This window comes from Winogradskyella tangerina (assembly GCF_003260205.1).
Lineage (GTDB): Bacteria > Bacteroidota > Bacteroidia > Flavobacteriales > Flavobacteriaceae > Winogradskyella > Winogradskyella tangerina.
Genome location: NZ_QERF01000004.1, coordinates 1 through 57,671, shown reverse-complemented (window position 1 = coordinate 57,671; position 57,671 = coordinate 1). Strand labels below are relative to the sequence as shown.

47 protein-coding genes and 2 tRNA genes (1 of these 49 running past the window's edge) are annotated in these 57,671 nt (G+C 35.3%); 25 read left to right on the top strand and 24 right to left on the bottom strand.

What is annotated here, in order from left to right:
• On the bottom strand, nucleotides 1-333 hold the 5' portion of the coding sequence (locus tag DDY94_RS07425; protein WP_111683437.1) for a calcium/sodium antiporter. It extends 618 nt beyond the left edge of the window; 333 of the gene's 951 nt are visible here — the first part of the coding sequence; it begins with the start codon at nucleotides 331-333; its stop codon lies beyond the left edge, outside the window.
• Between the two features lie 163 nt (nucleotides 334-496).
• Here DDY94_RS07425 and DDY94_RS07420 point away from each other — a divergent pair, with 163 nt between their 5' ends.
• Together DDY94_RS07420 and DDY94_RS07415 are read left to right on the top strand one after the other, a co-directional pair.
• Nucleotides 497-856, top strand: a complete 360-nt coding sequence (locus DDY94_RS07420) for a BlaI/MecI/CopY family transcriptional regulator (protein ID WP_111683435.1) — start codon at nucleotides 497-499, stop codon at nucleotides 854-856.
• A 2-nt stretch (nucleotides 857-858) separates the two neighbouring features.
• Nucleotides 859-2,814, top strand: coding sequence for a M56 family metallopeptidase (locus DDY94_RS07415; RefSeq protein WP_111683433.1), 1,956 nt, complete (start codon nucleotides 859-861; stop codon nucleotides 2,812-2,814).
• An 81-nt stretch (nucleotides 2,815-2,895) separates the two neighbouring features.
• On the opposite strand, the gene DDY94_RS07410 is transcribed toward DDY94_RS07415, so the two are convergent.
• Nucleotides 2,896-4,851 (bottom strand): endonuclease, encoded by a 1,956-nt coding sequence (locus tag DDY94_RS07410; protein WP_111683431.1) that lies wholly within the window; start codon nucleotides 4,849-4,851, stop codon nucleotides 2,896-2,898.
• 596 nt (nucleotides 4,852-5,447) lie between these two features.
• Between DDY94_RS07410 and DDY94_RS07405 the strand changes: the two genes are divergently transcribed.
• The 8 genes from DDY94_RS07405 to DDY94_RS07370 all read left to right on the top strand — a co-directional run bounded on the left by DDY94_RS07405 (nucleotide 5,448) and on the right by DDY94_RS07370 (nucleotide 18,690).
• Nucleotides 5,448-5,600 (top strand): SsrA-binding protein, encoded by a 153-nt coding sequence (locus DDY94_RS07405; protein ID WP_111683429.1) that lies wholly within the window; start codon nucleotides 5,448-5,450, stop codon nucleotides 5,598-5,600.
• A gap of 145 nt (nucleotides 5,601-5,745) precedes the next feature.
• Nucleotides 5,746-7,281, top strand: coding sequence for a trypsin-like peptidase domain-containing protein (locus DDY94_RS07400; RefSeq protein WP_198658926.1), 1,536 nt, complete (start codon nucleotides 5,746-5,748; stop codon nucleotides 7,279-7,281).
• Between the two features lie 48 nt (nucleotides 7,282-7,329).
• Nucleotides 7,330-8,763 (top strand): alpha/beta hydrolase, encoded by a 1,434-nt coding sequence (locus DDY94_RS07395; RefSeq protein WP_111683425.1) that lies wholly within the window; start codon nucleotides 7,330-7,332, stop codon nucleotides 8,761-8,763.
• A gap of 21 nt (nucleotides 8,764-8,784) precedes the next feature.
• Nucleotides 8,785-10,209 carry a hypothetical protein gene (locus tag DDY94_RS07390; RefSeq protein ID WP_157957275.1) on the top strand — a complete coding sequence of 475 codons (1,425 nt, stop codon included), beginning with the start codon at nucleotides 8,785-8,787 and terminating at the stop codon, nucleotides 10,207-10,209.
• Between the two features lie 18 nt (nucleotides 10,210-10,227).
• Nucleotides 10,228-12,234, top strand: a complete 2,007-nt coding sequence (locus DDY94_RS07385) for a caspase family protein (RefSeq protein WP_111683422.1) — start codon at nucleotides 10,228-10,230, stop codon at nucleotides 12,232-12,234.
• 19 nt (nucleotides 12,235-12,253) lie between these two features.
• Complete coding sequence (locus DDY94_RS07380; protein WP_111683421.1) at nucleotides 12,254-13,555, top strand: CHAT domain-containing protein; 1,302 nt, start codon at nucleotides 12,254-12,256, stop codon at nucleotides 13,553-13,555.
• A gap of 28 nt (nucleotides 13,556-13,583) precedes the next feature.
• Entirely contained in the window at nucleotides 13,584-15,659 is a 2,076-nt protein-coding gene (locus tag DDY94_RS07375; protein WP_111683420.1) for a CHAT domain-containing protein, read from the top strand.
• Nucleotides 15,660-15,705: 46 nt separating this feature from the next.
• Nucleotides 15,706-18,690 carry a tetratricopeptide repeat protein gene (locus tag DDY94_RS07370; protein ID WP_198658925.1) on the top strand — a complete coding sequence of 995 codons (2,985 nt, stop codon included), beginning with the start codon at nucleotides 15,706-15,708 and terminating at the stop codon, nucleotides 18,688-18,690.
• Between the two features lie 9 nt (nucleotides 18,691-18,699).
• Here the strand turns inward: DDY94_RS07370 and DDY94_RS07365 are convergent, their stop codons facing one another.
• From DDY94_RS07365 to DDY94_RS07345, 5 genes are all read right to left on the bottom strand, one after another.
• A complete protein-coding gene (locus DDY94_RS07365) occupies nucleotides 18,700-23,247 on the bottom strand; it encodes a caspase family protein (protein WP_111683418.1) in 4,548 nt (1,515 codons plus the stop codon).
• An 8-nt stretch (nucleotides 23,248-23,255) separates the two neighbouring features.
• Entirely contained in the window at nucleotides 23,256-24,032 is a 777-nt protein-coding gene (locus DDY94_RS07360) for a hypothetical protein (RefSeq protein WP_111683417.1), read from the bottom strand.
• On the bottom strand, nucleotides 24,011-25,180 hold the full coding sequence (locus tag DDY94_RS07355) for a CHASE2 domain-containing protein (RefSeq protein ID WP_157957274.1): 1,170 nt from the start codon (nucleotides 25,178-25,180) through the stop codon (nucleotides 24,011-24,013). Before DDY94_RS07355 ends, DDY94_RS07360 begins: the two co-directional genes overlap by 22 nt.
• The gene (locus DDY94_RS07350) at nucleotides 25,181-26,080 is read right to left on the bottom strand and encodes a hypothetical protein (RefSeq protein ID WP_157957273.1); all 900 of its coding nucleotides are present in this window, start codon (nucleotides 26,078-26,080) and stop codon (nucleotides 25,181-25,183) included.
• Between the two features lie 106 nt (nucleotides 26,081-26,186).
• On the bottom strand, nucleotides 26,187-27,026 hold the full coding sequence (locus DDY94_RS07345) for a universal stress protein (protein ID WP_111683414.1): 840 nt from the start codon (nucleotides 27,024-27,026) through the stop codon (nucleotides 26,187-26,189).
• Nucleotides 27,027-27,183: 157 nt separating this feature from the next.
• Between DDY94_RS07345 and DDY94_RS07340 the strand changes: the two genes are divergently transcribed.
• Entirely contained in the window at nucleotides 27,184-27,636 is a 453-nt protein-coding gene (locus tag DDY94_RS07340) for a pyridoxamine 5'-phosphate oxidase family protein (protein WP_111683413.1), read from the top strand.
• A gap of 16 nt (nucleotides 27,637-27,652) precedes the next feature.
• On the opposite strand, the gene DDY94_RS07335 is transcribed toward DDY94_RS07340, so the two are convergent.
• From DDY94_RS07335 to DDY94_RS07325, 3 genes are all read right to left on the bottom strand, one after another.
• Complete coding sequence (locus DDY94_RS07335) at nucleotides 27,653-30,829, bottom strand: CHAT domain-containing protein (RefSeq protein WP_111683412.1); 3,177 nt, start codon at nucleotides 30,827-30,829, stop codon at nucleotides 27,653-27,655.
• A 69-nt stretch (nucleotides 30,830-30,898) separates the two neighbouring features.
• Entirely contained in the window at nucleotides 30,899-32,941 is a 2,043-nt protein-coding gene (locus tag DDY94_RS07330) for a T9SS type A sorting domain-containing protein (RefSeq protein WP_111683411.1), read from the bottom strand.
• Between the two features lie 255 nt (nucleotides 32,942-33,196).
• Nucleotides 33,197-33,270, bottom strand: a tRNA-Arg gene (locus DDY94_RS07325).
• 86 nt (nucleotides 33,271-33,356) lie between these two features.
• On the opposite strand from DDY94_RS07325, the gene DDY94_RS07320 reads away from it, so the two are divergent.
• From DDY94_RS07320 to DDY94_RS07300, 5 genes are all read left to right on the top strand, one after another.
• Nucleotides 33,357-33,992 (top strand): Crp/Fnr family transcriptional regulator, encoded by a 636-nt coding sequence (locus DDY94_RS07320; protein ID WP_111683410.1) that lies wholly within the window; start codon nucleotides 33,357-33,359, stop codon nucleotides 33,990-33,992.
• 56 nt (nucleotides 33,993-34,048) lie between these two features.
• Entirely contained in the window at nucleotides 34,049-34,606 is a 558-nt protein-coding gene (locus DDY94_RS07315; RefSeq protein ID WP_111683409.1) for a YeeE/YedE family protein, read from the top strand.
• 1 nt (nucleotide 34,607) lies between these two features.
• Nucleotides 34,608-35,024: a DUF6691 family protein gene (locus DDY94_RS07310; protein WP_111683408.1), complete on the top strand. Its 417-nt coding sequence runs from the start codon at nucleotides 34,608-34,610 to the stop codon at nucleotides 35,022-35,024.
• Nucleotides 35,025-35,141: 117 nt separating this feature from the next.
• Nucleotides 35,142-36,548, top strand: a complete 1,407-nt coding sequence (locus DDY94_RS07305; protein ID WP_111683407.1) for an MBL fold metallo-hydrolase — start codon at nucleotides 35,142-35,144, stop codon at nucleotides 36,546-36,548.
• 2 nt (nucleotides 36,549-36,550) lie between these two features.
• The gene (locus DDY94_RS07300) at nucleotides 36,551-36,820 is read left to right on the top strand and encodes a heavy-metal-associated domain-containing protein (protein WP_111683406.1); all 270 of its coding nucleotides are present in this window, start codon (nucleotides 36,551-36,553) and stop codon (nucleotides 36,818-36,820) included.
• A gap of 25 nt (nucleotides 36,821-36,845) precedes the next feature.
• Here the strand turns inward: DDY94_RS07300 and DDY94_RS07295 are convergent, their stop codons facing one another.
• The 7 genes from DDY94_RS07295 to DDY94_RS07265 all read right to left on the bottom strand — a co-directional run bounded on the left by DDY94_RS07295 (nucleotide 36,846) and on the right by DDY94_RS07265 (nucleotide 43,084).
• Nucleotides 36,846-37,121, bottom strand: coding sequence for an ATP-dependent Clp protease adaptor ClpS (locus tag DDY94_RS07295; RefSeq protein ID WP_111683405.1), 276 nt, complete (start codon nucleotides 37,119-37,121; stop codon nucleotides 36,846-36,848).
• Between the two features lie 163 nt (nucleotides 37,122-37,284).
• Complete coding sequence (locus tag DDY94_RS07290) at nucleotides 37,285-38,319, bottom strand: M57 family metalloprotease (protein ID WP_111683404.1); 1,035 nt, start codon at nucleotides 38,317-38,319, stop codon at nucleotides 37,285-37,287.
• Nucleotides 38,320-38,561: 242 nt separating this feature from the next.
• The gene (prmA, locus tag DDY94_RS07285) at nucleotides 38,562-39,401 is read right to left on the bottom strand and encodes a 50S ribosomal protein L11 methyltransferase (protein WP_111683403.1); all 840 of its coding nucleotides are present in this window, start codon (nucleotides 39,399-39,401) and stop codon (nucleotides 38,562-38,564) included.
• A complete protein-coding gene (gene tpiA, locus DDY94_RS07280) occupies nucleotides 39,402-40,151 on the bottom strand; it encodes a triose-phosphate isomerase (RefSeq protein WP_111683402.1) in 750 nt (249 codons plus the stop codon).
• An 83-nt stretch (nucleotides 40,152-40,234) separates the two neighbouring features.
• A complete protein-coding gene (locus tag DDY94_RS07275; RefSeq protein ID WP_111683401.1) occupies nucleotides 40,235-41,311 on the bottom strand; it encodes an ABC transporter permease in 1,077 nt (358 codons plus the stop codon).
• Between the two features lie 127 nt (nucleotides 41,312-41,438).
• Nucleotides 41,439-42,533, bottom strand: coding sequence for a BT_3928 family protein (locus DDY94_RS07270; protein ID WP_111683400.1), 1,095 nt, complete (start codon nucleotides 42,531-42,533; stop codon nucleotides 41,439-41,441).
• An 8-nt stretch (nucleotides 42,534-42,541) separates the two neighbouring features.
• The gene (locus tag DDY94_RS07265) at nucleotides 42,542-43,084 is read right to left on the bottom strand and encodes a DUF1599 domain-containing protein (RefSeq protein WP_111683399.1); all 543 of its coding nucleotides are present in this window, start codon (nucleotides 43,082-43,084) and stop codon (nucleotides 42,542-42,544) included.
• 96 nt (nucleotides 43,085-43,180) lie between these two features.
• Between DDY94_RS07265 and folP the strand changes: the two genes are divergently transcribed.
• The 5 genes from folP to DDY94_RS07240 are packed head-to-tail and all read left to right on the top strand — an operon-like array spanning nucleotide 43,181 to nucleotide 47,101.
• Entirely contained in the window at nucleotides 43,181-44,008 is an 828-nt protein-coding gene (gene folP, locus DDY94_RS07260; protein WP_111683398.1) for a dihydropteroate synthase, read from the top strand.
• Nucleotides 44,009-44,698 (top strand): hypothetical protein, encoded by a 690-nt coding sequence (locus DDY94_RS07255; protein ID WP_111683397.1) that lies wholly within the window; start codon nucleotides 44,009-44,011, stop codon nucleotides 44,696-44,698.
• Nucleotides 44,699-44,731: 33 nt separating this feature from the next.
• Nucleotides 44,732-45,514: a diadenylate cyclase CdaA gene (gene cdaA, locus DDY94_RS07250; protein WP_111683396.1), complete on the top strand. Its 783-nt coding sequence runs from the start codon at nucleotides 44,732-44,734 to the stop codon at nucleotides 45,512-45,514.
• On the top strand, nucleotides 45,514-46,296 hold the full coding sequence (locus tag DDY94_RS07245) for a DUF3667 domain-containing protein (RefSeq protein ID WP_111683395.1): 783 nt from the start codon (nucleotides 45,514-45,516) through the stop codon (nucleotides 46,294-46,296). Before cdaA ends, DDY94_RS07245 begins: the two co-directional genes overlap by 1 nt.
• Nucleotides 46,297-46,300: 4 nt before the next feature.
• On the top strand, nucleotides 46,301-47,101 hold the full coding sequence (locus DDY94_RS07240; protein WP_111683394.1) for a DUF3667 domain-containing protein: 801 nt from the start codon (nucleotides 46,301-46,303) through the stop codon (nucleotides 47,099-47,101).
• Here the strand turns inward: DDY94_RS07240 and DDY94_RS07235 are convergent.
• Both DDY94_RS07235 and truA read right to left on the bottom strand, forming a co-directional pair.
• Complete coding sequence (locus DDY94_RS07235) at nucleotides 47,098-48,870, bottom strand: ABC transporter ATP-binding protein (RefSeq protein ID WP_111683393.1); 1,773 nt, start codon at nucleotides 48,868-48,870, stop codon at nucleotides 47,098-47,100. The genes DDY94_RS07240 and DDY94_RS07235 overlap by 4 nt on opposite strands.
• A 34-nt stretch (nucleotides 48,871-48,904) precedes the next feature.
• Nucleotides 48,905-49,654, bottom strand: a complete 750-nt coding sequence (gene truA, locus DDY94_RS07230; protein ID WP_111683392.1) for a tRNA pseudouridine(38-40) synthase TruA — start codon at nucleotides 49,652-49,654, stop codon at nucleotides 48,905-48,907.
• A 73-nt stretch (nucleotides 49,655-49,727) separates the two neighbouring features.
• Here truA and DDY94_RS07225 point away from each other — a divergent pair, with 73 nt between their 5' ends.
• On the top strand, nucleotides 49,728-50,219 hold the full coding sequence (locus DDY94_RS07225) for a metallophosphoesterase family protein (protein WP_111683391.1): 492 nt from the start codon (nucleotides 49,728-49,730) through the stop codon (nucleotides 50,217-50,219).
• 65 nt (nucleotides 50,220-50,284) lie between these two features.
• Here DDY94_RS07225 and DDY94_RS07220 read toward each other — a convergent pair whose 3' ends face one another.
• Nucleotides 50,285-50,695 (bottom strand): DUF4293 domain-containing protein, encoded by a 411-nt coding sequence (locus DDY94_RS07220; RefSeq protein ID WP_111683390.1) that lies wholly within the window; start codon nucleotides 50,693-50,695, stop codon nucleotides 50,285-50,287.
• A 214-nt stretch (nucleotides 50,696-50,909) separates the two neighbouring features.
• Between DDY94_RS07220 and rho the strand changes: the two genes are divergently transcribed.
• A complete protein-coding gene (rho, locus tag DDY94_RS07215) occupies nucleotides 50,910-52,526 on the top strand; it encodes a transcription termination factor Rho (RefSeq protein WP_111683389.1) in 1,617 nt (538 codons plus the stop codon).
• A gap of 114 nt (nucleotides 52,527-52,640) precedes the next feature.
• On the opposite strand, the gene rpsT is transcribed toward rho, so the two are convergent.
• The 3 genes from rpsT to proS form a co-directional block, all read right to left on the bottom strand.
• Nucleotides 52,641-52,892, bottom strand: a complete 252-nt coding sequence (gene rpsT, locus DDY94_RS07210) for a 30S ribosomal protein S20 (protein WP_111683388.1) — start codon at nucleotides 52,890-52,892, stop codon at nucleotides 52,641-52,643.
• A 24-nt stretch (nucleotides 52,893-52,916) separates the two neighbouring features.
• Nucleotides 52,917-52,988 (bottom strand) — tRNA-Glu (locus DDY94_RS07205).
• Nucleotides 52,989-53,097: 109 nt separating this feature from the next.
• Nucleotides 53,098-54,576 (bottom strand): proline--tRNA ligase, encoded by a 1,479-nt coding sequence (gene proS / locus DDY94_RS07200; RefSeq protein WP_111683387.1) that lies wholly within the window; start codon nucleotides 54,574-54,576, stop codon nucleotides 53,098-53,100.
• Nucleotides 54,577-54,676: 100 nt separating this feature from the next.
• Between proS and DDY94_RS16115 the strand changes: the two genes are divergently transcribed.
• Both DDY94_RS16115 and DDY94_RS07190 read left to right on the top strand, forming a co-directional pair.
• Nucleotides 54,677-55,795 carry a hypothetical protein gene (locus DDY94_RS16115; protein ID WP_157957272.1) on the top strand — a complete coding sequence of 373 codons (1,119 nt, stop codon included), beginning with the start codon at nucleotides 54,677-54,679 and terminating at the stop codon, nucleotides 55,793-55,795.
• A 35-nt stretch (nucleotides 55,796-55,830) separates the two neighbouring features.
• Complete coding sequence (locus DDY94_RS07190) at nucleotides 55,831-57,351, top strand: OmpP1/FadL family transporter (RefSeq protein WP_111683385.1); 1,521 nt, start codon at nucleotides 55,831-55,833, stop codon at nucleotides 57,349-57,351.
• Between the two features lie 60 nt (nucleotides 57,352-57,411).
• On the opposite strand, the gene DDY94_RS07185 is transcribed toward DDY94_RS07190, so the two are convergent.
• Nucleotides 57,412-57,671 (bottom strand): T9SS type B sorting domain-containing protein (locus DDY94_RS07185; RefSeq protein ID WP_157957271.1); only part of this gene is annotated, 260 nt, incomplete at its 5' end.

The window sequence follows — 57,671 nt, the reverse complement described above, 5'->3', positions numbered from 1 at the left end:
GAAAGAGACCAACATCATCATTGGCCAATTTAACTTGTAGAAATCTTTATCTACTACTAAAGGAGAAATAATAGCTGTAATTCCTAGAACCAACCCAATATTAGCTATGTTAGACCCAATTACATTTCCGAGAGCAATATCTGTAACACCGTCGAAAGCAGCCTGTAAACTCACCAACAATTCGGGTGCTGATGTTGCAAATGACACCACGGTCATTCCAATGACCAACTTTGAGATTTTTAGTTTGAAAGAGAGTCCGACCGATGCTCTCACTAAAAAATCACCACCTACAACAAGTGCCGCTAAACCAACAAGAACAAGAAATATGCTCATCTTTTAAACAAAAATTTAATCCTCTTTTTCATTAAACGGCGAAGATAACACTTCCTTTTTAAAGCAACGAAAAACTAAAATTTTCGTTAAATAACTACTATTTTAGTTTTATAACTATAAATTTAGTTATATTTGAATTCCGGATAATAAATTTAATATCAAAATGCAGAAGTTAACAAATAAAGAAGAAGAAATAATGCATATTCTATGGAAGCTAGAAAAAGCTTTCGTAAAGGATGTATTGGCAGAAATCAAAACTGAAAAGCCACATTACAATACTTTATCGACCATCATTCGGAATTTAGAAGAAAAGGGTTATGTGAGTTACAATGCATTTGGGAAGACCCATCAGTACTATCCTATCGTTTCAAAGGAAGATTACAAAAAACGTTTTATGACGACTGCCATTGAGAATTATTTTAATAACTCCTATAAAAATGTGGTCTCCTTTTTTGCTAAGGAAGAAAAAATCAGCATCGACGAACTCAAAGAGATTATTTCACTAATTGAAAATAAAAAATAACTATGGAATACTTATTAAAAGCATCAGCCGTCATAGCTATATTTTATATACTATATAAACTGTTTTTACAGCGTGAAACTTTTTTTCAAACAAATCGTGGGTATTTACTAATCGGATTGTTAGTTGCAGTTTTAACACCACTCATCGTAATACCTATATATATTGAGTACACACCAACTATTATCGAAACGTCGAACATTTATACTATTACTCAAGATCCGCAAGCACAGTCTAATGCAATGGCAATAGACTGGTTGCAATTAGCAGGTATAATCTATGCGATTGGTTTGATTTTTTTCTTAGGAAAATTATGCATTGAACTTGCTTCTTTGAAGGTATTGTTTAACAGACACCAATTCTTCAAAAGTGGTTCTTACACCTTTATTGAAACCGAGAATGAGATACCACCTTTTTCATTTTTTAATTGGATCGTTTATAACCCTAACAACTATTCGAGTGAAGAGTTAGAACATATTCTAAATCATGAAAAAGCCCATGCTAGCGAATTGCATTCTATAGATATTATTCTAACGCAATTAGCCTGTGTTTTAATGTGGTTTAATCCTTTAATTTGGCTTTATAAGCGCGAAGTAAAACAGAATCTTGAATTTATAGCCGATAAAAAAGCACAAGAATTTTCAAATTGCGAAAAAAGCTATCAATTGATTTTATTGAAGTCGAGTGTACCTCAACACAAATTTTTAATCACCAACAATTTTTATAATTCACAAATCAAAAAAAGAATAATTATGTTACACAAATCGAAATCTAAAAAAGTTAATATTTGGAAGTACAGTTTAGTATTACCCATTCTGGCACTTTTCCTAATGAGCTTTAACACGAAGGAAATCTTCATAGAAAAAGAACAACCAAAGGAATTTGCCGATACACCGCAAAAAGAAGCTACTGATCAGTTAAACGATTTGTACAATTCCTTGGATTCTGATGAAACTATTGATCTTAAAGTTGAAAATAAATCAACAGAACCTGAAAATATCGCTAAAGCTTCAAGTACATCAATTACGAATACGAAGCCGGTAACTCAACCCGTTTCAAAAGCAGATGGTGATATCTCAATCACAATAATTGATAAAAACACTACTGATGCTGAGCTCGATAAGATCAAAGCAGATCTTAAAAAGGAAGGTCTTACAGTTAAATTCAAAGGTGTAAAACGTAACAAAAGTGGCGAAATCACAGCGATCAAAATTGATGCAAAATCAAAAAATTCAAATGCCAATTACAACGTTAATTCAGAAAATGCTATAAGTCCATTAAAAATCGTTTACGATATGGAAAATGAAAGTATTTCTATAGGTGGTGGGCATGCAAAGCATGGAAATAATACTTATGTTTATGAAACTACAGATGAAGGTACTTTCACCATTAAGAAGGCAGGTTCAGGTAATAACGTGGTGGTAATGACAGAAGTTCATGAGGACCACGATGAAGATGTTGAACACGAGCATGAATCTAAAATCGTAATCAGAAAAAATGGTAAAAAGGGAAAGGTAAAAACCGTCAGACGAGCTAAAAACGTTGAAGTGATCTCGGGTGATGACAACAACGTAGTTGAGATTATTGTAGAAGAGGAAAATGATAACGATAAAGAGATCGTAATTGTAAATGGTAAGCGCATTGATGTTGATGCTTCAGAAGACGTTATCATCGAAGGAGAAAAAGCTAATGTTTGGATCTCTGACGACAATGATCAAAACGAACTAATAACTATTAGCAACGGGAAGAATAAAAACAACGTTTACATTTCTGGACTTAATGGGAAAGATCCTTTATTTATCGTTGATGGTAAAGAGGTAAAAAAAGATTATTTCCAGAGCTTAGACCCTAAACTAATTGATTCTATGACGGTGCTTAAAGACGAAAGCGCAAGAGAAAAATATGGTGACAAAGGTAAAAACGGTGTTATAATCATTAAACTAAAAAAGAAAAAAGACTAGTCTATAATTTCATCAATCAATTAAACGGAAAAAGCCAAACTTCATAAATGAGTTTGGCTTTTTTATACTTTAATCTTAACCTTAGTTTACAATCAATTTTTTAACTATTGATTTATCGCCATTTAAGAGCTTAAGAATATATAATCCCGAACTTAGGTTTAGATCAATATAGTTTTCAAACTCAGTAAACCTATTTAGTAATTTTCCCTCCAGGGAGTACACCTCCATAGATTCAGTTTTATCCCCTTCAAGATAAATTCTACCATCAGTAGGATTAGGATAAATAGTAATTTCTGACTGCTCAAAATCGTCTATACTTAAAGACTGGCTCCACACCTCACCCACATTATTTCCCCATATATACTCTACCAAAAGAGGCTGATCTATGAATGGGTTTCTATTTAGTTGCCATGTGTAAACGATATTATTTCTATTCATTTCAAAATCGTCGGGAGGATCATTCCTGTGCCAATCTAATAGTGTAGCCAAATCGCCTAGTTGCCCTGTAGAATTAGGAAATCCGTTAACAACCTCCAATCCGTTATACCTAATTTCCATGTAAAGAACGCTACGCGCAACATCACCTCTAAAACTACCCAAGGTACCGCTTGGCCCAGTATACTGTCCATAGTGTTGATTACCTCTTGCACTATTTTCGGCAGCATCGGCTGCTCTTAGGGCATGAGCGTCGGAATTTCCATGACGAAGAGAATCTGCTTCGGTAGTCCAAAAAACGTCTATTCCATCGGCGATATCATCGCTATCAATATCATTAAACCCACCACGCGAGCGCGGATAAGTGTGCTCTCTATTCCATTTTCCAACATTACTACTGCCTGTTTGAAGATCTAACTTAGCTCTACCCTGCTCTGTATAGACTAACCATACCTGGTTGCTGTTTCCAGGATTTTGATCGGCTTCGAGTATAATATCAATGACATCAGCATAGGTTTGAGCTCTTACCGTATTTGGGTCGGCAATAATGTCTTGCAAAGCTTGTCTTAAAGCCAAATCAGAAAGACCATCCAAAGAATCGTAATAACCGTTTGGCTGCGTACTTTGCACATTTCCAACTGTGGGGTTTACTGGTGTTCCCCAAGGAGCTACTGTAAAATCATTGTCTACTACTCTAACCTCAACATTATTGTTTGAAGGAACTATTGGTTCAATCAAATCTAAAAATCGAATTACCATGACCTCGTCGCCTTCATCCTCTGCATCGTCTGTTAAAGTTATAGTTGTACTTGTCGAATTCTGTCCATTAGGAATAGTTAGAGAAACAGAACCGGAATAATCCATCGAATTGAAACCAAAATTATCCAAACTTACTGTAAAATTGATATCTGAAGACGCATTCACTTCAGAAGTAAATGTAATATCGAATGAACCTCCTTCATCAAATTGTGTAGCTCCAACCGAAATAGAAATAGGATTTATGGCTATCCCTGAGCCATCATTCTCGCGGCGTGGTGTTGGAGTTGCCGTTGAATAAGATTCGTTATCCATAGCATCTACAAAGCGTTGAATGGACCTCGGATTAGAATTGGTTCCATTATCGTTATACTGAGTCGTTTCACCTAATAAACCTAAAAGAACAGTGTCTTCAGTATCATTGGTTCCGTATACCATGGCGTCGATGAGATTTGTTTGTGTGGCTAAAGTACCACCAGGAAAATCACTGGCGTTGGCTTGATATATGCCAACAGCATCTGCGCCATTCTGTATAGAATTTTCTGATATAATCAACTGCGGAAAAGGAACAACCTCTGCGCCACCAATAACTAATAAACCATTGTTATCAGTTTCTAAACCCATTAAGTCAATGGTTAAATAACTAGAATCTTCCCCATTGGTTGAACCATTAAAAAAAACCAGAATATATCCATTAGTTGAAAAATTCGGTGTTTGAGATTTTATCTCAATAAATTCAGCAGTATCTGTACTAGGTGAATCAGGATCGAATTCATTGATGACCAAAACTTGTGACCAACCACAATAGGACATCAAAAAAAGAAGGATGGGAAAAATTCTTTTCATGGTTACATTTTCCACAAATATAATTGTAAAAAACTCATGAAAGATTAAGACAAAATTAATTACAAAAAAATAGTGGGAAATTCTATGATAAATATCAGGTGGTCAGCTTTCAAAAAAGACGAAATGGCCAAAATTGGGCATTTTAAAGATGAAATCCCTCTACGTTTTGAAAATATCATCCAAAAAGCCCCTACAAAACTATACTTTTGAAATCATAATAGCAATTATATATTATATTTTGTAATTTGATTGAAGGCAAGTCACATTTTATTATAACCTTTTTAATTTTTTTACTTACATTTTTAAATGCAATTTCGTCGATTTTTATTAAAACGTTTGGAAGATTATTTGTCCTCGATATATATTGAAAACTCAATCAAGAAATTAAAACATTTTATTAACCTCTAAACCAAAAAAATTATGATGACTTTAGCAAAATTGATTATTGATGTTATTTTTTCAATATTCTAAAATTTAAACCAACCAAACCAACAATCAAAAAAAGTAAAACTTAATTCTAGAGTAAGTTTTACTATTTTTGTTTCTACCCAATATCAATCAAAAAATTTGACTTTATGTTTAGCATACAATAAAACATGAAGACCAACTTCTTTAAGATTATTGCAAAAATCAACAAAACTGTCCTTCCGAGTTATACTAAAAGGCAATTAGATCTGAGTAAAGCCTCCAAAATTCAGCTTGCCATTATTGGCTGGCGTGCATATGTAACAAAACGTGCAATTGACTAGTAATCAGGGCTAAAAATGCAATAATAAGCACCCTAAAAAATATAATAATTCTTCAAAGTCTGAATTTATAATTTATCATTTTGGCATATTACTTGTTAAAATCATAAAATAATATAACTTTAACTTGCTATTAATTATGACTATTATGAAGAATTTATCCTCAACTCTTTTCTTATTAATTTGTTTCATTTCGCTCAGCGCACAAGACCAAAGAATCATCGAGTACCCTTTTGCCGAACCAGGTACAAAAGTAACTAGAGGTGTATTTGGAGATGATGATCGTGTGGAGGTCAAAGATGCAGAAGGCTTTCAAGACTTTGCTCGTGCCACCGCCGTAATGGTTTCTAGAAACAACATATTCAATGAAGAATTCTACTCCTGGTCCTTGCGAGAAAAAATTCAAAATAAATACGGCAGGGACATCAAAATTTCAGATGATGTTAGATTTTTAGATCAACCAGCAATAGGATCCTGTACGGGGTTTTTGATAGCACCAGATATTTTGGTTACAGCTGGTCATTGCATCAATTCGATGGAAGAAGCAGAAGGTATAGTTTGGGTTTTTGATTATACGAGTGACCTGAAGTTCATTAATAATAGAAAACTAAACTTTAGCGAAGACAATATTTATGAGGTAGAAAGTATTATTACTTCAAAACTCGACGACGAAACAGAAGACGACTATGCGGTATTAAAATTAAAACGGAAATCAGACCGAACACCATATCGCTTCAGAACGAGCGGTTCTGTGTTAAACGGTGGCGCAATAAATACAATAGGATCTCCTAAGGGATTACCGCTAAAGTTCTCCACCAATGCAGTTGTTGTAGATATTTCACCTAGTAATTGGTTTAAGAGTGACATAGACTCTTTCCCAGGAAATTCTGGTGGACCAGTTTTTGATGAGAACGGTTTTTTAGAAGGAATTTTAGTAAGAGGTGCCGTAACCTACGATGACGATTGGAGTTTAACTGGAGATTATTATTACGATTCAGACTGTGAATGTATAAAAACAGTACAGTGGAATTCAGTAAGATATACTGCGGGTTGCCAAGCTCATAAAATAACGTCAGTACCGGGTTTTGCATTAATCATGGCTGTTTATGAAAATTTGCATTATGCAGTGATCAATAATCTTTCGGACCGATTCGACACATGGAATGCCTATAATTGGATCTATAATCACGATCATGCGAAATCGAACGGCAGACTCGAAACCTTGGCGATTTCGGTTAACAATCTTTATGCACTTGAAGGAATTTTAGAAACCACAGCTAAAACACTTTCTGATGACTACGCTAGAGAATTAATTGATCTGTCAATCAGTAATAAAAACCTTGATGCATTAAAGCTATTGTTAGAAAATGAGATACTTGCTGATGCCGGTTTAAACTATCAACACACAGCTTTGCAGGAGGCGGTTAAAAATGGTCAGAACGATGTTGTGTTGACACTCATTGATTATGGAGCCGATTCAAAAGTAAAAACATCGAGAAATGACAATCTTTTGCACTTAGCTGCGAAGAATGGTGATTTTGAAATGGTTAGAATATTAATTGAGCAAGGTGTTAGCGCCAAGGCCAAAAATAAAGACAAAAGACGACCTGAGAAAGTTGCTAAACGCGCAGGACATAAGTCTTTAGCGAAGTATTTGAAAAAAGCACGCAAAGGAAGATTATAATCAAATTAATCTGATAAAAATTTATAGCTATTAATCATTGTCATCAAAATGTACCCTAAAATAGATGCACATAAAAGCTTTTACAGATGCCTGATGGTGATATGTATTTGCATCCTTCCTTCTGGTATTTTTAGTCAGAATAATAATTACTTAGAATTATTAGATCGTAATATCACACAGAACGATTCTTGCCTTACCAATAGAAGTGATTATTCCAATTTTAAGCTTGCGAAAGTTGATTCATTAGTTCAGCTAGATAGTTTAAAAATTCAGATTGAGGCCAATTATAAGAACCGCACATTTGAATCACTAGAAAGCTTTAATCGATTTGAATTTCGTTTCTGGTTACTGGCCAATAACGGTTTTAAAAATCAGGGTGATTTTAAACTTTGGATCACTTATATTGTCAACGGCACTACTGTTGAGCAAAATTATAGAATATGCCTATTCTATGTAGATCCTGATGCTATTGATAGAGGTAAAGGCAAAGAACCCGATTTTGTAAAACTTCCTGTTTTTTTCGGAACCGATCGGAATTACACAAATTCAAAAGATTTAAATGAGGCCTTCGGAAACAAACGCTCTTCTATAAAATATGGTATTGTTGAAGTGAGCATTCCTCACGACCATAGAATTGGTGAAATTGAAAGTCCTTCAATATGGAAATTTGAATTTTCTGAAGACCCTTCTAAGCATGTAATGCTTCAAAAAATTTCACTCTTGGAGAAGAAATACTTTTTTGATCGCTTGGCTAATGACATTCAAAAATCTGAAAAGAAAAGTACCTTTTTATTTGTTCACGGTTACAATACTTCCTTCAGTGAGGCGGCCAAACGCACCGCTCAAATATCTTACGACCTAAAGTTTGATGGGAAAGCGGTATTCTACAGCTGGCCTTCACAAGCTTCAACATTCAGATATGGTAAAGACGAAGAGAATATTGAATGGTCACGTAAAAATATCAAACGATTTTTACAAGATTATCTTTCAAAATGTAAAGCAGAGCAAATTTATCTCGTTGCCCATAGTATGGGCAATAGAGGTTTAACCAGAGCTCTTATTGAGGTATTGGAAGATCAACCAGAGCTTCGTTCAAAAATTAAAGAGATCATTTTAGCTGCACCAGATATTGATGCAGATGTTTTTAAAAATGAAATTGCGCCTCAAATGGTCTCCAAAACAAAAAAACCAATAACATTATATGTCTCTTCCGATGATTTGGCCCTAAAGGCCTCTAAAATGCTTCATGGAAATGACAGAGCCGGAGATGCTGGAGATAAAATGGTAATTGTAAAAGGCGTAGAAACTATTGATGCCACAGGTATCGACACAAGTTTTCTAAGTCATTCCTATTTTGCAGACACCAATTCCATTATTGCCGACATCTTTGATATTATACAATCTGGGCAACGCGCCCTCGATAGAAAACGATTGTATATGGCAAAACTAAAAGACAACATTTACTGGAAAATAAAACAGTAAGTTCATTTTAAATTTTTAATTATGAAAACAAACTACTTTAAATCAATTTACACACTCTTGATAGCACTTCTTTGCTCAATGACTGTATTTGGACAAGACCGCTATAGAGTTACCTACGACTACCAAACCGAGGAAGTTAAATACTTAAAGTTAGATAAAAACGGAAACGTTTCAGATACGCTAAACGATTCTCGAATAAAACGAAATAGCTTGGTAGAACTAAAACTTCAGAATGTAAATCCTTTTGCAGTTCAAGTACAAACAGATGTTGTAGAAGAAGATCTAGTTTCAGCCGGACAAGGATTTAACTTTAGTTCTTTACTAGGCGGAATTAAATCTTTTACGGATGATGATATAAATCTGAATACATCAAATTTACCCGATACAAAGATCTTTAGTTCTGAAAGTGGCTCGAGAGGAAGTGCATCCGCGACAACTAATTTTGAAGATTTAAATAATACTATGACCAATGTTTCAGCACTAAAAACAACATTGTTATCAAATCTTCTCAATCCTAATTTAGACAAAGAGACTATAATGAAAAATTTAGTTGAGACGGCCGACGCTGAACAAGATGTGCGTTTGCCAAGTGCTAAATACAACTTTTACGTCTATTTGGCAAGAGTAGAAAAATCTATAAAGGATAGTCGATCTCAATTAGAAAATAACATCAATGCCATGTCTAACGAATTAGAAACATCTATGGAAGATGAAGAAGTATCTCGTGGCGAATTGGTGTCGAGAAACATTGCTTTAGCAGATCTGCAACGTCTTATGGCTAACCTCTCACAATCTACAAACAGAAGTCTTGAAAGTTTGCAGGAGTTACGTGCACTCTACACAACCTTAGAAGCTTCTAATTTCGAGCAGACTTATGACTATGAATTATCAGCAGATAAAGTAGATATTGAATTGAAATTCATGCAAAGTGATTTTTCTAATGATAGAGATGTGGATGATACTAATACAACCCTAAAAACGAGGCATATTAAGTTAAGATCTAAAGGTGGTTTTAAGATCAATACCAGCGTAGCCATGACCTTAAATAATTTTGGCTCAAACTCTAACAAATACTTTTTAGATAGTGGTGTGATTGGTGCAGACAAAAATGATTTCTTCGTGCCAAACCTAAGTACCATGATCAATTTCTATCCATTTATGGGTGAAAACTTTAATATCGGTGGAAGTTTTGGGCTCTCCATACCAATTTCTACCAATGATAGTATTGACGGTGTGAATTTCCTTTTTGGACCTTCAATTTTCTTTGGCAGTAAAAGCCGACTATCACTGTCGGGCGGTTTAGCCTATGGACCTGTAAAACAACTTACAAATGGTTTATCCGTTGGCGATACTACAGGTTTTGATAACGTCGATGATTTTACAAGAAACGTCTATGATTTCGGCTATTATTTCGGTATCTCATTTAGTCTGTTCGACTTAAACTAATTGCTAAAATATTTTATTATGAAGAAATTTATACTTCTTACACTTATGATGGCCTTCAGCCTCAATGCTATGGCCGAAAAATATGCGCTTATTGTGGCTGTTGGTGAATATCCAGCACGTACAGGTTGGTCCTCTATAAGTTCTGTAAATGATGTACCGCTAATAAAGAATACGTTGTTAGATCAAAAATTTAAAGAAGAGAACATCATAGTCTTAAAAAACGCTGAAGCCACACGAGTCGGTATTTTAGCAGCTATCAATGATCTACAATCTAAAATTAAACCTGGAGATATTGTAGTCATCCATTATTCTGGTCATGGACAACAGATCTTCGATGATAATGGTGAAGAAATTGATGATAAAGACGAGTCCATTGTACCCTATGATGCCCTAGTTAGATATACATCAAACTACAAAGGTGAAAATCATATTAGAGATGATGAACTTGGAAATATTATTGCCAATTTCAGGAATGCTTTGGGTAAAACCGGACAATTACTGATACTATTAGATAGTTGTCATTCTGGTTCTGCTACACGTGGCGGGAAAGCTCGCGGTGGGGAGGCTACATTTGCACCTCCAGGATGGACACCAAATAAAGAAAAAAACAAGGCAGGTAGCGGACTCTTAGAACCTACAAAGGCCGGACCAGAAGCAGCACCTTTTGTGATGCTATCTGGTGCCTCAGCAGATGAACTTAACTATGAATATGAAGGTTATGGTTCGCTAAGTTTTGCATTTTCTAAAGCCATGTCAGACTTAGGTTCTGACGTTACTTACAGGAAGTTGTTCTCATCAATTTCGGCAAACATGAATGTAATTTCACCAAATCAGACACCTACTGCAGAAGGTGATTTAGATTATAAATTATTTGGTGGCGAATACGTTAAACAACAACCTTATTTCCCTGTGTCAAAAGTATCTAGAGCTGATATCATAAAGATCAATGCTGGCAAATTACAACACCTTTTTGCAGAAACAACGGTTAAGATCTTGCCATCTGGAACAACAAAGGTTAATGATGAAGACGTCATCACCACTGGTAAAATTACAAAAGCCTATTTCAATGAAGCCATAATAAAACTAGAGGCACCATTAAACTCAACAAACGAGAAAGAATTTTGGGTTTTTGTTGATGAACCTTCATACGGAGATATTCAACTTAATCTTTATTTGGATAAATCAGTGTCTTCAAAATCTATAAATCGCGAACTTGAAAAATTCTTAAGTGAAAAGAAAATAGGTAGTATTGTACAAGATGCTTTAGATGCCGATCTCATCATTGAGGAGTCGAATAGTACACTTTCAATCCTGACGGTTAGCGGGCAAGATATCCAAAATAAAAGTGATGAAACCATCTACAAGCAAACGAAGATTGATGGTGATTACAACTTCAAGGACATTGTAAACAAACTTTTTAATTATGCTCAGGGTATTTATTTGAAGGATCTCAGTCTAAAAAACTTTGATTACGAATTCGAATTTAGATTAATCCCTGCTAGATATGATGCTGAGATTGACGATATCGAGTTTTTAGAGGATGATGCATTTATTGATAGCGATGGTATTTTCAAAGTAAATACAGAAGATGATGTTGTGTTTTTAGAAGTTACAAATAAAAGTCAGCAACCTCTTTATTTTAGCATAATTGAAATAAATTCAAAGGGCGAAATAGCACCTTTTATGCCGAATGACGATTGCACATTAACAGATAACGAACGTCGCATTCCTCCTGGTAAAACAATGCGATTTGATAATTGTTTTTTCCAATTTGGAGATCCTTATGAAACACTTATTTTGAAAGGATTCGCAACGTCTAAACCTATTAATTTCAGGCCGACCGTTCAAACTAGAGGTCCGGTTTCTACGCGCAGTGCAGGAGGCAATAATCCATTAGAAGATTTTATTGGTGAAACTTATACTCAAACTCGTGGAAGCAGAGGGAATAAGGGAAATAAACGAACTGGTAAAATTGACGGATTTAGTACAGAATTTGTCTATGAGATTGTGAGAAGTAAAGACTAGAATAATAAAGCATCATTTAATGATTTCAAAGCGACTAGGATACTGTATTACTTATCTCTTACTGACTTTTTGCGCCACTTCATATGCGCAAAATGACATAAACCTTATTGAACTTCATAAAGAAAATCTTAAGGACCTTTACATGAAAAGAGGAGCTCCCGAAGAATGGGTTACGTCAGGTGAGGTAAGTGAAGATTATCTCAGTTGGTGTATTGATCACTATGAAAAAAAAACAGCTCTATTGGTTTATAGTTATGAAAATGATTCCTTAAAAATCAACTTATTCGATCAAAGTGAAAATCGTCAGTATACTTCAACTCTGGTTGACAAAGAATCACTAATTGAACACATCAATAATAGCAACTTGTATTTCTCAAATTCGAATGGAAATAGCTCTCCCAAATTAAGAGGCGCAGTGGCTAAATCTGTTCCAAATAAGAAGTTAAGGCGCAGTTATAAATTTGTCAATCAATTGCTGTTTCCTGAGAAGTTTGAGCTGCTTACTTACGAACATATCATTATTGTTCCGACCTTGAATATTTCAATTTTACCCTTTTATGCTTTCAAAATTAATGATAGCTACTTAGTTGATCTAATGAGCTATTCCATAGCGCCTAGTTTATTTGAATTGATGGTTTCGAATAAGGTAAATCAGTCTGACTATTTTTCTAAAAAAATGAAATACAAATGGGAAAATGCGCTTTTCACGAGTAATCCAAAATACCCAAATGATAGCATTTGGGAATTTCCAGATTTACCTGGAGCAGAAATAGAAGTAAAAGGCATTACTAGCAATTTAGAAGTTGATAGTTACACATTACTTAGTGGAGAGAACGCTACAAAGAAAAATGTGATTGACGCCATTTGTGATTATGACCTTTTATATTTTGCAACGCATGGGATTTCAAATTCAGAAAACCCAATGGAAAATAGTTTTTTAGTATTGGCCGAATCTGATGATAGTTCACCATACCTCACCTTGAGTGAAATCATGAATTTACGTCACGACTGCATGCTTAACGCAGATCTTGTAGTATTAAGTGCTTGTCAAACAGGGCTTGGAAAATCTCATGAAGGTGGAATAATTGGGCTTGCGCGTTCCTTCCAAATTGCTGGTGCTAATCATGTTTTAATGAGTTTATGGAATATAAGTGATTCTGAAACAGCGACTTTAATGAATTTCTTTTTTAACGAACTTAAAATTGCCAAATCCTTAATGCCTCATGAAGCGCTAAGAACGGCCATTCTAAAATATAAAAATGAAATCAATGATGATCCTAAACATTGGGCAGCATTCTCAATTTTTGGTGTTCCATATTAGATAAATTCTGAAAATTCACACTTTCACTATGAAATTTCTTGCTTCATTTATTATTCTTATCACTTTGCAATCCTTTTCACAATCTAAGGACCAACCTCAGCAATATTTTGACACCAAAATCGAAGAGATCAATAAACTTGCTAAAGAAGGAAAGGTAATGCAGGCCATTATTGAAGGTGAAGATCTTAAAGCTTTCGCTTACGAGAATTTTAAAGATTCTAACCACAATCTTAAAACCATTTTATTTAAACTCAACTTTTATTACAGGTATACCAAGGACACACAAAATGAACTAAAAACTAATATCGAACTAAATAAAGTAAGGCAAGATGATTTAGAATTTGAACGTAAATCCTTTGAAGAATCCTTAGTCAATCTTATAGCATTCTATAACGATACTGATAACCCCAGAGAAATTATTCAAACGTTTACCAAAATCAACCAATCACTTTTCGCACATGCAGAAGAAGCCTTGAGCGAACGCTATAATGATGAAAAAGAGCGTTTTATCAACGAAAACATTCTTCCCTATTTTAATTTGTTTCACTCTTTTGCGTACAAATACAATTACAAGTACGGTGTATTCAATACGCTGCTTGTAAATAATACGCTGTTAACTAAAGGTGCTTTGTTAAATACCTCAAAAGACATCCTCGGAAAACTAAGATCTATAAACAATGCCAATATTAATCAGAAAATAAACGCCTACATTAACGAAAAAGAATTCATTGCCCTTCAGCTCAGCCTCCCGGAATCGCAACGTGTTGAAGACTTTGAACTTCGTAGAGATCGCTTAGGCGGTCTTGAGTCTGAATTAGTAACCATTTATCAGTTTCATTTTAAAGATGAGCGCAAAAGACCTATCAATTGGAGAAGAACAGCGCTGTTGGAGGATGAGATCTCTATAGAATTCACCCATTTTAGACGGTACGATGGCGAATGGACAGATAACACTATTTATGTAGCGCAACTTTTCAAGAAAAACTGGAGATACCCGAAGATAATACCACTTTTTGAAGAGAAAGAAATTAAAACCATCTTAAGTCAAAATTCCTCAGCAAATCTATATAAAGCAAGAGGTTCAAAAGGCCGTTTAGTGAATGCCTCTAGTTATGCAAAAGAAATTTACAATTTAATTCTTTCGCCATTGGAAGAAGAATTAAAAGGTGTTTCTAAAATCTACTTTTCTCCTGACGGTATTTTACATCAAGTTGCCTTTGCTGCATTAACCAATGAAAAAAACGAACGACTCATCGAGTTATACGACCTTGAGCAAGTGAGTAATTCTAAGGTTATAACTTTGAAACGCAACAATCCTGAATCTGAAGATGCGCTTTTTGTCGGCGGGATTAATTATGATTTTGATGTTGAAGGCAAAACAAAACTTTTCAGTAATCAACCATCGTTATCTGAAGTTTTAATGTCTCAAGATAATTTGAATGACCAACAATTGATTAAATCTTGGGAATATCTTGAAGGCTCAGCCACTGAGATTAACAATATCAATGACTTATTTAGTTCTAATTTTAAGACATCTGATCAACTTGTTGGTGATGACGCAACAGAAACTGTTTTCAAATCGCTGAATGGTAAAAGTCCTAACGTTTTGCATATAGCAACTCATGGTTTCTTTTTTGATAACAATAAGGACAATGGTGCAAATACTGTAGAATTTAAGAAAGCCAAGAATCCATTATTACGTTCGGGATTACTATTGGCACATGCCAATTACGCGTGGCAATTTGGAAGCAATCCATACGAAAGAAATGACGGAATTCTGACAGCCCTAGAAATTTCGAACCTAGATCTTTCTAACACAAAATTAGTGGTATTAAGTGCATGTGAAACCGGGTTAGGAGATATCAAAGGTAATGAAGGCGTTTATGGACTACAGCGCGCTTTTAAAATGGCTGGTGTTCAAATGATCATAATGAGTCTTTGGGAGGTGCCAGATATCGAAACTGCAGAATTTATGACCAGTTTCTATGAGTTGTGGTTAAATAATAATACAGTTCGCGAAGCCTTTATAGAAACTCAAAGAAAAATGCTTAAATCTTATCCGAACAACCCAGAAAAATGGGCTGCCTTTGTATTAATTGAGTAGCCACCGAAAGAAAAATTGTAATTTGGTAACATTGAAAATGTCCCTAATGAAACACATTTTTACATATTTATTAATCTTTACCATAGGTTTTTGTTGGTCTCAGGATGAGACTAGAGGCTCAAAACCCAATGCGGTAAGCTCCACTGTAACAGGAACTAAAAGAGCGGTAATCGTTGGCGTTTCGGACTACAATTCGGATGACTTGAAATTAAATTATGCCGACAATGATGCGGCTCTTTTTAAGAATTACTTAAAAGATATTGAAGGCTTAAAAGATGAAAATATTAGTCTGCTCATAAATAAAGATGCCGTTGCACTTAATGTTACCCTCGAATTAAAAAAACAATTCAATGCCAGTGCAGAAGGCGATATCCTCTATATCTATTTTGCCGGTCATGGCGATGTAGTTGATGACTTTGGAGAGCAAGAAGGGTTTTTGTTGGCTGCAGATGCCAGCGCAAAGCAAGAGTATTATTCGGGTGGGACTATTCCTTTGGATAGAATAAATACCATCATTAAAAATCTTTCAAAAAAAGGTGTTAGAGTCATTTTGATCTTAGATGCTTGTCGCTCTGGTTTTACGTCTGAAAAAAGTGCACAAACCAATATGGGTACTATTCAGGCCATGTTTCAGAATTCAACAAAAATATTGAGCTGCGGTGAAAATGAATTATCGCATGAAGGTAGCGACGTAAAGCATGGTTACTTCACCTATTATCTCATAAAAGGTCTTGCTAATAACGCCGATATCAATAATGATGCATCAATAACATACAGAGAGCTTGGTGATTATTTATACGATAATGTTAACAAAGTTGTGACTGAAAAATTCAATCGGTCGCAAATTCCTGTTGTTCGAACTAAGAATGACAGAGCCATTTTGAAAAAGGTCAGTTCAAATTCTGCTGTCATTAACTTCGAAGACATTGCATCAACTATCGACGAGACCATCGCTTTGGCATCAAGGAGTATTAAAACAACAGCCTTAGAAGACAAAACTTACGGTAGTCTAATTTCAAAATTTAAATCGGCCCTTGATCGTAAATCTTATTACGGCAAATCTTCAAGCGCTTATGAGATTTATAAGGCAACACTAGAAGACACATCAATACCTGAAGGTCTAAAAACTAAAATGCAAAGTTCCTTATTAACCGTTTTATCTAATGAAGCTCAGGGACTTATAAACTTATATATTGAAGGCTCATCTGTACTTCCACCAAGTCGTGAATTTATTAAACAATCGAAGCATCTTGAAATTTGTTTAGAACTTATGGGTGAGGATAATTTTCTTTCAGACCGTATCCAAGCCAGTCAATTATTACTAGAGAGTTATGCGATTATTAGAAGTAATAACTATTCAAAATTTGAACGTGCAAAACGACAACTAAATAAAGCTCTAAAGCTAGAGCCACGTGCTGCTTATATTCATAATGCCTTAGGGTTAATCTTCAATAATCAAAAGATTTATGACAGCGCCTTTTATCATTTCAATAAGGCCAAGTCTTTGATCAAATCATGGGAAAGCCCAGATATTAATATTAGTAATAGTTTTATCGATCAATACCGCTTTGAGGAGGCCGAGAATCACCTCAACAATTCTTTAGGAAATGAGGGTTTAAATGCGAATTTAAAACTGGGTGAGATTAGTGTTATGAAGGGTAAATATCAGCTTGCAGAGACTTACTTTAAAAAAGCTATTGCTGAGAATCCGAATAACATAGTAGCGCTTCAAAAAATGAGCGACCTTCAAGCATTGAAGGGTAATTCAAAAGCTGCACAAGAATGGTATTCCAAGGCATTTCAAACAGATTCTACCAAATTAAAATCATCAGGTTTATTGAAATATATTCAAACCAATAATATTCCTGATGAAGCGGCCGAAAAACTATTGCTCACTGCCATTGAATCTAATCCAGAATCGGCAATTGTATATTTTGAATATGCAGAATTTATTAGTCAGAAATACAAGCGATTATCGCGATTAAGAGTAGCCGACTCCCTGTATTCCAAGGCCATAAAATTAAATCCTTATCATGTTACAGCCTATGCTGGTCTGGGTTGGCTTAAGTCGCAGTTGAGAAAGCCTTTATTAGCCATTGAAGCCTTCGAAAGTGGCATTTCAAAAAATAGTAATAATCCTGAAGCTTATTATAATTATGGTAATTTTCTCAATTTCAAATTAGGAAAAACAGCGGAAGCCGAACGTCAATATTTAAAAGCACTCGAATACAGTGAAACTTATGGTAAAGCCTATAGCGCTTTAGTGAATTTGTATAATTCAGAAGGTAAATCAGAACGTTCTATTTCCTTCTTAACCAGTGCAATAGAAAAGTTGCCTAATACACCAGACCTCTGGTATTTACTGGGTCAGACCCACTTTAACACGAAGAATTATTCTGAAGCCATAAGTGCTTATGAAAAGGCAAATTCAATAGATGCTTCCTTTGTTAAAGGCAATAAAAACTTAGGATACAGCCAAGTAGAAACCAATCAGTTGGAAGGTGCAGAATCTAGTTTATTAAGCGCCTCTGAATTTTCAGTGGATAATAAAGTGACAACTGAAATTGTTGAATATCTTCTCAATACTGCAAAGGATAAACTAAAATTTGGAACAAAAAGCGATACCGAAAAACTTTATAAACTCGCCTTTGATATCGATAAAACTGCAAAAACGGGAATCGTTTATGCTCAATTTCTGTACTTAAATGCAAATCCTGAAGAGGCAGCTAAGATTGCATTGCCAATGATTAGCAAGGAGAATAGTAAAACGCAAAACGCCGATTTGCTTAAAATCCTCACTAAAGCTAGCATTGATCTTGGCAACATCGAAAACACCGATTATTATTACAACTTACTTACCCAAATAGAACGTACCACGGATTATCTTTTAGCATCAGTTTATTTCAATTTTAAAGGGAATAATAGTCAAAGTGATGCCATGCGACGAAAGGTAGATCAAACGCTATTTAGATCGAATAAACTGAAGGAGATGTATAGTGCAAATACGATTGAGAAGTTTATTCTGAACTAGGTCGTTACCTTATTCCAAAACCCAATCCCATTCCAAATTTTCGGCTCTCGAGGTAGGTTTTTGTTGGTTATTGGTTAAACGAGATACACTTTTATAGATGTAATTCTTCAATTCTGAAATGTTTATTTTACCGTCGTGCGGATAGCCTGTTCTACTCAGTTCATTTATGGCATTAATAAAACTATAGGTGAATACACCATTGCCCCAATCATCACTTTCAAAAGCAAATTCTTTACCGCCAGCGGCTGAGATTATGAAGGCACCATTACCGCGATCGAGATCATAGAATAAGGTTTGCATCAACTCGAAACTGTCGGCACCTCCTACAGATCTTATTCTAGATCCCTTGGATCCTTTGGCGCCTTCAGGACGATAGCCTTTGACGTTTCTATCAGTGGCAACAGGTTCGGTTATGTCGGAATCATCTAGTTCACCACTATGACAAGCATCGATTAATAGAATTTTCTTTCGTGCAGGGATATCGTCTAGTAAATACTGGATGTTTTCATAAGACAATCCTTTTTCACTTGGGTTGTCGAAGTCTACATCGTGAGTAGCGAAATAAAAATCTTGGTTGTCATCGACTAATCCATGTCCGGAGAAAGAAATAATAACAATATCATTAATGCTTGTTGATTTTAGCTTCTCTTTTAATGATAAAATCTCAGTTTTAGTAGCATTCTTATTGTTGAGCGTATCTATCTGAATTCGTCCTTCAAATTTTTCAGCCATAACTTCAGAAATACTTCGCACGTCAATATCGGCAAATCTTAAATTCATTGAAGTATCTTCATACTGCGATACACCTACTCCGACATAATAAATATTTGGTGGCAGCTGTTCCGAAGTATTTGTGATTTCAAGAGTGATAGGATCACTTTCTATACTATTCTTATCAGAACCGATAATTGTAATCTTGTTAATTCCGCTTGTTAATTCCACAGTAAATACGACCTGTGATTCTGCACTTGTATCTTCATACACCGGAACGCCATTCATGTAAACCATTAGTTGACTAACGTCTTCAGATTTTTTAATCGATAATGACAGTTTTCTGTCACTGGTTACAACCTTAATATCGGTTTTATTCAGTAATTCAATACTTGGTCGTTTCAAACTAAAGTAATCAATATCCTCAGTTAAATTATTGCGTTTAAGACGTTTTAAATAGGCGTCCTTATAGACCTTAACAACTTTCTTATTGGCAAACTCAAGTCGTGATAAAATTATATCAGGACGATTTAAAAATAGCTCATAATTCAAGATTGAGAAGGCATCTTTTCCTTTTACAAAATGATAATTTCTAATATTTTCTTTGGCAGCTTTAAAGTATCCTTCGGGAGTTAGAAATACGGGTTTAATAATATTATTGCGCTCTAATAATTGTATGGTAAGGACTTCCTTTTGTTCATTGAGGTCTAAAACCTTTACACTATTGTTCCAAAGAAGCACATATAATTTATCCTTTAATGCTAGAGTACTATTGATATCACCACCAAAATCTATGGTTTTATAAGGTGATTTTTCGTCCATTTTCCAGAAGAAAAGCTGTGTAGTTAAGGAACTGATGATCTGATTCCGAGGCGCATCGTAAAAACTACTATTTCCTATACTATAAGAATTATAATCAAAATCTTCTTTCAATTTATTAGCCTTCAAACGACCAAGATAAAAGGCATTGTAGCCAGTTTCCCAATTAATGTATAGTAATTGGCCGCCAGAAAATTCATCTGTAATCTGAATTTCCTTAAGAGTTGTAACGAGTTTGCCCGTAGCTATGTCATAAACATAGGTTTTCGATTTTGAATCGATATCAGACATGGCTCCAGGATCGTATACATACAGTTTGGAATCGCCCATTATAAAACACCGATCACTCAGAAAACGCTCTTTGAATGGCAACTTGCGTTTTGAGAGTTCTTGCTTTTCAATATCGAGAACATAATAATGATTGAGATAAGAATCTTTATACAGGATCGCGAACTTTTTATTCTTTGAGACCAATACATTGGTGAAGCTAACAATATCTTTATCTGTTATTTTATTGCTTGTCCAAAGAATATCCTTTGTACCATTATTCTTCACCAATTTACATTGTACATAGGCATTACCATTATTATCACTAAATCCATACGATCTTACGAACATGAGCTGCGACTGACTATCGTAAGGTGATAAGAAGAACCCAGCGGCGTCATGGATATTTGGGTTAAGCTCAATTTCTTGAAATTCGAGACTTTTTAGATTGAGTGTATAGTTACCATCAAATATCAAACTACCAGTCGGATCTATGTTAATTGTTCCAAAATGTTTTGCTTTTGAATTTTGTTTCCATTTGCTTGTGTATTGCAATTCTGGACTGTAAAGCTGCATATTCCATTCATTATCCATATACACAAGTCCTTCCTCAATTGCAAAAAAGTGTTTAAAACTCGAATAATCCTGATAGCGAATCTTTAATATAAAATCGTTTTTCTCATCGTTGGTATTGTTATCCAACTCGAGTACCTTCAGGTCTTGAGAATATTGCTGACCATCTCCTAACAGTAAATACGAAGTGTTTTTGTGATTGATCACATTATAAATATGTGCAGGATTTACATTGGATTGGTGTTCAATTTCAGAAGTCTTCAAATTATGAATATAATGCCCTTGTTCATCATAAGATAATAGCCTATTTCCATAGCGAAACACATTACGCTTATCTGTATATATATCGAATTTTTCAATGGTATTGGTGGCAATATCGTAGGCCCAAACACCTTGTATTTTTCTTTTGGCAATTCTACTGTAGGCCGTTCCTTTGAAATAAACAGTTTTTTCATCGGCATAAACAAGATTGTAATCATACACATATCCTGACTCAAATTTATCATCCCAGATCTTTTCAAAAGTCAATGATTCTGTGTCGACCAACCAAACCGTATGCTCATCTATTCCTATCCATTTTGATCCTTCATAGTTGTGATAAAAATCGGCAAACATGGGATTTTTACCATCTGAAATAGTGTGCTCCGAACTTGTAATTTCACCTGTAGTTATATCTAATTTTCGTAATAAAAACCCATTTATCATATTATCGGGTCTTGAAAAAATTAAAACCGCTTCTCCATTTGCATCGAGATGTGCTTTCGAACTAATTTTTAGATCTATATCGTGTAATTTTTTACGTGCTTTTAATGACCACAATTGAAATTCATCTTGAGAGTTCGTCGACGCCATAAACACAGAATTATCACCACTAAATTGAATTTCATCTCCCTTAAAATCATTATTTTGAAGAAATGGTGAAAAGGTATTGTAAAGTGTGTCAACGCTTTTAACTGCGGCGATTTGATTATATAGTTTTGTGTCCTGAAGGGAATATTTGATCACTCCATTTTTGGTAATGTAATCTTTCTCTTGTTTGTCTTTGGCACTTCCAATTATAAGGCATTCATTTTCATTAATTTTATAGAATCCTCTGGTTCTGTGAAACTCAAAATCTAAAGTATAGATGTTGCTTAAGACTTTGTTTGTTTCATATTGATAATTGGCGATGTTGTCATCTTCAATAACCCAGAACGTTCCGTTATCAACAATGAAATCTTCTTTATCGACATCAACAATCGCGTCTGGTTTACTCAGATCCTTCGAGCTTAAAAAAGTTACTTTTACATCTGGCCGGAAATTCTCCCAGAATTTAGAAGTCTTAGACTGCTTCTTGTAGTAATCTGGCGATATTTTATCTTCAAATAAAACAAAATACTGATCATCCTCAGCAAATTCGATTTCACTAATAATTCGAGGTGTTTTATAGTCTTTTTCAGCTATCAAACTTAAGGTTGAAGTATTTCGAATTTCGAGTTTGTAATGATTTTGATCATCGATAATGCTATCAAAATAAACGATGGCTAACTTTTGATCATTGTTGAATGTTTTAAGGTGCCTGATCTTACCTCTGACTTCAATGGCTATGCCTTCATCATTTCTTATACTCGCACTTTCCGAGTTTTTCATGAATTGTATAAACTCAACCCATTCATCATACTGTTCCTTATTTAATAAGGTATCATTGATGTATAACGACATATTTTCCTTTAATTCTAAGAAACTATTGTCGTTATCCCCGTAAAATATATCTTTCTTAAGTTCATTAAATGCGGTAATTTTTCCGGATTTGAAAGTCAAGGCCGAATAGGTATCAACTAATGAATTATTTCTGAGATCATAGATGTAGTTAATATCCTTTGAAAGATCTTCATTTTCATAACGTGAGTCGAACTCTTCAAGTTCAAAAGTCTTAACCACCAGAAAGTTATCCTCCTTTCGGAACTGTATATTATGAATAGCCGAGTGGCTCTTTCGATCCTTAATGACATTAATGGTATTCTCCAAAGTCATTTTTTCGATATTAAGTAAATACACAGACCTCTTGGAAGCAACAGCGAGAGTCTTATTATCATCACTTAGTACCGAAACATAAATTTGCTCTGGCAGTTCTAAAAAATTGTCTTGAGCTGTCGCTTTTGAAGCGTAAAATAGAATTAAAAAAAATACAGTAATATATCTTGACATTATTGTAGCTATTTACAAAAACCGTAGGTTTGGCAAAGGGTATCCTCTACCTCAGAATCTGATAAACCAAGTGCCCTAAGATCAGTTATCAAATCTGAATAACTTGACTTGAGTTCTTCGTATTCTGAACGTTCAATTAAAGAAAATGTATAAAACGGAATGTTTTTTAGGTTGGGGAATTCTGAAGTCGAAACTGCCCATTCAAATGTGTCACTTTCGGCAAAAATTGGATTGTCCTTATATAAGACAAGTTCATTTCCATTAGTAGCAAATTTGTGAATAGCATCGTTCGCCACATCTTTAATAAACACAAAATATTGCGTAGTATCACTTTCAATTTGCCAGCTAAATTTGAGTTTAGAACTTGCAGTTTTAGTACTATCTCCTGGGAATTCCATTAGAACATCACCTCTAAATACACCACCGATTATTGTTTTACCAGAATCGCGCTTTAGAAGTTCATCCCAGATAAGTTTAAAATATTTTGAAGTCAGTGATTTTTGATCCTCAATAGCCTTATATTTCAATAGATTTGGGTAAGAATAAGTTCCGACATTTTTAATATTAAATGCATCACCCTCAGCATTGATTAGTGTAATATCTGAAGGCGCGGTAACATAGACGGCACTTTTATCATTTAAAAAGTCTCCTTTTTGCAAAGGCCTTTTTTTACCGTTTAATTTACCAATAACGCCGGGTGATGTCTTAAACACACATAGACTATCTTGAGCTTGTAAACCAAGTCCTAAAAAGCAGAATAGTATTATAATAAATGACTTTCCCAATTGAATTTATTGTTTAAATATTTTACCAGGTGCTCATAGTAATCTATCATCTCCACGCCTAGAATAGGCAGTAATATAATCGGCACCACACTAAGATATATATTAGCCTGTAACAACAATAAAGCCAAATACAGTAAAAGCACAGAAATAAGCAATTGAATGATCTTTTCTGATACGTCAAACACAAAACTATTTTTTACATAAAGCTTCATGGAGAAAAATATGGTAAAGAAGCAAATGATAAACGCCAACAAATAGGTAGTAAACTTAGAGACGCGATAAATTAAACTCTGTTTAGATAGCATATTGAGTATATTGGCATGTATCACTACACCAAATGTATCGGGTACTGCTCTACCGACCCATTCAGCATTCAAAGGTGTAAAGTGTTTATCTTCAATATCATATTTTTCATCGCCTTCGCCTAAATAACCGAGGATAATTACAGCATTTTTAAATGCAGGAATCTGTTCAGAATTTAATACTTCTTCAATTTCAAAATTTAGGAAAACATCTTTGTTCCCAATATAATTAATTGGAATAGGCTTTGTTAATTCTTTTAGGGCATAGTCTTCGTCTATGAAGCCTGCTTTTAAAGCCAATTGGGTGGCAAATGCGAATTCTTGATCATTTTGCTCTTTTACACCAAGAAAATCTCGTATCACAGAATTTTGACCTTCAAGATTTAAATTAATATAACCTTTCGTTTCGCCTTTAATTTGAAAATAACTGTGGTTATTAACGATAGAATCTTTCTCATGGTAATAAGCAGTAACTATCTTCTTATTTGACGACAGCGCAGCTTGAAGTATGGAGTCTGTAAACTCTAATCTTCTTTCCTGAAAAATAATGTCTAAGCCTATCGCACTTGGCTCGAACGAATTGATCTTATTAATCAGTTCTGCGAGCTGAAAGCGATCTGCATGCTTTATGTTAACCAGAATGATCTTATCGTTTCGCTGTGTTTTATTAATTCGTTTGGAATAAAAAATATCTGTAAACTTGAAATCCTTGAAAGCCTTTTCAAACGGATCTAAAACAGATAGATTCACAAAAGCATAGTATAAGAACCCAGCAACTAAAAAGGTCATAACTGTGCACAGAAATGCATCGCGATACAAGATCTTATTGACAGGCTTCTTATTCAATTAGTTTGAAATTTTTTCTATTGCGCTTGCTCCATCCGAAATGATGGCGTCCTTATTATCACTAAGCATACTCGGCAATTTATTGATATACTTGCTCTTATTCCCTTCGTATTCTTCGAGTCGAACATTAACTTTTACAACTCCATAATTGTCATTGTCCTCCAATTGCGTAGTTATTGGAATATCATAATACCAAGGCGAAAGAATTGGTTTTTCAATTAAGTTACCTGCGCCATATTTCAGATTTTTGAAATCATACTCTTGTTCGATTAAGGTAGCACTTAGAGGCGTACCATCATCACCTCTCCACTGCCCTTCAATTGAAATAGAAATCTTAGCATTTAAGTCTTCATCTGTATACACCTTCGTTTTTGAAAAGAAAATTCTCAATTCTTTGAAGCTTAATCTGGAAATACCAGGATTCTGAGGATCACTTATTATTTCAACAACAGCAAAAAAATTAAGCATATCATCTTCTTCTAATCTAATGACGTCTTCAACATTTAACGCAGCCGTATTACCTCTAGATTTTGGCAAGGCACTAAAATCATTTTTTACAAAAGATTCCATTTGTGCCTTTTTTTCTGGACTGCTTGGCTTAGAATACTTTTTAATATGAATTTCTTTATAGGTTTTCTCAACCTCACCTAAATCAGTATTATAATAGTTATTTATTGAGAGCGATTGCGAATATGTGCTAACCAATGATTCTGAAGTTTTATCTGCCAAATACTGAGCTCCAAAAAAGACCCCTTGAAGGACAGTCTCAATAAGACCACCTCTAGTATCAGGACGTTTCATTTCTACAACAAACTCTTCGTTAGATTGGATGTTAGACCTTTGATGAACTTTACAAGAACACAAGAGAAAGACTAAAAACAGTGGAACTACTTTTTTCATATGATGTACGTTAGGATTTGTAATTTATAAATTTAATTTTAACCAATGCTGAAAATTAAATACTACTAACAAAAAAGTCGTTCTAAATGCCTTTAAACAGGTTGAATTAATGATGAAAGATCATTAAGGGCAGTATTAAGTTCTTACTGATTTTCGTTTTACTCGAATCACTAAATAGCCGTTCGAAAAACCCTTTAAACTGACCAACTAGTGTAATCATATCTGCATTTTTTGAAAGGTCTTCATCGACTAAAACATTCGATAGAGGCACATTAGTAACTGTCTTATAGGTAAACTTGTTCTCGTTGATAAGTTCTAGCAATAACTCTTTATCGAGATTAATCTTGGATTGAATATTATTCTCTGTCGAGACAAACCTAACCACATTGATAAATGCACCCAATTTAGTAATGAGTTCCATAATATCAACTACCGTTTTATGATCGGCGTAGTCATCGGTATCTAAAGCCAAGACAATATTTTCTGGCTTTCTAAATTTATATCCTTCCGGAACCACCAAAGTGTTACAATCGACGTATCGTAAAATCTTTAAGGCATTACTGCCCATTATAGCTTCTCTTAAGTTGGACGCTCCATTGGTGCCCATAACGACGTACTCAATATTTTCCTTTTCGATATTTTGGTTAACGGCATCAATAAATAAGTCGTAATCTACAACAGCCTTAAAAGTGTGCAACCTTTCGTTAGCATTAAGTTTGAGTTGCTCAACAATCCTGTCAAGCTTTGTTTTGTTCTCTAAGATTAAAACTTCATAAAGACTTTCACCGGCTCGACTTGCCATAAGATCATCTGATGTGTAACTCAATGAATTCTGTACGTTTAGGACATGAAAATCACAGAAGTCGTTATAGAATAATTTCAATGCGTAGTTCATTGCATTTATTGAATTCTCTGAAAAATCGGTAAGTAGAAGTATTCGTTTCATTATTCATTTCTTCTTTCTATGAAATTAAAAAAAGAATTATTAAAAGCTTATGATAATTGTCAGCACCTTATAAATGTAATAATATCTAGCCAAAGCTGATTTATATCATTAAAAGATACGCTTTTAGTTGGTATCTTTTAACTTAAATACCTGAGTTATGATAAAAAGTTTAGATTTTCAGAGGTGCTCCGAAGTACTAAAAAACAACTATATCGGCTATTTGTCGTATATAAGTAACAAACGCCCTTATACCATTCCAATTACTTATTTTTATAATGAGAAGGAACGCTATATCATATGTTATTCGGGGAATGGCCATAAAATTGATGCGATGCGAAAACAACCCAATATTTCTTTGGCCGTTGCTGAAATCTACACAAACAATAAATGGCAGTCGGTTTTAGCCCATGGGCAATATCATGAGATTGATGGTGGACCGGCTAAACTTTATTTACACGAATTCTCTTTAGGTATAAAAGACATCGTTCTTAGAAAAGAACGTAGAGATCTCGATTACATCAGTGAATTTTCAAGTAAAATTTATAATATGGAAATTCCGATCGTCTTTCTGATAAACGTTGATGATATTACGGGTAAGAGTAGATCCTAATTAATCTGGTAATTACTTATTCAAACAAAACAAAAGCTGCCCATTTTTCCGGATGCTTTGCATAACGGCGTGCCATGGCCTGCTGGGTCTTTCTAAACGCTGTTCTTACCTCCATTCCGTCTGCCCAAAACTGATAGAATAATGCCATAAATTCTGAAGTTTCAGTATCTGGCACTTCCCAAAGACTCATAATAATAAGATCTACTCCGGCCATTTTAAATGCGCGTTGAAGGCCATAAACACCCTCACTACCATCTATATCTCCCAAACCGGTTTCGCAGGCACTTAAAACCACCAGATCTGTATTAGATAGATCGAGATTAGAAATTTCTAAGGCTGTTAATATACCATCTTCTTTTGCATAAGGATTAAAGCCATTTTTCCAAGCATAATTGCCGCCAGCAAATATTAATCCAGATCGTAGTAGTGGATCTTCAGAATAGGTATAAGGATTTAATTCTGCTCCATTCAAGGCGATTTCATTTGTTTTTTCAAAATTCTCATAAAAGAATCCGTGGGTCGCAATATGAATTACCTTCGGACTATTTCCGTCGAGACTTTTAAAATCAGATTCAGTGGCTTCCTCCCCTACTACTTTTTTATAATTAATACCTTTTTTATCAAAATCCTTTGCCAAGTCTGATACCTCCGTCAACGACCCAGGTAAAAATTCCCAGAAATCTCCTTTCTTATTACTTGATTTGCTAGCCTTGAAACTTTCTAAATTGGCAATATTAGATTGTGATACCTCTTGCTCTTTATCGGTCGAAACATAGTTATAATCAATTCCACCGTAAACATAAATATTGTTTGGAAGGTTGAAGTTTTGGCGCTCTTTTAGTTTTCCGGTATTACTCAATCTTATGAGCTTATATTGGTCGATAAGCCTATTACCTTCATCAGTAGACAAAGCTGCAAAAGGAATTTGATTTAGAATTCCGCTTGGTGAAAAATAAATAGTATTAACATTTTCTAACTCGGACTCCAATGGTTTCCAAACAAGTGTAAATATATTTTCGAAATCTGTAATTCTTTTCCCTTTTGACCCTCGTGTTTTGTAGAGTTCGTTCGGTGATTTATTTTTTATTGAAGCAAGTAATTCTTGCTCTTTGAAGAGGCTTATCATTTTAGGTCGTTCCCAATCTTTTTTATAAAGATATGCTACGTAATATGTGTCTCCTCGATCCTCTTTTTTTGAAGATTTAAAACTCGAAAATTCAATGGCTATATCTTCAGGTTTTAGCTGGTTTTTTAATGATTTCCAGTCATTTTCTAAGGTGCTATTATTTGAGTTTACTTTTGAATAAATAGCGGTCAATTCAGCCTCTCTTTTATTAAGCTCTTCATTAAGACTATCGAGCTGTCGACTGCTATTCGATTTACCTGAACTGATCATCCCTGAAACTTCAGATCTAAGCTGCTTGTAGGCTAAAACCTTACTAATTGTAGCTGCATCAGAGGTTTTTAATAATTCGTCAATGATCTGTTTAGATTGAGAGAGTAATAAATTTTTTAATAGCAATTGGTTGTTCAGGTTAATTTCAATAAGCTCGTCACTTAATGCACTATTGTTGAGGGCCAATGCCTGTAATTCATCAAAATCTGGTTTCAGTGTTTTAATAAATTCCTTGTTTTCTTTTTCTGTCCGAAACTTAAATATCTTGTCTATTTGTTTTATAGTTATAGTATTGTGCTCTTTAAGGTATTCTAAGGCCTTTCTCGGATTTGAATTCAACAATTGGGCTTTACCCAATTGCTTTAAATAAGTACCATAATCTTGATGGTCTTTACCAAGGCGATTGGCAATATCATTTTCAAATTTTTTTAGAAGTTGTAATGCGTCGTCGTATTTTCCGGTTTTAAGGTAGGCCTCTGCAAGATCTTGTTGCTTTCTGTAATATCTTATAGGGTCCAGAACTGAATTATCCTCCGATAGTTTTATCCCTCTTTTCAGCGTATTTATTGCATCATCGTATCGTTCTAAGGCCAGTAAAGATCGGGCGTAGTTGTTTAAATAAAATCCGTATTCAGAATGACTTTGATTAATATCATCTAATTGATCCATCAGCTCTAAGGCCTTCAAAAATAGTTGTTCAGCTTCTACGAATTCTCCCTTTTTAAGATGCATTTGACCTTTAGCATCGATTAATTGTGCGAAGTCTGAACTTTGTGATTTATTGAGGTTTTCGTAAGCTTTAATGGCCTTATTATAATTGAGTAATGCGTTATCATAATCTCCCATTTCAGTCTGATAATAGGCCAAATTTTGAAGTCGCTTTGGGTATTCTATTTCTTCAGGTGATGTATTGTTGAGAACCTCCGTAATAATTTGAATTGATTTTTCATAATTCCCTAAGTTATCATAGGCCACCGCCAAATTATTATTCGCATTAATTAAAAATTTGTGGTAATTGGGATTCTTATTTAAAATATCTTTAAACTGATTCAACATCTTAATTTCTTCCTGATATTGATTTGTGCCGTTATAGAGTAAGGACATTGTAAAAAGAGCACTCGCATAATTGAAACTCGTATCTCTAACATGTGCTGGATAGTGTTCTAATAAGTCATTCTGAATATCGAAACCTTCCTTGTATCTACCTAATCGCCAATAAATTATACTCAGGCTATTGAGCTTTTTGAGATACTCAGTACTGCTTTCGCCATAAATAGTCTTTACAATATCAATGGCCTTTTTGTTGTATTCTATAGCCTCAGAAAGCTTTCCATCTCTTCGAAGTGAAATTGATAAGGCGTTCAGTGTTTTGGTATAATCATCATTTTCTTTTCCAACAGAATTTTCTAAAACTCTCAGGCGCTTTTTGAAGGTCTGAATCGCATTTTCATAATCGCCCATACTCCTATAATTCAAACCCTGTAAATACAATAAATTGGAATAATGCTCATCCGAATTTAGTTGATTGAAGTCGAGACAGGCAATGGCGCGTTCAAAATACTTAGCGGCATTTTTTCTCTCCTTGGTTTTAACGTAAGTCTTGGCCAAGGTTTCTGCAATTTCGCAAAGATTATTATTTGATGAATTAGAAGCATTCAATATGGAATAGGCTCTTTCCATATGCTTTAATGCTAGTTCTGTTCGATTGCTATCTAGTTGAATTTGAGCGTATTTATAATGTCTTTTCCAAGAGTTTGAATTAAGACTAGGTTGCCCAGATGAGCATGCTAAAGCCATCAAAAGTAAAAAACAGATTGTAGCAAATCTGCAAAACGAATGCCTGAACCCTTTCAAAACTAAACCGAACTATTGATTTATAACCTTAAAGGTTTTAGATATATTAGCACTCATCAGTTTAAAGAAATATACGCCTGATGGTAAATCTGAAATATCTATACGGTCTAAGTCTGAATCTACCCTATTCACTAAAGCTCCAGTTAGAGAATAGATTTGTATTTGATCTAGTTGATTAATATCTCCAGAAATATTCACAATACCGTTTGAAGGGTTTGGATATAGCGAATAGCGTTGAATATTATTAATACTTTCTGAAGACAAAGTTGCCCCAGTACTATTAAATGAATCGTTAATGATCAAGGTTCTTAATTCTGGAAGACAATTAGTAATTTCTGAACCACCATTTAATAAACCACAAACTGTGGCTGTAGTAAATTTATTGTCATAAATACCACCACTTTCAAATTCGAGGGATGGATTCTCATTTATATCAGAATATCTAATTTTAATATGACACAACTTCTCTAAGGTATTGGTAACATTATCATCTGAAAATGTATTCGTACTGTAATCTTGCTTGAATCTTATCGAAAATCGACTAATATCTGCATCATTAATATTGTCAAAAACCTGAGGATTGGTATAAATTTTAGCATTTGCATCTGAATCAGTACCCTGACCTAATATATATCCATCTGGAGCTGTGACTTCAATTTGTTCATAAGCATCTACATACTTTCCGAAAGCTGCATCGTTATACCGAATAAATACTTTACCATCACCTAGCTTAAAACTACTACCCATATCGGTGGTATTGATCATTATATCAACCTCGTAATAATCGTAGGTTCCGTCATTGGTGTTTTGCGCATTAGCAAAAGATATATCTATTGATTCACTGCTACAACCTATTTCATCGATCATTAAATCTAATTCATTCGCTGTACTGTCAAAATAAGTATAAAAACTCGTAGTAGTAATCGGAAAATCGATTCCGTAATAGTAAGCATCACTCCAAAAGCCATCTAAATCTCTAATTTGGTCCATCACAAACACATTAAACATTTCATCAAAACTCGTAACGGACTCGCCTGGACATATATAAATTACTTCCTCCTCGATGCTTCCATTTAAATCGGGATTCATACAAATATTAATTTCTACGCTATCCTCACATGTTCCACTATCTACTATATAATTGAAGGTAAACAACTCACCCAGACCAGAACCTGTATTTGGAAAATCGGCATCATCGTCATCCTCATCATCAGCAGATAAGTTGATTACTTTTGGACCTCTCGGACCAAACGGTCCACTTAAAAATTGCCAACGCCTAGTAGTAAAATTTGGTGTTCTACCTGTGCTTAATAAAAAATTATCTACGGCCGTATTTAGTTGAATATTTTCACCATTTTCTATGCATTGTAGCCAATTGCTATCAGGATCATCATTAAAGTAATCTTCTTCATCACCTGCAAAACAATAGGTGTCTGCTATTCGGAAATCATCAAATGCAAAACCAGATAATGAACTACCGGGCGTTTCGTCTTTAAAGACAATTCCGAATACAACATTTGTCTCATCAATAAAGCTGTCTAATGAATATGCAGCTGTTTGCCAATCAGACATATCGCACCAAGATGGAGTAGAGTAATTACAATCATACCAATTGACCTCATCATTAAAACTCCCTAAAGTTTGCCAATTCACGCCACCATCAGTAGAAATTATAACATACGCTAAGTCATTAGCAGGCGTATTTACATAAATATTGAATTGCAAATAAGGTGTTGCTAAACCTGTAAGATCGAATACGGGGCTTTGCACCCATCCGAACTCACCACTTTGAGTAATTCCGTCCAAATTTGTAACCCAGGCGTTGACTCCAGACGTCGGTGTAAAAAATAAAGTGGGTTCTCCCAGTTCCCACGTTGTGTTTAGCCCTTGAAATGTATTTGGACCTTGAACAACTGTCCACCCAGCGGCTCCGGATTCAAAATCTTCAAGAAAAGGATAAGAATTAATTTGTGCGTTTAAACCAATAGCAAACAGCATTAAAAATGGCAATAGCAGTGGTTTAAAAATGATTGTTGAGTTAATAGCGAGTCTCATTTTTAAAAATTAATGGAGATAAAGCTGTGGAGATATGGGATTTATACTACAAAATAGAACAAAATTTTACGAATTAAAAATTACATATGTTATTTATTAAAAATTCTCGGTGAATTTTCAAAAACTCTGATAGACGGGAAGAAAACCACTAAACAAGTAGAACGGAAACTGTGACAAAGCTCCGCTTTGAAAATAATTCAAACAAAAAAACGCTCAAGCAAGCTTGGCGTTTTTTCTTATTGAATTATTTTTTCGTGACCTCGGCAGGATTCAAACCTGCAACCTTCTGAGCCGTAATCAGATGCGCTATTCAGTTGCGCCACGAGGCCGTTTTAAAGTGGCTGCAAATATAAGACAATTATTAAAAAACAACCAAACTATTTATTTCAAAAATTGTAATTGCTATTTTTGAATTATGGATAAAAAAGAACTACTCCAACCCTACCAATACTTATTCGACTCCGAAATTATTGACAGTATTGCCGAGGTGGCTTCTGTCAAATCTTTCAAAAAACAAGACATCATCATAGATATTGGTCAAGAGCTTCATTTTATCCCTCTTTTAATTGAAGGCAATATAAAAGTATTACGCGAGGACGATCATGGTGACGAACTCTTACTTTATGTTCTAGAATCTGGGGATACTTGTGCCATGTCATTAACATGCTGCATGGCCAAATCACAAAGTAAAATTAGAGCAATTGCAGATGACGATGTTACTCTGCTCATGATACCTATTGATAAAATGCGCCAGTGGTTTCATACTAATGAAAGTTGGAGAAATTTCATATTACAAAGCTATCAGATTCGATTTGATGAAATGCTAGAGACCATCGATACCTTGGCCTTTATGAAAATGGACGAACGGTTATTCAAGTATTTAACTGATAAAGTAAAACTTACTGCTTCAACAGACTTGGAAATAACCCATCAGGAAATCGCCGAAGATCTCCATACATCGCGAGTTGTCATCTCTCGATTACTGAAACAGTTAGAAAAAGAAAATAAGATCAAACTAGGAAGAAATAGAATTTCAATAATAGAGTTTTAGTAACTTTTGTCACAAAGACTCCTACAAAGAGTTCTATTTTTGCATAAAAATTTAATATGGAATACATCTTAGAACCATGGCCGTGGTACGTTTCAGGGCCATTAATAGCTATAGTGATGTTTCTTCTACTTTACTTTGGAAGAACTTTCGGAATGTCATCAAATCTCAGAACGCTATGTGCCATCGGTGGTGCTGGTAAAAAAGTAGAGTTCTTTAAGTTCGATTGGAAAGCGCAACGTTGGAATCTCGTGGTGGTACTCGGCGCTATTGTTGGTGGATTTATAGCTCACTTTTATTTGTCTAATCCAATAGATATCGACCTAAGTGAAAACACCATAAGCGATTTGAATAATCTCGGATTTACAAACGCTGGAGACAGTCTTTTACCACCTGAACTTTTCAGTTGGGAAAATGTTTTCACCTTAAAAGGACTAAGCATTCTTATTATCGGAGGGCTTCTAGTTGGTTTCGGAACACGTTATGCCGGAGGTTGTACATCTGGCCATGCCATCACAGGATTGAGTAGCTTACAATTACCTTCTTTGATCGCCGTGATTGGATTTTTCTTAGGCGGGTTATTAATGATTCATTTAATTTATCCAATACTATTTTAACATGGGAAAGTATATTAAATTCTTTTTAGTTGGCATTTTCTTCGGAATTGTTCTAGTAAAATCAGAGGCTGTTTCATGGTATCGCATTTTTGAAATGTTTAAGTTCCAATCTTTTCATATGTACGGCATTATAGGAACCGCAGTAGTATCGGGAGTATTGTTTTTATTGATCGCGAAACAGTTCAACATAAAAACTATAGAAGGCAATTCTATTAAAGTTCCACTAAAAGCAAAAGGCCTGTCGAGGTATATTATTGGTGGAACAATTTTTGGACTTGGTTGGGCACTCTGTGGCGCATGCCCTGGACCAATGTATATTTTAGTTGGAACCGGAACAATTTCAATGATAATTGTCATTGCAGCCGCAATTCTGGGAACCTATCTTTACGGCGTTTTAAAAGATAAATTGCCACATTAATACGTTCTTTACAACCTCAGTTTAGCTGAATTGTAAGCAACTGTTTTTAAAGACTATGTGACTATTATCACATTTCTAATATCGAACTTTTGTAAATTTGTATAACATTATTGAATTATGAAAATTGAACAATTATATACAGGATGTTTAGCTCAAGGAGCTTACTATATCGAGTCTGAAGGTGAAGTTGCTATAATTGACCCTTTACGCGAAACTCAACAATACATTGATAAGGCTAATGCAAATAATGCCAAAATTAAATATATACTCGAAACACATTTTCATGCTGATTTTGTTTCTGGACACGTGGATCTTGCGAAAAAGACCGGAGCAACCATAGTATTTGGACCAGGAGCATCTACTGAATACGACATTCATTCAGCAAAAGATGGCGAAGAATTAAAACTTGGTAAGCTTACCTTTAAAGTGTTACACACACCAGGTCATACATTAGAATCAGTGACTTACCTTTTGAAGGATGAAAATGGCAAAGACCATGCAATTTTTTCAGGTGACACCTTATTCTTAGGTGACGTAGGAAGACCAGATCTAGCCATTAAATCGCATTTAACCAAAGAGGATTTAGCTGGCATGTTGTACGATTCGCTTCGTACTAAAATTATGCCACTTACAGATGATGTTATTGTTTATCCGGCACACGGTGCAGGTTCGGCCTGTGGAAAAAATTTGAGTAAAGAAACCGTTGGGGTTTTAGGTGAACAAAAACAGACCAATTATGCCTTGCGCGCAAATATGACCAAAGATGAATTTGTAACTGAGGTACTTGATGGTATTGCACCACCACCTCAATATTTTGCGAAAAATGCCATGATGAATAAGATGGGATACGACACATTTGATTCTATCTTAAGCACTGGTGATACACCTTTGAGTCCAGAAGAATTTGAAGCACTTGCCAATCATGAATCGGCATTAGTTCTAGATGTTAGAACGCAATCAGATTATGTTAAGGGTCATATCCCGAATTCTATTTTTATTGGATTAAATGGTCAATTCGCTCCTTGGGTCGGAGCATTGATCACAGATATAAAACAGCCTATAATCTTGGTTGTACCTGAAGGAAAATCCGCAGAGGCAGTAACGCGATTATCGCGTGTTGGTTACGATAACACCTTGGGATTCCTTGAAGGCGGAATAGAAGCTTGGGCTGCTTCAGGCAGAGACGTCGATACATTAGAGTCTATTTCTGCAGAAGAATTCGCGTCTAGAGCAAAAGCTTCAGAAATAAATGTTCTCGATGTTAGAAAAGATGGTGAATACAGTAGCATGCATTTAGAACAAGCTCAGCATTTACCCTTAGATTATATTAACGACAATATGAACGAAATCTCGAAAGATAAAACTTATTATATCCATTGTGCTGGCGGTTATCGTTCGGTTATTGCAGCTTCGATCCTCAAAGCACGAGGCTTTAATCACCTTATTGATATTGCTGGAGGATTTGGAGCCATTAAAAAGACTGATCTTCCGACAACAGATTTCGTTTGTCCATCAACACTATAATAATGGAAAGTACATTAAAAATACAAAATTTGAAGTGCGGTGGTTGTGCTAACACTATTGTTACGCAACTCTCCAAACTCATAGGAATATCGAAGGTCGAAGTCAACAACGACACTGATGAAGTCAATTTTAGTTACAACTCTGAAACTGAATTTGAATCTGTTAAAAAGAAATTATCAGATCTTGGTTATCCCATGGTTGGAGAATCTAACCCACTTCCTAAAAAGGCCAAGTCCTTTGTGAGTTGTGCCATAGGTAGAATGACAAAATAAAAAATCCCACTTCGGTGGGATTTTTTTATACGATTTCTGCGCTTAGTCCTGCCTGAAGCAGCTTAGAACACCGCGGTTTTAAATCTTCATACGATCCTGTTTTCACCGTACATTTTCCTTTATAGTGAACAATGATTGAACACTGCTCGGCTTGTTCAGGAGTATGGTCACAGGCATAGATTAAGGTGTCAATAACATGATCGAAGGTATTGACATCATCATTAAATAAAACGATCTCGTTCTGTTTCAGGACATCCTCTTTCAGTAATAGCTCTTCTTGTTCTTTTTCTTGAAATTTCATAGCTCAAAAGTGATTTAAGCTAATTTAAGGAATAATTGTCACTAATAATATAAATGGTTAATATTTAGTTGAATGTTCCACTATAAAAGCAAATGAGCCACTTATTTTGAAAGTAACCCATTTGCACAAGATAACTAATTACTAAGCTAATCTTTTTATGCCACTAGTTACATGGTCCTATAAGTGTCCAACCTCCAGAAACACGCTCGTAAAGATTTCCGAAGTAAGTCACTCGATCACCAATACTGTAGCTTACACCGCTTTGCCATTCAGACACGCCGTCGCATGGTCCGGTTGGTGTTACGGGATACATATATTCTAAAGCAATGATATCATTACCATTAAATTCTCCGTCCTCACTCGTTGAAAAACAAGCTTGCATAACGGATGTCACATCTCTTCCTGTCGGTGTACCAGGTATATGTACAGCACCATCAGAACCTGATCCTTCGTTACCTTGTGCCTGTGGCGGACAACTTAAACGATCAAACCAGTCCGAATGACGGAATCCTATGGAGTGCCCAATCTCATGCGTAATAACATGCTCATTCACATTAGTCGAAAACTGCTCAATACCATAGATCTGTACAAATTTGTTTGGTCTCCCATCAGAAGTTGGAAAACCTGCCACACCACCAGTACCACTTGGATTATTTACGGTATTGTCGTAGACTACCATATCAGCAGCCTGATAGTTGGTACCAAAGGTTAAGTTGAACTGAAGGGTTGTATTCAAATTATTGAAATTATTTACAGCCCATTGTAAAGCCGTTTGTGCTTTACTTGATAGTGCCTGACTTCCACCTGTATAACCAAGAATATCAATATTTAAATTTGCACCCTCAACTAGGTTAAACGTACTGTATTGGCGATCTAGACCGCTACCTCCATTGAGTAATAAATCGAGTTCTTCTTGTGTGAAAGTGATATCGCTCCCGATATAAATACGGTCTTCAATGGTGCCATCCGGTAAATGGAAAGCCCCTTTTGATACTAATCCGACATCAATATCTAAAGATCTAATTGCATCTAGTAAATCACTATCAGTTACCAATGTTCGGTTTTCTAGGTTGTTCATGTTAATAATAATATCCTCTGAATTTGTAATGTCTTCAGAAACTTCGTCTTTCTGACAAGCCGTAAAAACAAGTGCAAAAGCAGATATGGCCAAAGCCCAATACTTTATTATTCTTTTCATTTTTAATGTATTAAATTAATGATTTGTTTGAATCGCTTACGTAAACAAGGGTGTAGGAATTCTGTGTAAACATAAAGGGAATTGTTTACCTAAAAATCTACAAGCAAATAATATTATTTGACCTAAAATTAGAAAATTAAAAAGAAAAAGAATTACGGAAAAACCGCAAATATTTTATTAAAAGTGTTAATTTTTATTAAAGTATTGCGTTTTGTTTAAACTTTTTAATAAAAAATTGAAAATTATTTAATATTGAATTTTAGAGCAACCCAGTTGTTTTTTTCAATTTTTTCAACCAAATCTAGTTGATTATCAGCGCATTTATCTTTGATAGTATCGATATCTTCTTGGTAAAATCCACTTAAAAAAAGAATACCTTCAGAAGTTAGACATTTTGCATATTCCGGAATATCTGCTAATAGTATATTTCTATTAATATTGGCTATAATAATATCGTAACTTCTACCTTTAATCTGATTAACATCACCTTCAAATACTTTAATATGCTGACAGGCATTTCGTTGTGCATTTTCAAGGCTATTAATGTAGCACCAATTGTCAATATCAACGGCATCTAACCGACTAGCACCTCGCTTTTCAGCAAAAATTGCTAGAACCCCAGTTCCGCAACCCATATCTAAAACCGACTTGTTTTCAAAATCATTGCGAAGAATATGCTGAATCATCATGTGTGTTGTTTCATGATGCCCAGTACCAAAACTCATTTTTGGTTCAATAATGATATCATATTTCGTGTTTGGCTTTTCATGAAAAGGCGCTCTTACAGTCACCATATCGTCTACCACAATGGGTTTGAAATTCTTCTCCCACTCTTCATTCCAATTGGTCTGCTCAATTTCGTTGAATTCAAAAGTAATCGTGAAGTCTTCTGAGCTGAGAATATGAATATCTTCAAGGATAAAAGCATTCCAATCGCATTTCTGAATATAGGCAGTTAAGCCTTCATTATTCTCAACAAAACTTTCAAAACCGGCTTCTCCTAATTCTGCAATAAGAATCTCTGTTGCAGGTTGAAGCGGTTCTACCTTAAAATCATATCCTATGTAAATTGGATGGGTCACTTAGAAAGCATTCACTATGGCAAAAAAGTCTTCGGCCTTAAGCGAAGCTCCTCCAATTAAACCTCCATCAACATCTGGCTTTGAAAAAATTTCTTTGGCGTTATTAGGTTTTACGCTCCCACCGTATAATATCGATACTGAATCTCCTACATCATTACCATATTTCCCAGCGAGGGTTTTTCTAATGAAAGCATGCATATCCTGAGCTTGTTCTGGCGTTGCAGTCTCACCAGTTCCTATGGCCCAAACAGGTTCGTAGGCTAAAACAATATTTTTAAATGCATCTGCACCTAAATGAAATAGCGCATTTTTGATCTGGTTTTCAACCACAGCTTCTTCATTTCCAGCTTTCCTGTCTGAAAGTTCCTCTCCAAAACAGAAGATAACCCGCATATCATTTTCGATAGCTGTATCCACTTTTTGAGCAAGAGACTCGTCTGTTTCATTAAAATATGCGCGACGTTCACTATGCCCGAGAATTACCGTCTGAATCCCAATACTTTTAAGCATTCCTGCACTTATCTCACCCGTATAAGCCCCATTCTTTGCAAAATGCATATTCTGAGCAACGACCTCAATGCTGCTTTGCTTAGTCGACTGAAAAGCGTGCCACAAATTGGTAAATGTCGGTGCAATCATAACCTCAGCATCTGAAGTTTTCTCCTGCTTTTTTAATTCAGCAATTAATGTTTCCGTTTGAATAAGACCGTTATTCATTTTCCAGTTTCCTGCAACGATATGTTTTCTCATAATAATATGTATTGAGTTCTTTAATTGGAATACAAAAATAAGACTTTAATAAAGAAGGGAGACTAATTCCGAACAGGAAATAACTATGCTAATTTAACTCGTGGATCTAACCATGCATAAATGATATCAACCAAAATATTGATTGTGATAAAGACAATAGCAATTACTAATACGGCTCCCATTATTACAGGAAGATCTAGAGTATTTAAGGCATTTACAATTTCTTTTCCCAGACCATTCCAACCGAAGATATATTCTACAAATACGGCACCTGCTAACATCGACGCAAACCACCCAGAAATTGCGGTCACAACTGGATTTAAGGCATTCTTCACTGCGTGATTTTTAATGACTTGAAATTCAGACAAGCCCTTCGCTCTAGCCGTTCTTATATAATCTTGGCTCATAACCTCCAAGAGCGAATTACGCATTAATTGAATAACTACAGCCAAAGGTCGTATCCCTAAAACAATTGATGGAAGAATGAGATTTTTCCATTTGATGGTCATTTTTTCACCAAAATCATCGAGCTCATAAAGACTTCCGGTCATCTCTAAATTGGTAAATTCATGAAGTACGAAACCAAAAAGCCAGGCAAATAAAATTGCACTGAAAAATGACGGCACACTCATGCCTAATGTACTTAATACCTGTATCAATTTATCGAGCCATGTATCTTTATATAAGGCTGATATAATTCCTAGGATCAGTCCAAGAATAATTGCGATTATTATTGCTGAAACTGCAAGAACAAAGGTGTTAGGAATAGTTTCACTGATGACCTCAGTAACCTTTTTACCTTGTTTAGTAAACGACTCTCTTAGATAAGGTGTCTTAATTACCATTGTGGTAGTGCCGATACTTATAAGTTCTTTCGCATTGTATTTATTTGGAGCCAAGAAGGTGTAATCACCAAAGTGATTTGAATGAAATGAAACAGGTGACAAATCATTGAGATAGTATAAATACTGTGTTCCAATAGGCTTATCAAATCCATACTTTTTCTTAACTACCTCAACTTGTTCCGCAGTTTGGTTTTGACCGAGCATCATTTTCGCCGGATCACCAGGAAGTATGGTAAACAAGAAAAAAATCACAGTAACAACACCCAATAAGGTGATAAATGCGTAGAAAAGTTTATTTATTAAATAACGTAACAACTGATAGTTTTAAGTATTTAATTTTATTAAAACAGAATCACTAATTCCATCTGTTTACTGCGACTGAACACTTCGACTGGTCACTGTGACTGATCACTGCGACTGAACACTGCGACTGTATACTAAATCACAGTTCTATATCTTCAAAATCATTCCAATGGGCTTTGTTAAGTACGGTTCCTTTGTCTAATATTATAACACCAGGATTTGCACGCACCATTGTTTTAATCACTTTTTCATCACACAGATAAAAATCGAAATTCAATCGATGATCTTGTGTCACTTTTTCTCTAGCCTCATTTCCGGAAGAGGTTAAACCAATGACGGTGTAGCCCTTTTTAATGGCCTCATCTGAGAAATCTTTCAATTTTGAAACACCATCCGCTTCTGAAGTAGTGATGTTATACATCGTGATAATGACCAACTTCTCCTTTTCTAAAAAGAAGTTTGTAAGGTCTTCGTCATCAGATTCGATTGAAAAATCCTGAATTGGTGGAATATAGCCTTCATCAATAGTTTTAGTCTCAACACCTACGTACTCACCATCAACAGTTGGGTAGCTTCCATTAGTTACAAATTCTTGTTCTTCGCCATTCACATTGAAAGTCCAGGTATACTCTAGTATGGGTTTAGCAGCATCTTCAGGTATTAATCTTTGCTCCTGAATATTTTTACCAATGGCATAAGCTCTAAAATCAATAGAAGGTAAGTGCATAAGAACATGATAACCAAACCAAAGTGAAAGTATAAAACTCATCAAAGCTATGACAGTAGTCGGTAATTTTGAAAAGATTGGCTTGATGTGTTTAAGACCATAAACTAAAATTAAAATCAAGACTAAGAGAATAACATCCTTAGTAAAACTTTCCCATGGCGTTAGCTTCAAAGCATCACCAAAACAACCACAATCCTTTACTTTATCGAAATACGCAGAATAAAATGTTAGAAAGGTGAAGAATACAATCATTGCTAATAGGCTGTAGACTGTAAATTTTGGTTTGTAACCTATTAAGAGGAAAACACCCAAGATCACTTCAAACACTACTACAAAAACGGATATTAGTAAGGCATATGGAATGAGATATTCCATGTTTAAAACATCTGCGCCAAAATACTCTTGTAATTTGTAGGAAAAGCCAAGTGGATCATTCAGTTTTATAAATCCTGAAATAATAAATAAAACACCTACAAAAATTCTACTTATCTGTATTAAATACTTCATATTATAAATTATTCCGCTTCGTTTAAATGGATCATTGCAAAAACAGCATAATTAATCATATCCTGATAGTTGGCATCAATGCCTTCGCTCACGATGGTTTTTCCGGCATTGTCTTCAATCTGCTTTACGCGAAGTAATTTCTGTAAAATTAAATCTGTTAAGGAACTCACACGCATATCGCGCCAAGCTTCGCCGTAATCGTGATTCTTATCTAGCATTAGTTGTTTGGTCACCGAAACTTTTTCATCATAAAGTTCTGTAGCCTCGTCAGTATTAAGATCTGGCTGTTCTACAACGCCTTTTTCTAACTGAATAAGCGCCATTACGCAATAGTTTATGATACCAATAAACTCACTAACTTCACCTTCATCGACTTTTCTAACTGAATTTTGCTGCAAGCTTCTAATGCGCTGCGCCTTAATAAAAATCTGATCAGTTAAAGATGGTAAACGTAATATGCGCCAGGCACTGCCATAATCGCTCATTTTATTTACAAAAAGTGCTCTGCATTTTGCAATTACGGCATCGTATTGTTTTGAGGTATCTTGCATTTAAAACTATTATATTTTGCGTAAATTTCGCATAAATAAGTTAGAAGTTCAAAGTTTGGGGTTTAAAGTTTTTAGCAGCCCTTTTTAATAAGTTTTATGACCATAAATTGCAAAGGCCAATTGATTGATCTGTCATCGCCTAAAGTGATGGGTATTCTTAATGTTACACCAGATTCTTTCCATGATGGCGGACAATACAAAGACGAATCTTCAATTCTGAAACAGGTTGAAACCATGCTTTCTGAAGGCGCTACTTTTATTGATATTGGCGGATATAGTTCTAGACCTGGGGCTGATTTTGTTAGTGAAGACGAGGAGCTTAGACGTGTTATACCTGTAATCGAATTAATTCTGAAACACTTTCCAGAAACCTTAATTTCTGTTGATACCTTTAGAAGTGAGGTCGCCAAAAAAAGTATATCCGCAGGTGCAGCACTGATCAATGATATTTCTGGTGGTCAACTTGATGATAACATGATCAGTACGGTCGGACAAATGGGTGTGCCCTATATTATGATGCATATGCGTGGTAATCCGAAAACGATGCAACAACAAACCCAATATGATGACATCGTAAAAGACCTTAACTCTTATTTTGCTCAACGTATCTCAAAAGCCCACGAAGCGAAGGTCAATGATATTATTATCGATCCTGGATTTGGCTTTGCTAAAACCCTTGAACAAAATTATGAGCTATTAAACAAAATGGAATTACTTCAAATGGCTGATAAGCCCATTTTGGCAGGCTTATCAAGAAAATCTATGATCTATAAAACTTTGAATACTGACTCTAAAAATGCTTTGAATGGCACTACGGCGCTCCATATGGTAGCCCTTCAAAAAGGTGCAAATATTTTAAGAGTTCACGATGTGAAAGAGGCTGTGGAATGCGTGACTTTGTTTAATAAATTACATGCCAACTAGATGAGAAAAATCCCTTCCCTGCTCCTACTTCTATTGTTATTGAATTGTAACAACGAACGCGTATTGCAACTTCCTGAAATTGAAAATGCAGAAATCACTGAACTTCTAGATGTTTCACCTGCCTACATTTTTTACGATGAATCCCAACCCGATTCTACACTTTTCAACCGTAAAAACCTTATTAGTACTACCAATTGGGCAGTGAATGTGGATAAGCGTCTTACACTGAGACAGGCCATACCACATATTCAATATCTGTTGGATAAACGCAAGAAAAAATCCATGCACACCAATGAAAATGCCAAAAACTACTTTACCTGTAATGATACAAGTATTGGGAATTTGGGGTTTTTGGAGTTTACGGAGGTGAATTACTTAACCGATTTAAGTTTTGCAGAAAAGTATGATTTATCAGATAATAAAATTAAGCCAGTTTTAGTACATTTTATTTCTGAAGATTATGTCGCTCTATGGCAAGATTCTAAAAGCAGTCAATTTAAAGAAGATGTTATTAAAATTGACTCATTATTCACAAATAAATATCTAGATCAATTTAAAAGAAAGAATATCCTAATTCAATTAGTTTTTACTCGAAGATATAACTTTCAAAAATATATTGGTTTAAAAAATGACCTTAACAAATTCTTCGGTCCAGAAGTTGAATTTAGTAAAGATGAAATCATTTTTTAACTTAAATTCTTAAATTAGCAAAAAGCGCTAACCTTGGACGATTTACAACTTTGGGATTTTAGATTTATCGATTTTGTTGATGTATTCCTCGTCGCTATTCTTCTGTATTACATTTACAAGCTTGTAAGAGGTACTGTTGCTATCAATATCTTTATTGGGATTCTCATTATTTATTTTGCATGGCGCCTTACCGATTATCTTCAAATGCAAATGCTTTACAGCATTTTTGATGGTTTTATGAAGGTGGGAATTATAGCCTTAATTGTCGTCTTTCAGCCTGAGATACGGAAATTTCTTCTACTAGTAGGCTCGACAAATATTGGTGGGAAAAAAGGCATTTTTAAAAATTTCAAATTCCTTAAAAACGACGACCAAGCAACCACAGATGTCGATGCCATCATTAAAGCGTGTACAAAAATGGGAGCTTCAAATACTGGTGCTTTAATCGTGATTGAGCGCAATAATAACCTCGATTTTTTAATCAATACAGGTGATGCTATGAATATACTAGTATCTCAACCAATAATTGAAAGCATTTTTTTTAAGAATAGTCCATTGCATGATGGTGCCATTATTATTGATAATAATATTGTGAAAGCCACTCGGGTTATTCTTCCTGTAAATAATGAAAAGAATATTCCTGAGCGCTTTGGTCTGCGACACAGAGCAGCAGTAGGTATTACCGAAAAAACAGACGCCATCGCTATCGTAGTTAGCGAAGAAACCGGTCAAATTTCTTATCTCAAAAATGGCGAGTTTGTAATGTTTAAGGATACCGACGATCTTACTAAAAAAATAAAAGACGATCTAACCTAATGCATTGTAAGAACTGTAATCATCCACTATCTGAAAACCAGAATTACTGTGATAATTGCGGTGCAAAAGTTATACGCAATCGATTGGAGCCTAAGGTTCTTATACATCAGGTTAACGAACAATTTTTATCTATAGATAATAAATTGCTACGAACATTCGTAGCCTTATGTGTAAAACCAGAAGATGTCATTGGAGGCTATATTAATGGCACGAGACGAAAGTATATTGACGTGCTTCAGTATTTTGCTGTTTCCTTAACCCTTGCTGGTTTTCAAGCTTTTTTGATGTTAACTTTCTTTAAGGAACAACTTGAACTCAGCAATGAAATGATGAATACACTTCAGAATGCTCCTGGTAATGAAAATAATCCGTTTAGCAGTTTTAGTTTAGCAGATTATATGCAATATCAAGGGTTCGTCTACATAGCCACTTTACCTATTTCGGTGCTGTCCACATGGTTAACCTACTACATAATTGGCGATAGGCGACTTAACTTCACGGAGCATATTGTTCTAAATATTTACTATTCTTCTCAAGTGATCATTGTTACCGCGATTCTAAGTATCGTTTTCATGTTGTTTAATTTGAATTTTTTCATAGTATCTTTAGTGATTACACTACCCACATTCATATACTTAGGCTTTGTGTTAAAACGTGTTTTTAATGATGGATTTTGGGATGCCTTCGCGAAATGGATGTTAATCGTAGTGATCTATGGTATATTCTATTTTGTAGTGATGATTATCATTACTTTAATTCCTTTCTTAATGCGATTACAATAAATAAATGAACTGTAAAAACTGCCATACCGAATTAAAGGAACACGACGATTATTGCAGCAACTGTGGTGGAAGAGTAATACGTAGACGACTCACTTTCAGAAATCTATTTGAACACTTAAGTGAAACGTTCTTTAATTACGATAACAAGTTATTACGAACGATCATTCAGCTTTTCAAGGAGCCTGAAGATGTTATCGTTAGTTATATCAATGGTGTTCGAAAAAAATATGTCAACCCGGTGAGTTTATTTGGGTTGGCATTAACACTAACAGGAATTTATATCATCATTGTCAATAAATACTTCCCTGAAATGTTCGATTTTGCTAGTCTAGCGGCCGAAGGTCAGCAAGAAATGCAGCGGAAACAGATGGCTTTCATTCAAGAGTATCAATCCATCATTTCAATGCTTTATGTGCCATTGTATGCTCTAATGGCTAAAATAGTCTTCATTGGCAAAAAGCAATTCAACTATACAGAACTCTTAGTGGTATTTTTGTACATACAGTCACAGATCTCAATTATAAGTGCCATTATTATTGTGTTATTGGGTGTAGTTGGCCTTTCGAGCAGCATCGTCGGTATGTTAACACTTCCGTTGATGATCTTGTATACTGCTTATTGTTTAAAGCGAATTTATCAATTAAGCCTTTCAGAAATAATATTAAGAACAATACTTTTTGGTGCAGTGCTATTTGTGTTCTTCGTAATTCTAACTATTGCCTTGCTGGTTGTGATGTATTTCAATGGTGATCTCCAGAAAATGGTTGAAGCGCAAAGAGCAGCGCAACAAGCCATGAATTTTTAAACCGCCTCAGCTTTAAGGAACTGAACCTCGTATAAATTTTTGTAGTAACCGTCTTTCTTCTTAAGAAGAGATTTGTGTGTTCCCATTTCTACTATTTGCCCAGCATCCATAACTATTATCTTGTCAGCTTGCTGGATTGTTGCCAATCGGTGTGCGATCACAATTGAAGTCCTACCCTTAGTAATGGTATCAGTTGCATCCTGAATCAATTGTTCTGAATACGAATCTACTGAAGATGTAGCCTCGTCCAATATCAAAATACTAGGGTTGGTAACATAAGCCCTTAAGAATGAAATTAACTGGCGCTGACCAGAAGAAAGCATCACACCTCGCTCTTTTACGTTATAATGATAACCTCCTGGAAGTGTAGATATAAAATCATGAATACCAATTGCCTTAGCAGCCGTAATAACGTCTTCCTCAGTAATATATTCGTTATTTAAAGTGATATTATTCAAAATGGTATCAGCGAAAAGGAATACGTCTTGAAGTACAACGGCAATCTGATTTCGTAATGAACTCAACGTCATTTCTTTTATATCTGTACCATCAATTTTAATATGACCAGAATCTATATCATAGAAACGATTTAGGAGATTGATAATGGTAGACTTTCCTGCACCAGTAGCCCCAACGATTGCTACAGTCTCACCTGCTTCAACATTAAAGGAAATTCCCTTCAGTACTTCTTCATCCTTAACATATGAAAACCTCACATTCTCAAAACTTATATCGCCTTTAAAATGATTGGCTTCAATGGTACCATTATCATCGATATTAGAATCGGTATCCAAAACTTTAAATACACGATCTGCAGCCACCATTCCCATTTGAAGGGTGTTGAATTTATTCGCAATCTGATATAAGGGCCTAAATAACATCGGAATAAACATGGTGAACGAAATGAGATGCCCCAAAGTTGTACCAGGATTGGTTGAAACTGCATCAAAACCACCAGCTAGAAGTACCATCGCCATCGTTAAGGACGATACAAATTCAGCCACTGGAAAGAAAATAGAGTTATACCATACCGTTTTTAACCAACCTTTTTTATGGCGCTCATTTATGGCTTTAAATTTTTTGTATTCGGTTGCTTCGCGTGTAAAAAGTTGTAAAATTTTCATGCCAGTTACACGTTCCTGAACAAATGAATTTAGATTAGATACTTCTGTTCTTACATCTTCAAAAGCGCGCTTCATGTATTTCTGGAAGATTTTAGTAGCTACCACAATGATTGGCATGGTTGCAAATACAATCAAACTCAATTTCAAATTGATAAATGCCATGAATACTGCGACCACTAACATTTTCAAGATATCACTAAAGATCATAAAAAGACCTTGCCCAAAAATATCGGCAATTCGTTCCATATCGGTCACAGCTCGTGTGATGAGCACACCAACAGAAGACTTATCGAAATAAGTCATTTTAAACTTCAAAATATGCTTAAAAAGTTTAACCCTTATGTCCTTTACAACGGATTGCCCAAGCCAACTGGCGTAATATATAAATAGGAGTTGCGATACTACTTCTAATAGCAATAATCCCATCATTATTCCTATATATAAGACGAAGCCACCAAATTCTTTATTGGCAATTTTAACGTCTATAGCATCCTTAAGAACATAGGGACGTAACGCTCCAAAAACTGCAAGTCCAACCACACAGATAAGGGAAATTGCAAAAATTGACCTATAGGGTTTGATATAATCTAGCAATCGCTTAAAAAGCGTTACATCAAATATTTTCTTTTTTTGTTCTTTCGCCATATTAATATCCCAAAAAACGGGAATTCAATTCTAGTTATTGCTCTATTCTAATATCTTCAGGGTAAACGATCTCTACCAAATATAGCCCATGGGCCGGAACCGAAAATCCTGCTTCACTCCTATCTTTAGAGGCGATGATACCATGAAGGTCATCTGGTTGAAGTTTTCCCAATCCAATATTAACCATTGTACCAACAATTGCTCTTACCATATTTCTTAGAAAACGATTTGCTGTAATGGTGAATTTAAGACCCGTTTCACTTTTAGTCCAATACGCCTCTTTAATATCACAATAATACGTCTTTACATCTGTATTACTTTTAGAAAAGCATTGAAAATCGTTATAGGTTAATAAGATTTTACAAGCCTCATTCATTGCCTCAACATCTAATGATTGCTGAACCTGATAAGCATAGTCGTAATCAAATACATTCTTAGAAGTTGAAATTTTATAATGATAGGTTCTGCTAAGTGCATCAAATCTAGCATGTGCTTCGGCCTTCACTTCAAAAATAGAATGCACAGCGATATCTTTAGGAAGAAACGAATTGAGCTTGTACACCAGATCATGGGTATTAAAACTATCTTCATACTCAAAATGAGCAAACATCTGCGAGGCATGAACACCAGTATCTGTTCTACCCGCACCAACGATAGCGATGTCACTTTTCAAAATAGTACTCAATGCTTTTTCTATAACTTCCTGAACAGAAATAGCATTGGGCTGATTTTGCCAACCATGATAGGCTTTACCGTTGTATGCCAACTTTAAAAAATATCTCAAAAGATTAGCTATTTTTGCGCTTAGAATAACAAAGATACACAGATTCGGCAGTTAAAATCACAATATTATCTTAATGCAAAAAATACTTCTTTTATCTGATACCCACAGCTATATTGACGATAACATCCTTAAATATGTGAAGCAGGCAGATGAAGTTTGGCATGCTGGTGATATCGGCGATCTAGAAGTCACAGATCAAATTAAGGCACTTAAACCTTTAAAGGCCGTTTATGGTAATATTGATGATAGTAAAGCGCGAAGCGAATTTCCTCTTCATCAAAGATTTACATGCGAAGAAATTGATGTGTGGATTACCCACATCGGCGGTTATCCTCCTAAATACAACGGTCGTGTTAGAGAAGAACTAAATAACAACCCGCCCGATATTTTTATCTGCGGACATTCGCATATTTTGAAAGTCATGCCAGATAAAAAATTAGACCTCATACACATGAATCCGGGAGCAATCGGAAAACACGGTTTCCATAAAAAAAGGACCATGCTTCGTTTTAAGATCGACGGCAAGCAAATAAAAGACTTGGAAATTATTGAATTTGATAGGTAATAAAAATGAAAAACCCAGACGGCAGCGTCTGGGTTTTTCGCACTAATACTACTAAGATTTTAGGTTCATCGTAACCGATCTACAGATTTTACGAGATCTTCATCCTTTTTAATAGCCTTATTAGCTAAGGCTAAACACACAATAGAAAAAACAGGAAGAAGCATCCCAATACCTTTCTCAGGGACATCCGTCCCTCCAGATAAATTTAGAGATTGATACACAAAGAATCCTAGTAAAATAAAGTTCAATATTATATTGAGTCGTCCCAGCATAAATTGGGACTTTCTATTCTTAAATCTGAAAATTGAAATTAAGGATAACAACGCTGATCCTAAAAACAGTCCTAAATAGGTATAATCATCTCTAGCAAATACTTCAACACCTTCACTATTCTTCCATAAATAAAATACGAAGATTAAACCCCCTGAAATTCCAGCGGCTAAAATTAAATATAGTGTTTGTATGCGTTGTATCATTTCTTCAATTAAAAATGCTTGGCAAAATTAGTAGTTTATTTTTTAAAAAGATAGAAATTGTTTTAAAATAAAGTTGTATTATTGCAGTAGAGAGAAGCAACAGACTGAGTTGCACAAATCTATCTTCCAAATTAATTTCACTTTTTTTCTTTTTATTTCATCTAGAAAATCTTGAATTAATAATGTCAATCATAATACAATATACTACATACTAATGTTCGAAATTTCACAGTTAAAAGCTAAGAAGCTACCTGAATTGCAGGATATCGCTAAACAACTAAGCGTTCCTAAATACCGAAGTCTGAAGAAATTAGACTTGGTTTATCAGATCTTAGACCATCAAGCTGCAAACCCTGAAGCCTTAAAAGCCAAGGCAGAAACTGAAGCTAAACCAGAGGCAAAACAAAACAGGCCTCAACAAAAGAGAGCAAGAGTTCAAAGAAGTCCTCAAGAAAATAAAGATCAAAAAACCATTGAGTTTTCAGATCAAAAGGAAGGTTCTCAACCAAAAGAACAAAAGTCTAATAACGACAGACAAAAACAGAAGCGTCAGGACAATAATAATTCGTCTAACGAACGTTCTGATGACAACAAACGTTCAAATCAGAATAACGACAACCGTCAGAATCGTAATAAGGATAATAATCGAAATAATAACCAAAAGAATAATGGTAATAAGGATAACAGAAACCGTTATCGCGAACCAGATTTTGAGTTCGATGCCATTATTGAAAGTGAAGGTGTCCTAGACATTATGCAAGACGGTTATGGATTTTTACGATCTTCAGATTATAATTATTTAACATCACCAGATGACATTTATGTCTCACAATCACAGATTAGACTTTTCGGTCTAAAGAAAGGTGATACCGTTCTTGGTCATGTAAGACCACCAAAAGAAGGTGAAAAGTATTTCCCTTTAATTAAAGTAAGTAAGATCAACGGCCAAGACCCCAATGTGGTGAGAGACCGTGTTGCTTTTGAACACTTAACTCCACTTTTCCCGAAGGAAAAATTCAATATTGCTGAAAGACAAAGTACCATTTCTACGAGAATAATGGATTTGTTTTCTCCTATCGGAAAAGGGCAACGTGGAATGATCGTTTCACAACCAAAAACTGGTAAGACCATGTTACTAAAGGATGTGGCAAATGCTATTGCAGCAAACCACCCTGAAGTATATCAAATGATTTTGTTAATTGATGAACGTCCAGAGGAAGTTACCGATATGCAGCGTAATGTGCGTGGCGAAGTTATTGCCTCTACTTTCGATAAGGAAGCTCATGAGCACGTAAAAATTGCTGACATTGTTCTTGAAAAAGCAAAGCGATTAGTAGAATGCGGACACGATGTTGTGATCCTTTTAGATTCGATCACACGTTTAGCTAGAGCCTACAATACGGTACAACCAGCCTCAGGTAAGATTTTAAGTGGTGGTGTAGATGCTAATGCTCTGCACCGACCGAAACGTTTCTTTGGAGCTGCTCGAAATATTGAAAATGGTGGGTCACTCACAATTATTGCTACAGCCTTAACCGAAACTGGTTCTAAAATGGATGAAGTAATTTTTGAAGAATTTAAAGGAACCGGTAATATGGAGCTACAACTTGACCGTAAGATTTCTAACCGTAGAATTTTCCCTGCGATCGATCTTACATCATCAAGTACAAGACGCGACGATCTATTATTAGATGATAACACCATTCAAAGAATGTGGGTAATGCGTAAATATCTTGCTGATATGAATCCGGTTGAAGCGATGGAATTCATTAACGACCGCTTTAAGCAAACGAGAAATAATGAAGAATTCTTAATTTCAATGAATGGATAATTCTTCGTTAAATAGATAAATGAAAAACCTTGGACATAGTATCCAAGGTTTTTTTTATGGCATAAAAAAAGTCTTCCAAAAGGAAGACTTCATATATCTTAACGATTACTACAATTATAATGCAGCAACGTGCTTAGTTAACTGAGACTTTAAGTTACCTGCTTTGTTAGAATGAATTACATTCTTCTTAGCTAACTTATCGATCATACTGATCACAGAAGGTAACAATTTTTGAGCTTCTTTCGCATCAGTAGTCTCACGTAATTTTTTAATTGCATTACGTGTAGTCTTGTGCTGATATCTGTTAAGCACTCTTCTTTTCTCGCTACTTCTAATTCTTTTTAATGCTGACTTATGATTTGCCATTTTATTTTTTCTTATTAAAAATTGTAGCCCGTAGGGGAATCGAACCCCTCTTACCAGGATGAAAACCTGGCGTCCTAGCCGATAGACGAACGGGCCATTTGGTTATTTACACATTTAAATGAACCTACAATGTTTCCATTGCGGATGCAAAAATACAACTATTTTTAAATGTTGCAACTACTAATATATATTTTTTGAAAATTTTTTAATAAGCCTTCGCGAAAAGCACACGTTGGCTTGAAGGATTTCCAGAATAAACACATTTGCCAGACTCTTCCTTATTATCTATCGGAATACATCTTATAGTAGCTTTTGTAAGTTCCTTAATTTTTTGCTCTGTTTCAGCAGTACCATCCCAGTGCGCAGAAATAAAACCTGTTTTTGTTTCTAAAACCTTCTTAAATTCTTCAAAATCATCAACCTCGGTAATGTGAGAATCTCTAAAGGCTAAAGCTTTATTGAACAAGCTTTCCTGAATTTCTTCAAGCAAATCCTCTACGACAACATTGATGCGATCTAAAATAACCGTTTCTTTGGTCATAGTATCTCGCCTTGCCAATTCAACTGTATTATCTTCAAGATCTTTTGGCCCAATAGCAATTCTTAAAGGTACACCTTGCAATTCGTGTTGTGCAAATTTTGCTCCAGGTCTAAGCGTATCTCTGTGATCAAACTTTACAGATATGTTTCGTTCTCTAAGATCGCCAATAATTTCATCTGCAACTTGCTTAACCGCGGCGAACTGTTCTTCGTTTCTGTATATTGGAACAATCACTACCTGATAAGGTGCTAAATTTGGAGGTAAAACTAATCCTTTATCATCACTATGCGTCATAATGAGCGCTCCCATTAAACGTGTAGAAACGCCCCATGAGGTAGCCCAAACATAATCGAGTTTACCTTCTTTATTGGTGAATTTCACATCAAAGGCCTTAGCAAAATTCTGACCAAGAAAATGTGAGGTTCCTGCTTGCAAAGCCTTACCGTCTTGCATTAACGCTTCAATACACATAGTCTCCTCCGCTCCAGCGAAACGTTCGCTTTCGGTTTTCAAACCTTGAATTACCGGAATTGCCATAAAATTCTCAACAAACTGAGCATAAACATTATTGATCAGTTTGGTCTCTTCCCAAGCTTCCTCCTTAGTGGCATGAGCAGTATGACCTTCTTGCCATAGAAATTCTGCTGTGCGTAAGAATAGTCGTGTACGCATTTCCCAACGCACCACATTAGCCCATTGATTAACTAATATAGGTAGGTCTCTATAGCTTTGAATCCAACCTTTATAGGTATTCCAAATAATAGCTTCACTTGTAGGTCTCACAACCAATTCCTCTTCTAATTTTGCTTCAGGATCAACTCTGAGTTTTCCTGCATTATCTGGGTCATTCTGTAATCTGTAATGAGTAACAACGGCGCATTCCTTGGCAAAACCTTCAGCATTTTTCTCTTCAGCTTCAAATAAACTCTTTGGAACAAATAATGGGAAATAGGCATTCTGATGACCTGTTTCTTTAAACATTCGGTCTAATTCAGCTTGCATTTTCTCCCAAATAGCATATCCATAGGGTTTAATTACCATACATCCTCTTACAGCAGAATTCTCTGCTAAGTCGGCTTTTACCACCAACTCATTATACCATTTTGAATAATCTTCTGCTCTACTGGTAAGATTTTTGCTCATTTTTAGTCTTTTGGCACAAAAATTGTGTCTTTATTAATTAAAAAAATAGTTCAGCAAAACTAACTATTTTTGCTATGTTCAACAATAAAATATAATAGATATGCAATTTAAAACCATTACACTCCAAAAATTGCCATTATTTGTTGCACTTGGTCTAGCGACCTTGTTAACTTCGTGTGGTTCTTATCAGTACGTAGGATATGATAATGATGGAATATATTCAGCAGAAAATGATAACGTACAAGAAGTTGCTGTTGAACAAGAAGATGTTACGACATCAACCAATGATACAAATTATTATAAAAATTATTTCGCCGAAAATTCAGCACAAGTTGATGCTATCCAAGAGGACGGTGAAGTCTTCACAGATATAGATTCTTATCAAGGAAATTATGTTGAAAGAGTTCAGGACACCCTAGAACAACAAGGACCTTATGGCGGCTGGGGCCAGGCTAATGATAACGTCACCATTAACATTTATGATAATGGATGGGGTTGGAATGCTGGCTGGGGCTGGGGCTGGGCCCGACCTTGGGGTTGGGGCTGGAACAGCTGGGGTTGGGGACGACCTTGGGGCTGGGGCTGGAATGGCTGGGGCCTTGGTGGCTGGAGATACGGCGTAGGATATAACGGTTGGGATGTTGGTTTAGGCTTTGGCTGGGGCTGGAATGCTGGCTGGGGTTGGAATGCATGGTGTCCTCCAGGTTGGAATGGCTGGGCATGGAATACTGTAAATAATAACAATATTGCCTTTAATACTGGTAGAAGAGGTACACTCTTAGCTAGTACTAGTAATCTAAATAGAAGAAATAGAAGTAACTCAGCGCTCTCGAGAAGAGATTATTCTACAAGTCGATTAACAAGAGCCGCAACGGCTAGAAGTACACGAAATACAAGAAGCACTCGTGTTGGAAGTTCAAATACGCGATCTACTCGTAGTAGTGTTGGCACAACAAGAAGTTCAAGGTCGAATTCTAGAGTGACACGACCATCAACGAGATCATCACGATCTGGCTCTGTTAGATCATCTAGAAGTACACGTCCATCTTCTGGTTCAGTAAGATCAAGCCGAGGATCATCAAGATCGTCTGGTAGTATGCGTTCTGGAGGATCATCGAGATCTTCATCAGGTAGCATGCGTTCAGGTGGTTCGTCAAGATCTTCGAGCGGAGGATCTAGAGGCGGTGGATCTAGAGGTGGCGGAAGAGGTCGCGGTTAATTATATATTTCATTTATTTCCAAATAAAAATACTTATGAAAAAAGCACTTATGTTTTGCATAGGCATGTTAAGTACGTCCATTTTATTAGCACAAGACGTTACAGATGCCGTTCGATATTCCATGGATGAAATACAAGGAACAGCGCGATTTAGAGCCATGGGAGGCGCGTTCGGAGCACTTGGAGGCGATATGTCGGCCGTGAATATCAATCCGGCTGGATCAGCAATTTTTAATACAAGTCATGCTTCCTTAACCTTAGGATATTTTGATAAGCAAGATGACATCACCTATTTCAATGGTGTTAATACAGCTTCAAATTCTAATGTAGACGTCAATCAGCTAGGGGCAGCTTTTGTCTTTGCAAATAATAACCCTAATTCACCTTGGAAGCGATTTACCTTAAGCGCAGCGTTTGATCGTGTTGCTGATTTTGATGATGATTGGATTGCAAGTGGTGTAAATCCCAATACCAGTATAGTTGAATACTTTTTTGCTTTCGCAGATGGTCAACGGCTAGATGAAATTTCTGCATTTCCAGGAGAAACCATCTCACAGGCATATTCTGAAATAGGACGTTTCTTCGGTTTTGGAAATCAGCAAGCTTTCTTAGGATATGAAGGGTTTATTATTGACCCTGTTTCAAACACAGATGATAATACGGAATACATTAGAAATATTTCAGGTTCAGATTTTGATCAAACATTTGCATATACCAGTAGAGGTTATAATGGTAAAATGGCCTTCAACTTTGCCACAAACTACGATGATAAATTTTATTTTGGTGTAAATTTAAATGCGCATTTTATAAATTTTGAAAGAACTACATTCTTCAGTGAGTCTAATTCAAACGCTAGCTCAACTGTCACTAATGTAAATTTTGACAATAATTTATTAACTACAGGTAGTGGGTTCTCATTTCAATTAGGAGGAATAGCAAAACTTACAGAAGAATTCAGAGTTGGACTCTCATACAACTCTCCTACTTGGTATAGAATTTCTGAAGAGACATCACAATTTTTAGCCACTACTCGACTTGAAAACGGTTCGAGTGTGAATCAAATTGTGAATCCTAATGTTACTAATATATTTCCTGATTACCGATTACAAACTCCAGGTAAAATAACCGGAAGTTTAGCTTATGTCTTTGGTAGAACAGGACTTTTAAGTTTCGACTATTCAGTAAAAGATTATGCGAACGCACAGTTTAGACCAACTTCAGATGTCTTCTTTTCGGCATTAAATGGTGAAATTAATAATACGCTTACTTCTGCTTCATCTTATAGATTTGGTGGTGAGTATCGCTATAAACAACTCAGCTTTAGAGGTGGATATCGCTTTGAGGAAAGTCCATATCAGGATAATACATTCTTTGGTGACTTAACAGGATATTCATTAGGTTTAGGTTATACCTTTGGAAGTTTCAATTTGGACCTGGCTTTTAGTCAGTCTGAACGAGATATTAACTATCAGTTTTTTAATGTTGGTCTCACAGATTCAGCATTACTTCAATCAAAATTCACAGACATAGTCCTTTCATTAGGATTTAGAATCTAAAACGAACAAAAAAATAAAGCCTGAACACTATGTTCAGGCTTTTTATTTAATCAAAACTATTTATCGTTTCAAGGTAAAATGGGCTCTTAGTTCTTTACGTTGACCTGTGGTAGGTTCGTCGTACTCTACAACAAACCAGTAACCGCCCGTTGGCATTCTATTGCCATTATAGGTACCGTTCCATCCCGGGCCGCCAGGACTCAACTGCTTGAGCAACTTACCATAGCGGTCAAATATATAAATTTTGGCGCTGTTTCCAATGCCTGCTATATTCCATGTGTCGTGGTTGCCATCACCATTAGGTGTAAAGTACCTCGGGT

Excerpts from the sequence above, each read along its gene's own strand:
- DDY94_RS07270 (WP_111683400.1), bottom strand. The coding sequence starts at position 42,533 with ATGAAGTATTTAATACAGATAAGTAGAATTTTTGTAGGTGTTTTATTT.
- DDY94_RS07235 (WP_111683393.1), bottom strand. The coding sequence starts at position 48,870 with ATGGCGAAAGAACAAAAAAAGAAAATATTTGATGTAACGCTTTTTAAG.
- DDY94_RS07365 (WP_111683418.1), bottom strand. The coding sequence starts at position 23,247 with ATGTCAAGATATATTACTGTATTTTTTTTAATTCTATTTTACGCTTCA.
- DDY94_RS07265 (WP_111683399.1), bottom strand. The coding sequence starts at position 43,084 with ATGCAAGATACCTCAAAACAATACGATGCCGTAATTGCAAAATGCAGA.
- DDY94_RS07300 (WP_111683406.1), top strand. The coding sequence starts at position 36,551 with ATGGAAAGTACATTAAAAATACAAAATTTGAAGTGCGGTGGTTGTGCT.
- DDY94_RS07395 (WP_111683425.1), top strand. The coding sequence starts at position 7,330 with ATGTACCCTAAAATAGATGCACATAAAAGCTTTTACAGATGCCTGATG.
- DDY94_RS07255 (WP_111683397.1), top strand. The coding sequence starts at position 44,009 with ATGAGAAAAATCCCTTCCCTGCTCCTACTTCTATTGTTATTGAATTGT.
- DDY94_RS07330 (WP_111683411.1), bottom strand. The coding sequence starts at position 32,941 with ATGAGACTCGCTATTAACTCAACAATCATTTTTAAACCACTGCTATTG.
- DDY94_RS07220 (WP_111683390.1), bottom strand. The coding sequence starts at position 50,695 with ATGATACAACGCATACAAACACTATATTTAATTTTAGCCGCTGGAATT.
- DDY94_RS07295 (WP_111683405.1), bottom strand. The coding sequence starts at position 37,121 with ATGAAATTTCAAGAAAAAGAACAAGAAGAGCTATTACTGAAAGAGGAT.
- DDY94_RS16115 (WP_157957272.1), top strand. The coding sequence starts at position 54,677 with ATGCAATTTAAAACCATTACACTCCAAAAATTGCCATTATTTGTTGCA.
- DDY94_RS07225 (WP_111683391.1), top strand. The coding sequence starts at position 49,728 with ATGCAAAAAATACTTCTTTTATCTGATACCCACAGCTATATTGACGAT.
- DDY94_RS07370 (WP_198658925.1), top strand. The coding sequence starts at position 15,706 with ATGAAACACATTTTTACATATTTATTAATCTTTACCATAGGTTTTTGT.
- DDY94_RS07385 (WP_111683422.1), top strand. The coding sequence starts at position 10,228 with ATGAAGAAATTTATACTTCTTACACTTATGATGGCCTTCAGCCTCAAT.
- DDY94_RS07245 (WP_111683395.1), top strand. The coding sequence starts at position 45,514 with ATGCATTGTAAGAACTGTAATCATCCACTATCTGAAAACCAGAATTAC.
- DDY94_RS07405 (WP_111683429.1), top strand. The coding sequence starts at position 5,448 with ATGAAGACCAACTTCTTTAAGATTATTGCAAAAATCAACAAAACTGTC.
- DDY94_RS07340 (WP_111683413.1), top strand. The coding sequence starts at position 27,184 with ATGATAAAAAGTTTAGATTTTCAGAGGTGCTCCGAAGTACTAAAAAAC.
- DDY94_RS07415 (WP_111683433.1), top strand. The coding sequence starts at position 859 with ATGGAATACTTATTAAAAGCATCAGCCGTCATAGCTATATTTTATATA.
- DDY94_RS07390 (WP_157957275.1), top strand. The coding sequence starts at position 8,785 with ATGAAAACAAACTACTTTAAATCAATTTACACACTCTTGATAGCACTT.
- DDY94_RS07345 (WP_111683414.1), bottom strand. The coding sequence starts at position 27,026 with ATGAAACGAATACTTCTACTTACCGATTTTTCAGAGAATTCAATAAAT.
- DDY94_RS07320 (WP_111683410.1), top strand. The coding sequence starts at position 33,357 with ATGGATAAAAAAGAACTACTCCAACCCTACCAATACTTATTCGACTCC.
- rpsT (WP_111683388.1), bottom strand. The coding sequence starts at position 52,892 with ATGGCAAATCATAAGTCAGCATTAAAAAGAATTAGAAGTAGCGAGAAA.
- DDY94_RS07350 (WP_157957273.1), bottom strand. The coding sequence starts at position 26,080 with ATGAAAAAAGTAGTTCCACTGTTTTTAGTCTTTCTCTTGTGTTCTTGT.
- folP (WP_111683398.1), top strand. The coding sequence starts at position 43,181 with ATGACCATAAATTGCAAAGGCCAATTGATTGATCTGTCATCGCCTAAA.
- DDY94_RS07305 (WP_111683407.1), top strand. The coding sequence starts at position 35,142 with ATGAAAATTGAACAATTATATACAGGATGTTTAGCTCAAGGAGCTTAC.
- DDY94_RS07240 (WP_111683394.1), top strand. The coding sequence starts at position 46,301 with ATGAACTGTAAAAACTGCCATACCGAATTAAAGGAACACGACGATTAT.
- tpiA (WP_111683402.1), bottom strand. The coding sequence starts at position 40,151 with ATGAGAAAACATATCGTTGCAGGAAACTGGAAAATGAATAACGGTCTT.
- DDY94_RS07315 (WP_111683409.1), top strand. The coding sequence starts at position 34,049 with ATGGAATACATCTTAGAACCATGGCCGTGGTACGTTTCAGGGCCATTA.
- DDY94_RS07410 (WP_111683431.1), bottom strand. The coding sequence starts at position 4,851 with ATGAAAAGAATTTTTCCCATCCTTCTTTTTTTGATGTCCTATTGTGGT.
- DDY94_RS07190 (WP_111683385.1), top strand. The coding sequence starts at position 55,831 with ATGAAAAAAGCACTTATGTTTTGCATAGGCATGTTAAGTACGTCCATT.
- DDY94_RS07290 (WP_111683404.1), bottom strand. The coding sequence starts at position 38,319 with ATGAAAAGAATAATAAAGTATTGGGCTTTGGCCATATCTGCTTTTGCA.
- DDY94_RS07420 (WP_111683435.1), top strand. The coding sequence starts at position 497 with ATGCAGAAGTTAACAAATAAAGAAGAAGAAATAATGCATATTCTATGG.
- DDY94_RS07380 (WP_111683421.1), top strand. The coding sequence starts at position 12,254 with ATGATTTCAAAGCGACTAGGATACTGTATTACTTATCTCTTACTGACT.
- DDY94_RS07375 (WP_111683420.1), top strand. The coding sequence starts at position 13,584 with ATGAAATTTCTTGCTTCATTTATTATTCTTATCACTTTGCAATCCTTT.
- DDY94_RS07310 (WP_111683408.1), top strand. The coding sequence starts at position 34,608 with ATGGGAAAGTATATTAAATTCTTTTTAGTTGGCATTTTCTTCGGAATT.
- rho (WP_111683389.1), top strand. The coding sequence starts at position 50,910 with ATGTTCGAAATTTCACAGTTAAAAGCTAAGAAGCTACCTGAATTGCAG.
- proS (WP_111683387.1), bottom strand. The coding sequence starts at position 54,576 with ATGAGCAAAAATCTTACCAGTAGAGCAGAAGATTATTCAAAATGGTAT.
- DDY94_RS07335 (WP_111683412.1), bottom strand. The coding sequence starts at position 30,829 with ATGGCTTTAGCATGCTCATCTGGGCAACCTAGTCTTAATTCAAACTCT.
- DDY94_RS07400 (WP_198658926.1), top strand. The coding sequence starts at position 5,746 with ATGAAGAATTTATCCTCAACTCTTTTCTTATTAATTTGTTTCATTTCG.